This is a genomic window from Streptomyces diversicolor (assembly GCF_057537855.1).
In genome coordinates this window covers 115343-173013 of the sequence record NZ_BAAJXA010000010.1, presented here as the reverse complement: position 1 = coordinate 173013, position 57671 = coordinate 115343, and the positions used below count along the sequence as shown (strand labels likewise).

General features: G+C 73.1%; 44 protein-coding genes and 1 pseudogene (1 of these 45 cut by a window edge). 23 read left to right on the top strand and 22 right to left on the bottom strand.

What is annotated here, in order from left to right; all coding sequences use genetic code 11:
• A protein-coding gene (locus AC27LF_RS14405) for an arginase family protein (protein WP_479659630.1) crosses the window boundary here: on the top strand, positions 1–499 show its 3' portion. 401 nt of this gene lie to the left of the window's left edge; the window shows 499 of its 900 coding nt (coding positions 402–900); its start codon lies beyond the left edge, outside the window; the stop codon is at positions 497–499.
• 40 nt (positions 500–539) lie between these two features.
• Positions 540–2501, top strand: a complete 1962-nt coding sequence (locus tag AC27LF_RS14400; protein WP_479659631.1) for a DUF5107 domain-containing protein — start codon at positions 540–542, stop codon at positions 2499–2501.
• Between the two features lie 274 nt (positions 2502–2775).
• Here AC27LF_RS14400 and AC27LF_RS14395 read toward each other — a convergent pair whose 3' ends face one another.
• Positions 2776–3123: a VOC family protein gene (locus AC27LF_RS14395; protein ID WP_479659632.1), complete on the bottom strand. Its 348-nt coding sequence runs from the start codon at positions 3121–3123 to the stop codon at positions 2776–2778.
• Positions 3124–3366: 243 nt separating this feature from the next.
• Here AC27LF_RS14395 and AC27LF_RS14390 point away from each other — a divergent pair, with 243 nt between their 5' ends.
• Both AC27LF_RS14390 and AC27LF_RS14385 read left to right on the top strand, forming a co-directional pair.
• Positions 3367–4728, top strand: coding sequence for an NAD(P)/FAD-dependent oxidoreductase (locus AC27LF_RS14390; RefSeq protein ID WP_479659633.1), 1362 nt, complete (start codon positions 3367–3369; stop codon positions 4726–4728).
• The gene (locus AC27LF_RS14385; RefSeq protein ID WP_479659634.1) at positions 4725–6572 is read left to right on the top strand and encodes a transketolase; all 1848 of its coding nucleotides are present in this window, start codon (positions 4725–4727) and stop codon (positions 6570–6572) included. Before AC27LF_RS14390 ends, AC27LF_RS14385 begins: the two co-directional genes overlap by 4 nt.
• Positions 6573–6722: 150 nt before the next feature.
• On the opposite strand, the gene AC27LF_RS14380 is transcribed toward AC27LF_RS14385, so the two are convergent.
• The 3 genes from AC27LF_RS14380 to AC27LF_RS14370 all read right to left on the bottom strand — a co-directional run bounded on the left by AC27LF_RS14380 (position 6723) and on the right by AC27LF_RS14370 (position 9385).
• A complete protein-coding gene (locus AC27LF_RS14380; RefSeq protein ID WP_388714519.1) occupies positions 6723–6893 on the bottom strand; it encodes a hydrophobic protein in 171 nt (56 codons plus the stop codon).
• A 42-nt stretch (positions 6894–6935) separates the two neighbouring features.
• Positions 6936–7757 carry a class I SAM-dependent methyltransferase gene (locus tag AC27LF_RS14375; RefSeq protein WP_479659635.1) on the bottom strand — a complete coding sequence of 274 codons (822 nt, stop codon included), beginning with the start codon at positions 7755–7757 and terminating at the stop codon, positions 6936–6938.
• Positions 7758–7858: 101 nt separating this feature from the next.
• Positions 7859–9385: a bifunctional phosphatase PAP2/diacylglycerol kinase family protein gene (locus AC27LF_RS14370; protein ID WP_479659636.1), complete on the bottom strand. Its 1527-nt coding sequence runs from the start codon at positions 9383–9385 to the stop codon at positions 7859–7861.
• 88 nt (positions 9386–9473) lie between these two features.
• On the opposite strand from AC27LF_RS14370, the pseudogene AC27LF_RS14365 reads away from it, so the two are divergent.
• The 3 genes and pseudogenes from AC27LF_RS14365 to AC27LF_RS14355 form a co-directional block, all read left to right on the top strand.
• Positions 9474–10112, top strand: a pseudogene (locus AC27LF_RS14365) (histidine phosphatase family protein); the annotation flags it as partial.
• 243 nt (positions 10113–10355) lie between these two features.
• A complete protein-coding gene (locus tag AC27LF_RS14360) occupies positions 10356–11975 on the top strand; it encodes an ABC-F family ATP-binding cassette domain-containing protein (protein WP_479659637.1) in 1620 nt (539 codons plus the stop codon).
• Positions 11976–12151: 176 nt separating this feature from the next.
• Positions 12152–12409, top strand: a complete 258-nt coding sequence (locus tag AC27LF_RS14355) for a DUF6158 family protein (RefSeq protein ID WP_388714534.1) — start codon at positions 12152–12154, stop codon at positions 12407–12409.
• A 39-nt stretch (positions 12410–12448) separates the two neighbouring features.
• Here the strand turns inward: AC27LF_RS14355 and AC27LF_RS14350 are convergent, their stop codons facing one another.
• Positions 12449–12832 carry a DUF2795 domain-containing protein gene (locus AC27LF_RS14350; RefSeq protein WP_479659638.1) on the bottom strand — a complete coding sequence of 128 codons (384 nt, stop codon included), beginning with the start codon at positions 12830–12832 and terminating at the stop codon, positions 12449–12451.
• A 255-nt stretch (positions 12833–13087) separates the two neighbouring features.
• On the opposite strand from AC27LF_RS14350, the gene AC27LF_RS14345 reads away from it, so the two are divergent.
• The 3 genes from AC27LF_RS14345 (at position 13088) to AC27LF_RS14335 (ending at position 16474) form a co-directional block, all read left to right on the top strand.
• Complete coding sequence (locus tag AC27LF_RS14345; protein WP_479659639.1) at positions 13088–14020, top strand: hypothetical protein; 933 nt, start codon at positions 13088–13090, stop codon at positions 14018–14020.
• A 145-nt stretch (positions 14021–14165) separates the two neighbouring features.
• On the top strand, positions 14166–15413 hold the full coding sequence (locus tag AC27LF_RS14340) for an aminotransferase class I/II-fold pyridoxal phosphate-dependent enzyme (protein WP_479659655.1): 1248 nt from the start codon (positions 14166–14168) through the stop codon (positions 15411–15413).
• Positions 15410–16474 (top strand): MBL fold metallo-hydrolase, encoded by a 1065-nt coding sequence (locus tag AC27LF_RS14335; RefSeq protein WP_479659640.1) that lies wholly within the window; start codon positions 15410–15412, stop codon positions 16472–16474. The genes AC27LF_RS14340 and AC27LF_RS14335 overlap by 4 nt, the downstream gene beginning before the upstream one ends.
• A gap of 539 nt (positions 16475–17013) precedes the next feature.
• Here the strand turns inward: AC27LF_RS14335 and AC27LF_RS14330 are convergent.
• Both AC27LF_RS14330 and AC27LF_RS14325 read right to left on the bottom strand, forming a co-directional pair.
• Positions 17014–17664, bottom strand: coding sequence for a DedA family protein (locus AC27LF_RS14330; protein ID WP_479659641.1), 651 nt, complete (start codon positions 17662–17664; stop codon positions 17014–17016).
• Positions 17661–18434 carry an MBL fold metallo-hydrolase gene (locus AC27LF_RS14325; protein WP_479659642.1) on the bottom strand — a complete coding sequence of 258 codons (774 nt, stop codon included), beginning with the start codon at positions 18432–18434 and terminating at the stop codon, positions 17661–17663. The genes AC27LF_RS14330 and AC27LF_RS14325 overlap by 4 nt, the downstream gene beginning before the upstream one ends.
• Before the next feature lie 84 nt (positions 18435–18518).
• Here AC27LF_RS14325 and AC27LF_RS14320 point away from each other — a divergent pair, with 84 nt between their 5' ends.
• The 4 genes from AC27LF_RS14320 to dnaK all read left to right on the top strand — a co-directional run bounded on the left by AC27LF_RS14320 (position 18519) and on the right by dnaK (position 23870).
• Complete coding sequence (locus AC27LF_RS14320; RefSeq protein ID WP_388714554.1) at positions 18519–18920, top strand: hypothetical protein; 402 nt, start codon at positions 18519–18521, stop codon at positions 18918–18920.
• Positions 18921–19029: 109 nt separating this feature from the next.
• Positions 19030–21111: a phage holin family protein gene (locus AC27LF_RS14315; protein ID WP_479659643.1), complete on the top strand. Its 2082-nt coding sequence runs from the start codon at positions 19030–19032 to the stop codon at positions 21109–21111.
• Between the two features lie 322 nt (positions 21112–21433).
• Positions 21434–21859: an OsmC family protein gene (locus AC27LF_RS14310; RefSeq protein WP_479659644.1), complete on the top strand. Its 426-nt coding sequence runs from the start codon at positions 21434–21436 to the stop codon at positions 21857–21859.
• A 139-nt stretch (positions 21860–21998) separates the two neighbouring features.
• The gene (gene dnaK, locus AC27LF_RS14305; RefSeq protein WP_479659645.1) at positions 21999–23870 is read left to right on the top strand and encodes a molecular chaperone DnaK; all 1872 of its coding nucleotides are present in this window, start codon (positions 21999–22001) and stop codon (positions 23868–23870) included.
• Positions 23871–23966: 96 nt separating this feature from the next.
• Here the strand turns inward: dnaK and AC27LF_RS14300 are convergent, their stop codons facing one another.
• Positions 23967–24827, bottom strand: a complete 861-nt coding sequence (locus tag AC27LF_RS14300; protein WP_479659646.1) for a helix-turn-helix domain-containing protein — start codon at positions 24825–24827, stop codon at positions 23967–23969.
• 96 nt (positions 24828–24923) lie between these two features.
• Positions 24924–25754: a helix-turn-helix domain-containing protein gene (locus AC27LF_RS14295; RefSeq protein ID WP_479659647.1), complete on the bottom strand. Its 831-nt coding sequence runs from the start codon at positions 25752–25754 to the stop codon at positions 24924–24926.
• Positions 25755–25992: 238 nt separating this feature from the next.
• Between AC27LF_RS14295 and AC27LF_RS14290 the strand changes: the two genes are divergently transcribed.
• From AC27LF_RS14290 to AC27LF_RS14280, 3 genes are all read left to right on the top strand, one after another.
• Entirely contained in the window at positions 25993–26298 is a 306-nt protein-coding gene (locus AC27LF_RS14290; protein WP_479659648.1) for a 4a-hydroxytetrahydrobiopterin dehydratase, read from the top strand.
• Between the two features lie 5 nt (positions 26299–26303).
• Positions 26304–27053: a class I SAM-dependent methyltransferase gene (locus AC27LF_RS14285; RefSeq protein ID WP_479659649.1), complete on the top strand. Its 750-nt coding sequence runs from the start codon at positions 26304–26306 to the stop codon at positions 27051–27053.
• Positions 27054–27310: 257 nt separating this feature from the next.
• Positions 27311–29188: a rhamnogalacturonan lyase gene (locus AC27LF_RS14280; protein WP_479664360.1), complete on the top strand. Its 1878-nt coding sequence runs from the start codon at positions 27311–27313 to the stop codon at positions 29186–29188.
• Between the two features lie 44 nt (positions 29189–29232).
• Here the strand turns inward: AC27LF_RS14280 and AC27LF_RS14275 are convergent, their stop codons facing one another.
• Positions 29233–31917, bottom strand: coding sequence for a cellulose binding domain-containing protein (locus AC27LF_RS14275; protein WP_479662164.1), 2685 nt, complete (start codon positions 31915–31917; stop codon positions 29233–29235).
• A gap of 212 nt (positions 31918–32129) precedes the next feature.
• The gene (locus AC27LF_RS14270; protein WP_479662163.1) at positions 32130–35045 is read right to left on the bottom strand and encodes a glycoside hydrolase family 48 protein; all 2916 of its coding nucleotides are present in this window, start codon (positions 35043–35045) and stop codon (positions 32130–32132) included.
• Between the two features lie 256 nt (positions 35046–35301).
• On the opposite strand from AC27LF_RS14270, the gene AC27LF_RS14265 reads away from it, so the two are divergent.
• From AC27LF_RS14265 to AC27LF_RS14255, 3 genes are all read left to right on the top strand, one after another.
• A complete protein-coding gene (locus tag AC27LF_RS14265) occupies positions 35302–36783 on the top strand; it encodes a cellulase family glycosylhydrolase (RefSeq protein WP_479662162.1) in 1482 nt (493 codons plus the stop codon).
• 100 nt (positions 36784–36883) lie between these two features.
• The gene (locus AC27LF_RS14260; RefSeq protein WP_479662161.1) at positions 36884–38614 is read left to right on the top strand and encodes a glycoside hydrolase family 6 protein; all 1731 of its coding nucleotides are present in this window, start codon (positions 36884–36886) and stop codon (positions 38612–38614) included.
• Between the two features lie 165 nt (positions 38615–38779).
• A complete protein-coding gene (locus AC27LF_RS14255; RefSeq protein WP_479662160.1) occupies positions 38780–39685 on the top strand; it encodes a class I SAM-dependent methyltransferase in 906 nt (301 codons plus the stop codon).
• Between the two features lie 235 nt (positions 39686–39920).
• On the opposite strand, the gene AC27LF_RS14250 is transcribed toward AC27LF_RS14255, so the two are convergent.
• On the bottom strand, positions 39921–40610 hold the full coding sequence (locus AC27LF_RS14250; protein ID WP_479662159.1) for a glycoside hydrolase family 75 protein: 690 nt from the start codon (positions 40608–40610) through the stop codon (positions 39921–39923).
• A gap of 224 nt (positions 40611–40834) precedes the next feature.
• Between AC27LF_RS14250 and AC27LF_RS14245 the strand changes: the two genes are divergently transcribed.
• A complete protein-coding gene (locus AC27LF_RS14245; protein ID WP_479662158.1) occupies positions 40835–41446 on the top strand; it encodes a hypothetical protein in 612 nt (203 codons plus the stop codon).
• A 239-nt stretch (positions 41447–41685) separates the two neighbouring features.
• Here AC27LF_RS14245 and AC27LF_RS14240 read toward each other — a convergent pair whose 3' ends face one another.
• The 3 genes from AC27LF_RS14240 to AC27LF_RS14230 all read right to left on the bottom strand — a co-directional run bounded on the left by AC27LF_RS14240 (position 41686) and on the right by AC27LF_RS14230 (position 45861).
• Positions 41686–42522, bottom strand: coding sequence for an aldo/keto reductase (locus AC27LF_RS14240; RefSeq protein WP_479662157.1), 837 nt, complete (start codon positions 42520–42522; stop codon positions 41686–41688).
• 176 nt (positions 42523–42698) lie between these two features.
• Positions 42699–44525 carry an AMP-dependent synthetase/ligase gene (locus AC27LF_RS14235; protein ID WP_479662167.1) on the bottom strand — a complete coding sequence of 609 codons (1827 nt, stop codon included), beginning with the start codon at positions 44523–44525 and terminating at the stop codon, positions 42699–42701.
• Between the two features lie 484 nt (positions 44526–45009).
• Positions 45010–45861 carry a LysR substrate-binding domain-containing protein gene (locus AC27LF_RS14230; protein ID WP_479662156.1) on the bottom strand — a complete coding sequence of 284 codons (852 nt, stop codon included), beginning with the start codon at positions 45859–45861 and terminating at the stop codon, positions 45010–45012.
• A 181-nt stretch (positions 45862–46042) separates the two neighbouring features.
• Here AC27LF_RS14230 and AC27LF_RS14225 point away from each other — a divergent pair, with 181 nt between their 5' ends.
• Complete coding sequence (locus tag AC27LF_RS14225) at positions 46043–47059, top strand: bile acid:sodium symporter family protein (RefSeq protein ID WP_479662166.1); 1017 nt, start codon at positions 46043–46045, stop codon at positions 47057–47059.
• Positions 47060–47074: 15 nt separating this feature from the next.
• Here the strand turns inward: AC27LF_RS14225 and AC27LF_RS14220 are convergent, their stop codons facing one another.
• Positions 47075–49039 (bottom strand): exo-alpha-sialidase, encoded by a 1965-nt coding sequence (locus AC27LF_RS14220; protein ID WP_479662155.1) that lies wholly within the window; start codon positions 49037–49039, stop codon positions 47075–47077.
• A gap of 334 nt (positions 49040–49373) precedes the next feature.
• Positions 49374–50093 carry an SDR family oxidoreductase gene (locus tag AC27LF_RS14215; protein WP_479662154.1) on the bottom strand — a complete coding sequence of 240 codons (720 nt, stop codon included), beginning with the start codon at positions 50091–50093 and terminating at the stop codon, positions 49374–49376.
• Positions 50094–50244: 151 nt separating this feature from the next.
• Here AC27LF_RS14215 and AC27LF_RS14210 point away from each other — a divergent pair, with 151 nt between their 5' ends.
• Complete coding sequence (locus tag AC27LF_RS14210; protein ID WP_479662153.1) at positions 50245–51060, top strand: LysR family transcriptional regulator; 816 nt, start codon at positions 50245–50247, stop codon at positions 51058–51060.
• Positions 51061–51154: 94 nt separating this feature from the next.
• On the opposite strand, the gene fdhD is transcribed toward AC27LF_RS14210, so the two are convergent.
• Genes fdhD through AC27LF_RS14185 form a run of 5 tightly spaced genes read right to left on the bottom strand, consistent with a single transcriptional unit; the run spans position 51155 to position 57671 of the window.
• On the bottom strand, positions 51155–52042 hold the full coding sequence (gene fdhD, locus AC27LF_RS14205) for a formate dehydrogenase accessory sulfurtransferase FdhD (RefSeq protein ID WP_479662215.1): 888 nt from the start codon (positions 52040–52042) through the stop codon (positions 51155–51157).
• Positions 52043–52049: 7 nt separating this feature from the next.
• On the bottom strand, positions 52050–52910 hold the full coding sequence (locus tag AC27LF_RS14200; protein ID WP_479662216.1) for a 2Fe-2S iron-sulfur cluster-binding protein: 861 nt from the start codon (positions 52908–52910) through the stop codon (positions 52050–52052).
• The gene (locus AC27LF_RS14195; protein WP_479662217.1) at positions 52907–54739 is read right to left on the bottom strand and encodes an NADH-ubiquinone oxidoreductase-F iron-sulfur binding region domain-containing protein; all 1833 of its coding nucleotides are present in this window, start codon (positions 54737–54739) and stop codon (positions 52907–52909) included. Before AC27LF_RS14195 ends, AC27LF_RS14200 begins: the two co-directional genes overlap by 4 nt.
• Positions 54740–54783: 44 nt before the next feature.
• Positions 54784–56703, bottom strand: coding sequence for a molybdopterin oxidoreductase family protein (locus AC27LF_RS14190; RefSeq protein WP_479662218.1), 1920 nt, complete (start codon positions 56701–56703; stop codon positions 54784–54786).
• Positions 56700–57671 carry a 2-dehydropantoate 2-reductase gene (locus tag AC27LF_RS14185; protein WP_479662219.1) on the bottom strand — a complete coding sequence of 324 codons (972 nt, stop codon included), beginning with the start codon at positions 57669–57671 and terminating at the stop codon, positions 56700–56702. The genes AC27LF_RS14190 and AC27LF_RS14185 overlap by 4 nt, the downstream gene beginning before the upstream one ends.

Genomic DNA, 57671 nt, shown 5'->3' with positions numbered 1-57671 from the left:
CCGGATCGGCGCGGCCGGCGGCGAGGAGGTGGCCCTGGCCACCGGCCGCGGCCAGCGGGACCTCACGGACCTGGAGGGCCTGCGGCCCTACCTGCGCGACGAGGACGTACGGTTCTTCGGCATCCGCGACGCCTTCACCGAGGACCGCGCCGAACTGACCGCCCTGAAGATCCCCGTGACCACCGTGGGCGACCTGCGCGAGCAGGGCGCCGACACGCTCGCCCGGTCCGCCGCGCAGAGCTTCGAGACACCCCGGCTCGACGGTTTCTGGGTGCACTTGGACGCCGACGTCCTCGACCCCTCGGTGATGCCCGCCGTCGACAGCCCCGACCCCGACGGGCTGCTGCCCGCCGAACTCGTCGCGCTGCTCGGCCCGTTGCTCGCCTCCCCGCGGTGCGTCGGCTTCAACGTCACCATCTACGACCCCGACCTGGACCCGGACGGCACGGCCGGCGCCCTGCTCGCCGACGCCGTGGTCGCCGCCTTTGCGCAATCCTGACCGGCAGTGCCCCTGGTCGGCTCGCCCCGCGCCGGGTTCCATGGTGATCGTGACGACGATCCGACGTGAGGTACTGACGCTGCCCGCCGCGGAGCTGGGCCAGGACAACCCGCTGCCCCCGTTGCGCCCGCTCGACGAGATGCACCGCATCGAGGACCGGGACCGCGACGACATGCCCCGCGACATGGCCCGGCAGATCGGCTACGCACCGCTGCGCAGTCTGCTGCCCGTCCGGGTACGCGACGGCTACGACCGGGTGCGCGTCCCGCGCGCCCTCGACGCGCTCGTGATCGAGAACGACCGGCTGCGCGCCACCGTCCTGCCCGGCCTCGGCGGCCGGGTCGTCTCCCTGGTCCAGCTGTCCACCGGCCGCGAACTCCTCTACCGCAACCCGGTGTTCCAGCCCGCCAACTTCGCCCTGAACGACGCCTGGTACTCCGGCGGCATCGAGTGGAACATCGGCGCGACCGGCCACACGGCCCTGTCCTGCGCGCCCCTGCACGCCGCCCGGGTCGCCGCCCCCGACGGCGGGCGGATGCTGCGGCTGTGGGAGTGGGAGCGGCTGCGCGACGTGCCCTTCCAGGTCGACCTGTGGCTGCCGGACGGCTCCGACTTCCTGTACGTCGGCGTGCGCATCCGCAACCCGCACGAGCGGCCCGTACCCGTGTACTGGTGGTCCAACATCGCCGTGCCCGAGCAGTGCCGGGTCCTCGCCCCCGCCGAGGAAGCCTGGTACTTCGGCTACGAGCGCCGCCTGAGCCGGGTGCCCGTCCCGTCGCACGCGGGCATCGACCGGACGTACCCACCGGCCGGTCCGCACGCCGCGGACTACTTCTACGAGGTCCCGGACGGCCGCCGCCGCTGGATCGCCGCCCTCGACGCCGACGGGCACGGACTGGTGCAGACGTCGACCGACGTACTGCGCGGACGCAAGCTGTTCGTGTGGGGCAGCGGACCGGGCGGGCGCCGCTGGCAGGAGTGGCTGACCGAGCCCGGCACCGGCGGCTACTGCGAGATCCAGGCCGGGCTCGCCCGCACCCAGCTGGAACACGTCCGGCTTGAGGCGGCCGGCGAGGTGTCCTGGCTTGAGGCGTACGGACCGCTCGACGCGGCGCCGCACGGCGCGTGGGCCGCCGTGACGGAGGGCGCCGCGCGACGCCTGGAGGCGGTGCTGCCGCGGGCGGACGTCGATGCCGCGTACGCCGCCTGGAAGCCGTACGCCGACACCGAACCCGGCGAGACGCTGGCCACCGGCTCCGGCTGGGGCGCGCTCGAAGCGCTGCGCGGCGGGTGGAAGCTGCCCGGCACGCCCTTCGCCGAGTCCACCCTCGGCGAGGCCCAGGCACCCTGGCTGGAACTGCTGCGCACCGGCTCCTTGCCCGAGCCGCGCCGACTGCGGCCGCCGCACGAGACCCTGGTGGCCGCGCACTGGCGGGACCTGCTGGAGAACGCGCCCGCCACCGCGCACACCGAGTACCACCTCGGCGTCGCCCAGTGGCACGCCGGCGACCGGGCGCAGGCGGTGCGCAGCTGGGAACGGGCCCTGCCGCAGGCACCCTCCGCGTGGCCGCTGCTGCGCTGTCTCGCCGTCGCCGACCAGGAGCGGGGCCACCACGAGCGGGCCGCCGACCGGTACGCCGGCGCCTTCGACGCCCTGTGCCGCGAGCGGCGCGACGACGGCCCGTCGTGGACCGCCGCCACCGCCGCGCTCGGCCGCGAGGCCCTGGAGGCGCTGCTGGCGGCGCGGCGCGCCGACCAGGCACGGGCGGTGTGGGAGCGGCTGCCCGCGGCGACCCGGCGGCGCGGCCGGTTCCGGCTCCTTGAGGCCGAGTTGCTGCTCGCCGAGGGGCGGCCCGCGCAGGCCCGTGCCGTCTTCGACGAGGGCTTCGAGGTGGCCGACCTGCGGGAGGGCGCACAGACCATCGGCCGGCTGTGGTCCCGCCTCACCGACGAGCCACTGCCCGCCCCCTACGACTTCCGCATGCACCCCACCACCCCCTGACGACGAGCCACGACGCAGGGCCGCACTGGCCGCACCCCCGACCGCACGGAGCGGTTTCCCCCACGGACGACCCCGCCGGATGCTCCACGCCGAGACGACGACCCGGCCGCGGCCACCGGCGCTCGTGCCCTGCGACGAGCAGGACGCCGCGGGGTGCCGCGGGTGTGCCGGGGCCGTTCGGAATAGGGGACGCCGGGGGCGCGAGCGGCGGCCTGCCGTACGCGGCCGGAGGCGTGCCCCTGCCGTCGGGCGCCGCCGGCGGGCCCGTGTGCGGTCAGGAGCGGTGGTCCACGTACTCGAACAGGGAGCCGTCCGGGTGCATCGCGAGGAGGTTGCGGCCCACCGGGGTGGCCACCGGCCCCGCCAGAACCTGCGCGCCGAGGTCCGTCAGCAGCCGATGGGCCTCGTCCACGTCCTTGACCGCGACCGTCGCGGCCACCTTGCGCAGCAGCTCCAGCTCGGCCTCGGGGCCGCTCATCAGCAGGAAGGAGCCGACCGCGGCGACCCGTACGCCACCGCGTTCGGAGCGCACCGCACGGCCGCCCGTCAGCCGTTCGTAGAAGGGGACCGCGGTATCGAGGTTGTCGACGCAGATGCGCAGCGAGGCGCCCAGAATCTCCATACGCCCGAGCCTAGTTGGGCCGCGCGGCCAAGACGCTCGCTTCCCGCGATCACTCACCGTACCCGGCCACGCCCTCCGCACGGGCGCCATCGGACGGCGCACCCCGGCCTTCCGTACCGGCCCCACGCCCCCGCCACCGTGCGCCGGTCGCAGACGCGCGGGTTTGAGTGCGGCGCGCAGGGGGACGCGGAGGGCTCGGATCAGTCGTACCGCCGGAGGCCCACTGTGAGGCGACCCCGCATCGTGATCGTCGGAGCCGGCTTCGCCGGGTACGGTGCGGCCCGTGCCCTGTCCCGGCGCGCCCGCGGGCGCGCCGACGTCACCGTCCTCAACGCGACCGATTACTTCCTGTACCTGCCGCTGCTGCCCCAGGTCTCCGCGGGCATGCTGGAGCCGCGCCGCGTCGCCGTGTCGCTGTCCGGCACCCTGCGCGACGTGCGCCTGGTGCTCGGCGTCGCGGACCGCGTCGACCTCGACGGGCGGGCCGTGCACTACACCGACCCCGAGGGCCGCACGGGCACCCTCGACTACGACCGGCTCGTGCTCGCCGTCGGCAGCGTCAACAAACTGCTGCCGGTGCCCGGCGTGGCCGAGCACGCGCACGGCTTCCGCGGCCTGCCCGAGGCCCTTTACCTGCGCGATCACGTGACCCGGCAGCTGGAGCTCGCCGTCGCCGACGATCCGCGCGCCGCCGCGGAGCGCTGCACCTTCGTCGTGGTCGGTGCCGGTTACACCGGCACCGAGGTGGCCGCGCACATGCAGCGGGCCACCGCGGACCAGACGCGCGGCAGGGCGCTGCCGGACGGGGTGCGGCCCCGCTGGCTGCTGCTGGACATCGCGCCGCGGGTCCTGCCCGAGCTGGACGAACGCCTCTCGCGCACCGCGGACCGGGTGCTGCGGCAGCGGGGCGTCGAGGTCCGCATGGGCACCTCGGTGCAGGAGGCCACCCACGACGGGGTACGGCTCAGCGACGGCGAGTTCGTCGCGACCCGCACGCTGGTGTGGTGCGTCGGCGTCCGGCCCGATCCGCTCGTCGAGGACGTCGGCCGGCCCCTGGAGCGCGGCCGGCTGATCGTCGACCCGTATCTGCGGGTGCCCGGCCACCCCGAGGTCTTCGCGTGCGGGGACGCGGCGGCGGTGCCGGACCTGGAGAGGCCCGGCAACCTCACGCCGATGACGGCCCAGCACGCCTGGCGGCAGGGCGCGGTCGCGGCGGACAACGTGGCCGCCTCGCTCGGCGCCGGACAGCGCCGCCCCTACCGCCATCGCGACCTGGGCTTCGTCGTCGACCTCGGCGGCGCACGGGCCGCCGCCGACCCGCTCGGCATTCCGCTGTCCGGCCTGCTGGCCGGGGCGGTCACCCGCGGCTACCACCTGGCGGCGATGCCCGGCAACCGGGTCCGGGTCGCCGCCGACTGGCTGCTGGACACCGTACTGCCGCCCCAGGCCGTCCAGTTGGGGCTGGTGCGCTCCTGGTCGGTGCCGCTGGACACCGCCTCACCCGAACTGGCCCGCGTACCGGGCGGACCCGGAGCGCACACCGGGAGCCACCCCGCGCCCGGCCCCGTGCGGCGCACCGACACCCCTGCGGAAGGAGACTCATGAAAACCGACGAACTCAACGATCTCGCCCAGCAGTTGCGCGTGGACAGCGTGCGCGCCTCAGCGGCGGCCGAGTCCGGGCACCCCACCTCCTCGATGTCCGCGGCGGAGCTGATGGCGGTGCTGCTCGACCGCCATCTGCACTACGACTTCGAGCGCCCCGACCATCCGGCCAACGACCGCTTCGTCCTCTCCAAGGGCCATGCCTCGCCGCTGCTGTACGCCGCCTACAAGGCGGCCGGCGCCGTGGACGACGCCGAACTGCTGACCTTCCGCGCGCTCGGCAGCAGGCTGGAGGGCCATCCGACGCCGCGGCGGCTGCCCTGGGTGGAGACGGCCACCGGCTCGCTCGGCCAGGGGCTGCCCGTCGGCGTCGGCATCGCGCTGGCCGGCAAGCGGCTGGACCGCACCGGCTACCGGGTCTGGGTGCTGTGCGGGGACAGCGAACTGGCCGAGGGATCCATCTGGGAGGCCGCCGAGCACGCGGCGTACGAACACCTCGACAACCTCACGGCGATCGTGGACGTCAACCGGCTCGGCCAGCGCGGCCCGACCCGGCACGGCCACGACCTCGACGCGTACGCCCGCCGGTTCCACGCCTTCGGCTGGCACACGGTGGAGATCGACGGCCATGACGTCGACGCCGTCGACCGCGCCTACGCCGAGGCCGAGTCCACCAGCGGGCAGCCCACGGTGATCCTCGCCCGCACCCTCAAGGGCAAGGGCGTGGCCGCCGTCCAGGACCGTGAGGGCCTGCACGGCAAGCCGCTGCCCGACGCGGAGGAGGCCATCGCCGAACTGGGCGGCGCACGCGACCTGCGGGTACGGGTGCGGGAGCCGCACGCGGCGCGGACCCTGCGCTCGGCCCCGACGGAGCCCCTTGACCTGCCCCGCTACGAGCCGGGCGGCAAGGTGGCCACCAGGGACGCGTTCGGCAAGGCGCTCGCCGCGCTCGGCACCGCCCGCGGCGACGTCGTCGCCCTGGACGGGGAGGTCGGCGACTCCACCCGTACCGAGTTCTTCGCCAAGGAGCACCCCGACCGGTTCTTCGAGTGCTACATCGCCGAACAGCAGCTGGTCGCCGCGGCGGTGGGCATGGCGGCGCGCGGCTGGGTGCCGTACGCCTCGACGTTCGCCGCCTTCTTCACGCGCGCTTTCGATTTCGTGCGGATGGCGTCGATCAGCGGCTCCGGCATCAACCTGGTCGGCTCGCACGCGGGCGTCGCGATCGGTCAGGACGGGCCCTCCCAGATGGGTCTTGAGGACCTGGCGATGTTCCGGAGCGTGTACGGCTCGACGGTGCTGTACCCGTGCGACGCCAACCAGACCGCGAAGCTCGTCGCCGCCATGGCCGGCCTGGACGGCGTCCGCTATCTGCGCACCTCGCGCGGCGGCGGCCCGGTCCTCTACGGCCCGGACGAGGAGTTCCCGGTCGGCGGCAGCAAGGTGCTGCGCTCCTCCGCCGAGGACCGGCTGACCGTGGTGGCCGCCGGGGTCACCGTGCCCGAGGCCCTGACCGCCGCGGATCTGCTGGCGGGCGAGGGCATCGCGGTCCGGGTCGTCGACCTGTACTCGGTCAAGCCCGTCGACCGGCAGACCCTGCGCCGGACCGCCGAGGAGACCGGCTGTCTGCTCACCGTGGAGGACCACCACGAGGAGGGCGGCATCGGCGACGCCGTGCTCGACGCGTTCGCCGACGGCAGGCCGGTGCCCCGGCTGGTGCGGCTGGCGGTGCGGACGATGCCGGGGTCGGCCGCGCCCGACGAGCAGTTGCACGCCGCGGGCATCGACGCCCAGGCGATCGCGGCGGCCGGCCGGCGGCTCGCGGCGGAGACGGCCGCCAGGTAATGCCCAGCGGGCGGTCGCCGCGAACGGCCCAGCGGGCGGTCGCCGCTGACGGACGGCACGAGCCGGGGGCCGGGGCATGAGCCCCGGCCCCCGGCATTTCCGCGGCATTTCCGCGCGGCGTTCTCGTCGGCGGCATGCGACCACCGGAATTCACCATCGATACCAGCGGCCCCGGCCTCCCGCCGTGGTGGTGCCGCGGACCAGGAAACCCAACAGCCAGACGACCAGCACCGCCAGGGCGATCCACCAGAGCAGTTTCACCGCGAATCCGGCGCCGAAAAGGATCAGGGCCAGGAGCAGGACGAGCAGAATGGGAACCATAATTCGAACCTCCTGCATTCCGGGTTTCCCGAAATCCGCCGTTCAGGCTTCCTTGCGGCAGAGGATTTCCGCGTGCAGCGCCGTGAACCAGCCGTCCTCGCGCTCGCCCCACTCCCGCCACGCCGCGGCCACGGCGCGCAGTTGGGCCTCGGTCGCGTGCCCGCCCCGGACGGCCCGCTCCGCGTACGCCGAGGCGACGGTCCGATCCGCCCACAGCCCGCTCCACCACGCCCGCTCCTGCGGCGTGCTGAACGTCCACGTGGCGGAGGTGGCCGTGATGTCGCGCAGTCCCGCGGCCAGCGCCCACGACTTCAGGCGCCGCCCGGCGTCCGGCTCGCCGCCGTTGGCGCGGGCCACCCGGCGGTACAGGTCCAGCCAGTCGTCCAGGCCCGGCAGCGCGGGATACCAGGTCATCGCCGCGTAGTCCGAGTCGCGGACGGCGATGAACCCGCCGGGCGCGGTGACCCGGTGCATCTCGCGCAGCGCCCGCACCGGGTCACCGACGTGCTGGAGCACCTGGTGGGCGTGGACCACGCAGAACGTGTCGTCCGGATAATCCAGCGCGTGGACGTCGGCCACCGCGAAGTCGACGTTGGCAAGGCCGCGTTCGGCGGCCGTGGCCCGGGCCAGGTCCAGTACCTCAGGCGCCCGGTCGACGCCGGTGACATGCCCGTCGGGGACCAGTGCGGCCAGGTCGGCGGTGATCGTGCCCGGGCCGCAGCCGATGTCCAGGATCTTCATATGGGGCTTGATCGAACCGAGCAGATAGGCCGCGGAGTTGGCCGCGGTCCGCCAGGTGTGCGAACGCAGCACCGACTCGTGGTGCCCATGGGTGTAGACGGCGGTCTCCCGCGGTTTCGGCATGGCTCTGCCCCTTCGCGTCGTCGCTCCGTACCGGCGCACCGGAGCCCGGTCCGCGGTACGCATCACCGTACGCGCACCAACCGAATGATGAGACCCACGTTTCACCATACGGACGACGTGGGCGGGCGGGACGAGCGGCGCCGGCGCGCCGGACGGTAGACGGCCAGCGCCCGCGGCACCTTCTCCACCGTCAGCCCGCCCCGCACCTCGGTCACCTCGCCGTCGTAGGCGAGCAGCGTGCCCGGCATGACCCCGCCCACCCGCAGCCGGCCGGCCTTCACCGCGGTGTGGGCCGAGGAGCGGGTCAGCGGACCGGCGAGGGCGGCGGTGAGCAGCCGCAGGGCGGGCAGCCGGCCACCCGGCACCACACGGACGTCGAGCAGCCCGTCCGCCAGGTCCAGCCGGCGCCCTGACGCCAGCCCCCTGCGGTGGTACAGGCAGTTCCCCGCGAACAACAGCCACAACGGGCGCCTGCGCCCGCCGACCTCGGCCGTCACCGGATGCCGGTCGGCGCGCAGCACCCGCACGGCCGCGAGCAGCCCGGCCGGCCAGCCGCCGATCCGGTGCGACCAGCGGTCCCGCTCCCGCACCAGCTCCGGATAGACGCCGAGGCTCAGCGTGTTGAGGAAGATGCCGGCCCGCTCGCCCGCGGTGAACCGGCCCACGTCCACCCGCACCGCCTCGCCCCGCCGGACCGCCCCGGCGAGGTCCCGCACGTCCTCCACGCCCAGGTCGTAGGCGAAGTGGTTGAGCGTCCCGCCCGGCAGCACCGCCAGCGGCAGACCGTGCCGCAGGGCCGCGGTGGCTGCCGCGTTCACGGTGCCGTCGCCGCCGCACACCCCGAGCACCCGTGCGCGCGCCGCCGCCTTCGCCAACTCCTCCTCGATGTCCGCCGGTTCGCACACCACGAGGTCCGCAAGCGGCAGCGCGTCGCGCAGCGCGCGCACCCGGTCGGCGGTGCCCGCCCCGGCGTTGGCGACCAGCACCAGGCCGTCCCCCTCCGGGAGCGCCGGAACCTCGGCACGCGGCCGGGCGTGCGGGGTGAGCTGGGCCCGGGTCGGCACCAGCCCCCGTACGGCGAACGCGGCCCCGGCGCCGAGCACGGCACCGGCGAGGACGTCGCTCGGGAAGTGGACGCCGGTGTAGACCCGGGAGGCGGCGACCGAGAACGCCAGCGGGGCGACGGCGGCGCCCCAGGCCGGGGACTCCAGGGCGACACCGGCCGCGAAGGCGGCGGCCGACGCCGCGTGGCCGGACGGGAACGACGTGGTGATCGGCTGCCGGTTCAGCCGCCGCACCAGCGGGACCGGGTCCAGAAGCGGACGGGGGCGGCGCACCGAGCGCTTGCCGATCGTGTTGATGACCAGCGAGGCAAGGCCCAGCGAGGCGATGCCGCGGACGGCGGCCCGCCGGGCACGCGGGGTGCGGCTCGCCGCCACGGCAGCCGCCGTCGCGCACCACAGCACCCCGTGGTTCGCGCTCCGGCTCAGCCGCGGCAGTATCCGCTCGGCACCCGGCCAGTGCCACTGGGCGGCGGACTCGAACAGCCGGCGGTCGAGGTCGAGCAACCACGCCCGCACGGCGCTGCTGCCCGGTCCGGCAGCGGTGAGGTCGACATCTGGGCTCATGCGGGTGCGGGTACCCTGAAGCGGTCGTTTTCTGCCCGCCGGCGGGGCGATCGGGGGATCGGCCGAGAGGAAGCGAGAGGAACACCGCATGCGTCTGCTCCTGGTCCGTCACGGCCAGACCCCCTCGAACGTCGGGGGACTGCTCGACACCGCCGTGCCGGGTCCGGGGCTCACCCCGCTCGGGCAGCGACAGGCCGCCGCCCTGCCCGAAGCGCTCGCCGACGAGGACATCGAGGCCGTCTACGCCTCCACCCTGGTGCGCACCCAGCTGACGGCCGCCCCGCTGGCCGCCGCCCGCGGCCTCGACGTCCGGGTCCGCGACGGCATCCGCGAGCTGGCCGCCGGCGACCTGGAGATGCTGCCCGGCGACAGCGACCGGGGCCAGGAGTACATGACCACGGTGTTCGCCTGGGCGGGCGGCGACACGGGGCTGCGCATGCCCGGTGCGGAGACCGGCGCCGAGGCGCTGGCCCGGTTCGACGCGGTGGTCGCGGAGGCCGCCGCCGACGGCGCCGCGACGGTCGTCATGGTCAGCCACGGCGCCGCGATCCGCATGTGGACCGCGGCCCGCGCGCACAACGTGGACGTGCCCTTCGTCGCCGCCCACCCGCTGGAGAACACCGGTGTGGTGGCCCTGGAGGGCTCCCCGGCCGACGGCTGGAAGGCGCTGTCCTGGGAGGGCGCGCTGGTGCTGCCCGCCGGAGCGAGCGGGCCGACCGGCCGGCCGCGACCGGTGCCACCCGGAGCCGCCGAGCCCTCCGGCCCGGCGCCGACCGGGGCCGTGGAGCAGGCTGGGGGCGCCGGGCTGTCTGGGCTGGTGCCGACCGGGGCCGCGGAGCAGGCTGGGGCCGACGAGCAGGATGGGGCCGGCGGGCCGGACGGGGGCGCCGAGTCGGGCGGCCCGGACGACAGGGGCGCCGCCCGATAAGGGTTTGCCGCAGGTCCGGGGCGCCCCGCAGAATTCCTCCCCATGGGACACCTGGAAGCCGCGCACCTCGAATACCACCTCCCCGACGGGAGGACGCTGCTCGGCGACGTGTCCTTCCGGGTCGGCGAGGGCGCCGTCGTCGCCCTGGTCGGCCCCAACGGCGCGGGCAAGACCACCCTGCTCCGGCTGATCTCCGGCGAGCTGAAACCGCACGCGGGCACCGTCACGGTGACCGGCGGCCTCGGCGTGATGCGCCAGTTCGTGGGGTCCGTACGGGACGAGACGACCGTACGCGACCTGCTGGTGTCCGTCGCCCCGCCGCGCATCCGCGAGACGGCGCGCGCCGTCGACGCGGCCGAGCACGCGCTCATGACCGTCGACGACGAGGCCGCCCAGCTCCAGTACGCGCAGGCACTCGCCGACTGGGCCGAGGCGCGTGGCTACGAGGCCGAGACGCTGTGGGACATGTGCACCACGGCCGCCCTCGGTGTGCCCTACGAACGCGCCCAGTGGCGGCAGGTGCGCACCCTCTCCGGAGGCGAGCAGAAACGGCTCGTGCTGGAGGCGCTGCTGCGCGGCACCGACGAGGTGCTGCTGCTCGACGAGCCCGACAACTACCTCGACGTGCCCGGCAAGCGCTGGCTGGAGGAGAGACTGCGGGAGACCCGCAAGACGGTCCTGTTCGTCTCCCACGACCGCGAACTCCTCGCCCGCTCCGCCGAGAAGATCGTCTCCGTCGAACCCGGCCCGGCGGGCGCCGACGCCTGGGTGCACGGCGGCGGCTTCGCCACCTACCACGAGGCACGGCGCGAACGCTTCGCCCGCTTCGAAGAGTTGCGCAGACGCTGGGACGAGAAGCACGCACAGCTGAAGAAACTCGTGCTGAACCTGAGGCAGGCGGCCAGCATCAGCCATGAGTTGGCCTCCCGCTACCAGGCGGCCCAGACCCGGCTGCGCAAGTTCGAGGAGGCCGGGCCGCCGCCCGAGCCGCCGCGCGAGCAGGACATCCGGATGCGGCTGAAGGGCGGCCGTACCGGCGTGCGGGCCGTGACCTGCGCGGGGCTTGAGCTGACCGGCCTGATGCACCCCTTCGACCTGGAGGTCTTCTACGGCGAACGGGTCGCCGTGCTCGGCTCCAACGGTTCCGGCAAGTCGCACTTCCTGCGCCTGCTCGCCGGCGACGAGGTGGCGCACACCGGGGCGTGGAAGCTGGGCGCACGGGTGGTGCCCGGACACTTCGCCCAGACCCACGCGCATCCCGAGCTGGCCGGCCGCACCCTGCTGGACATCCTGTGGAAGGAACACTCCCAGGACCGGGGCGCCGCCATGTCACGGCTGCGCCGCTACGAGCTGACGCACCAGGCCGAGCAGTCCTTCGACCGGCTCTCCGGCGGCCAGCAGGCCCGGTTCCAGATCCTGCTGCTGGAACTGGCCGGTGCCACCGCGCTGCTGCTGGACGAGCCCACCGACAACCTCGACCTGGAGTCGGCCGAGGCGCTCCAGGAGGGCCTGGAGTCCTTCGAGGGCACCGTCCTGGCGGTCACCCACGACCGCTGGTTCGCCCGCTCCTTCGACCGCTACCTGGTGTTCGGCAGCGACGGCCGGGTACGCGAGACACAGGAGCCGGTCTGGGACGAGCGACGGGTGGAGCGGGCACGCTGAGGGCTCCGCCGGTTCGACAGCGTCCCGAAGGGGCGCGGGGAACTGCGCGACCAGCCACGACGGTGTCGCAGACGACCGACGGCATCTCGCTGCGTTTCCAGCGGAGCGTGTAGCGGCCCGGCCGGATGTTCGTACAGTGGATTCAGGAACGTGAGACACGACGAGCGGGGCACACCATGACCGGAGTCGACGCGGACCGTCTGGACGACCAGCAGCTCATGAAGGAACTGGAGACGATCCACCGCACGCGCCACGACACGCTGCTGTACGGATCGAACGACGCGTTGCGCGCCCACAACGAGCGCATGGCGCAACTTGAGGGCGAGTATCTGCGCCGCAACCCGCGCCGGCTCATCGCCGCGGGCCGCACCCGTGAGGGCGCGCGCGAGCGGGGCTGCGGGGGCACGGTGACCCCCGGCACCCCCGCCACCTGAGCGGCGCGGCGCGCACCGCTCGCGGCGGGTGACGACGCGTCAGCGCCGTTCGCCGGTCAGTGCCTCGGCCAGCTCCTGGACGTTGGCGTACCGTGCCGAACGCGGCAGCCGCCGTACCGCCTCGATCAGGTCGTCGGGCGCACGCCCGTGACGCAGGGCGTTCGACAGCTCGCGCGGGCCGGCCGGGAACATGCCGCGCCCGAGGAGCCGGGCCAGTTCCAGCCGCACCGACTCCAGCGACGTCCCGCGGCTCCTTCCCGGCACCACGGGGCCGCGCCAGATCTGCGGGTCGTCCTCGGCGGTGGGCTCCGGGTCGTACCACTCCTCGCTGCGGGTGGGGTGCCCGGACCTGAGCAGGCCCTTCAGCTCGTGCTTCATCTCGTCGTCCCGGTGGACGTTGAGACGGTCGCTGCCTCGCTGCATGTCTCCCTCCAGATCTTTCAAGGGGTGCGCACCGCGTACCCGGCCAGGGGCGGCCGACACACGGTTTCGGGGGCGAACCGGGCGCCGGCCGGCGGGGTCACCCGCCCGGCGGTCCGCGTCCCGCTAATGGGGTCCGGCCGCGCGCGGGGCACCGCCCGGCGGGCTGTGATGGCTGTGGGGGCACGACCGTCGTGCTCCGCCCGCCGGGAGCCGGCCGCCGTGCTCCCGCAGCCGTCGCTTCCAAGGAGCCCGCTCATGCGCCGCACCGCCCGCGTCCTCGCCGTGGCCGCCCTGACCGGCTTCGCCGCGGGCACTCCCTCGGCCGCGTCCGCGGCTCCCGCCGCCCGGGTCGCTCCGGGGCCCGTCGGGCCCGGCGGCACGGTCACCGTGTCGGTGCCGTGCCCCGAGGCCACCGGCGGGACCGCCCCGGACCTCCTCGACAGGCCGGGCACCCGGGACAGCGCGCCCATCACGACGGGATCGCGCACCCTGGCCGGTCCGTACGAGCCGGGGGCGCCCCGCGCGGACTGCCCGGACGGGAGCGGCGCGCGGGAGCGGGTGCCCGGCCTGCCACGGGAGGGCGAGGCCCGCCCCGAGCGGACCGGAGAGGCCACCGGCAGGGACCGGACCGGCACGGACGGGACCGGCAGCGGTGTCACGGGGGGCAACGAGGCCGGCGTCCCCGACGCCGGGATTCCCGACGCCGGGGTCCCGGACGCCGGGGTCCCCGGCACGGACCGGCCCGAGGCGCGCGGCACGGACACGCCCTACACGGACCCGCTGCGTACGGACCCGCCCTACCGGGACACGCCCGGCACGGACGGACACGGCACGGACACACATGGGGGCGACACCCACGCCGCCGACCCTCCCGACGCCGGCGCACACGACGGCACGACTCATGACGGCACGACTCACGACGGCACGACGCACGACGGCACGACCCACGACGGCGGCACGCACGCGTGCGGGGCCGCCGAGCCGTGCGCCGACGGGCGTACCTGCACCGAACCGCGGGGAGGCTCCCCCTGCGAACCGGCCGACGCCCAGCACGGCGTGGACGCGGGGGAAGGGGGTGCCTTCACCGATTCCGTGCCCGCCCTGGTCGCCGGCGCCGTGCTGATCGCGGGCGCGTTCGGCGCCGCCGCGCACCGGCTGTGGCGCCGCCGCACCGACCCGGACGGCTGACGCGCCGCGCGAACCCGCAGACTCGACGCGGACATGACAGGGAAGGCGGGGTAGAAGGAGGCGAGCGGCAGGGCACGCCGGAAAGGAGCACGGACCGGACCGCATGCGGACACCACACGGCACCACGGACTGCGGGGAGGCGGAGATGCGGCGGACGGACCCCGAGGGCCACGGCCCCGTCCGGTACGGGCCGGCCCTGCCGGGCGACGGGCTGACCGTCCTGCCCGCGCTCGCCGACGTGCTCGCCGCCCACGCCCGCCACGCCGGGGCAGAGCCGGTCGGCGGGGCGCCCGCGCTCCTCGACGCGGCCGACGGCTACTGGGCGCGGCGCGGGCTGCCGGCCGGCCGCGACCGCGTCGCCGCCGCGCCCGGGGCGCCGTCCCTGCTGCTCGCGCTGACCGCCGCGCTCGGCGGCGACGTGCTGGTGCCGCGGCCGTGCGCCGCCTGGTGGGCGCCGTACGCGCGCCTGCTGGGCCGGCCCGCGTTCCATGTGGCGACGCCGGCCGAGTGCGGCGGCGTGCCGGACTCGGCCGCCCTGATGGAGACGGTCCGCCGGGTTCGTGCCGAGGGCGGGGAACCCCGGCTGCTCGTGCTCTCCGTCGCCGACGACCCGACCGCCACCGTCGCCCCGCCCGAACTGGTGCATGAGGCGGTCGAGGCGGCACAGGGCGAGGGGCTGCACCTGATCAGCGACGAGACCTGGCGCGACACGCTGCACGGCCCGCACGAGACCGTGCTGCTCAGCCCGGCCGAGATGGTGCCGGACCGGGTCACCGTCGTCACCGACCTGGCGGGCGCCCTGCTGCCGCCGGGCTGGCCCGCCGCCGTCGCCCGCTTCCCGGACGGCCCGGCGGGGCGGGCACTGCACGCGCGCGTGCTCGATGTGCTCACCGCGCTCGGCGCCACCGTCGCCGGCCCGGTCGCGGCCGCCGCGGCGTACGCGCTCGACGAGCCGGAGCCGGTCGCCGTACGCCGCGGCGCCGCCGTACGCCTGCACGCGCGCGTGGCCGCCGCCGCGCACGCCGCCGTGGTCGCGGCGGGCGCCGTGGCCCGCCCGCCGCAGGCCGGCCGTCACCTGTACGTCGACCTCGGGCCGCTGCGCCGCGCGCTGGGCGCGCACGGTGTCGGCGACGCACAGGAACTGGAGGACTTCCTCACCGCCCGGCTCGGCATGCCCGCGCCCGGCGGCCACCGGTTCGGCGACGACCTCCAGGCGCTGCGGGTGCGGCTGTCCACCGGGCCGCTGCTGGACGGCACGGACGAGGAACGCACGGAATGCCTCACCTCACCCGCGCCGTTGGAACTGCCACACGTGCAACGCGCGTTGATCTCCTTGAAGTCGGTCTTCGACGATCTTCGCGACGACGCTCAGCGATGGGAGCCTCCTCGATGACGCAGCAGACGCCGCAATCCGGGTCAGCCCTGACGACCACGACGATCAGGAAGGCCGGCGCCACCGCGCCGGCCGCCTTCGCGCCTCCGTTCCCGCCGCTCGCCGAACCCCGCCCGCTGGGCGAACACCGGATCTGGCCCCGCACCTTCCACGACCGGCTCACCGCGCCCCTGCCCGGACTCAAGGCCCTCGCCCGCTTCGCCCGCGAGGGCTCCGTACGGCCCGCGCCCGACGGCCTGAAGGACATCCCGCGGCTGCCCTACGAACCGGGCCCGCTGCCCCGCGTCGACGCCCGTACGGTCGCCGTCAGCTGGGCGGGGCACGCCAGTTGGGTGGTCCGGATCGGCGGCCTGACCGTCCTCACCGACCCGGTGTGGTCCCGCCGCATCCTCGGTACCCCGGCCCGCATCACCCCGGTCGGCGTCGACTGGCACGCGCTGCCGCGGGTCGACGCCGTGGTGATCAGTCACAACCACTACGACCACCTGGACGCCCCGACGCTGCGTCGACTCCCGCGTACGACCCCCGTGTTCGTGCCCGCGGGGCTCGGCCGCTGGTTCCGGCGCCGCCGGTTCACCACGGTGACCGAGCTGGACTGGTGGGAGGCGGCGGAACTGTCCGGTGTCCGCTTCGACTTCGTGCCCGCCCACCACTGGTCCAAGCGCCGCCTCACCGACACGTGCCGCAGCCTGTGGGGCGGCTGGGTGCTCACCGACCCCGACGGACAGCGGGTCTACTTCGCGGGCGACACCGGCTACGGCCACTGGTTCTCCCGGATCGGCCGCCGCTACCCGGGCATCGACCTCGCCCTGCTCCCCATCGGCGCCTACGACCCGCGCTGGTGGCTCAGCGACGTGCACTGCGACCCGGAGGAGGCGGTGCGCGCGGCCCAGGACCTGGGCGCCCGCCGCATGGCCCCCATGCACTGGGGCACGTTCGTGCTCTCCGCCGAGCCCGTCCTCGAACCGCTCACCCGGGTACGCGCGAAGTGGCGACAGGCGGGCCTGGCCCCCGACGACCTGTGGGACCTCCCGGTAGGCGGCTCCCGGGTACTCACCTGAACCCACGGCCGCGGGACCGCGCGGCGCGGGGCCGGTGCGCGGGGGCGCAGCATGGGGCCGGGCATGGGAATGGGGCGGCGTGGGCCCGGGACGCGGGGCGGGTGCGCGGCGCGTGGAAGGTGCCCGTGGTGCGTCGTCCCGTGTCCGCGGGGGCGCACGGTACGGCGGGGTAAGGGCGCGGCACGACGGAGGGGCGGGGCACGGGGACCGTGCGCGACGCGGCGCGGGGGAGGGACGGGGCGCGGCGTGCCGGGGGGATGGGGCGCGGCACGGCTGAGGGATGGGGCACGGCGCGGCGGGGCGGCGGGGCGGGGGGAGATGTCCGTGATGCGCTGCCCCCGTCCTCGGCGGCACCGTGGCCGGTCGCTCTCCAAGTTCCGGGCGTCACCCGGAGGGGGCAGCCCCGCAGCGGGCCATCTGCCGACGGCCGCGGCGCCCCCTCGTGGTGCTGCCGGACGGCGACGGCCCTCGTCCGGCCTGCCCGAGGTGCTGTCGCGGGGCCGCGGAGTGCGACCACGGCGCCCGGGGTCTCGGGTGGATCAGACGGGGCCGTGGGTGTCCGCCCGGGTGCCGGCCGTTCCGCGTACCCGGCGCCACACGCCCGGGGCCGCGCTGAGCGCCACGGTCAGCGCGACCGCCGCGACCACGCCCTCCCAGGGCTCGCTGAACAGCGAGCCGCCCAGGATGCCGATCAGCTGGTACGTCACCGCCCAGGCGAGACAGGCCGGCGCATTGCCACGGGCGAAGCGGCGCAGCGGCCACCGCGCCATCAGACAGGCCAGCATCACCGGTATGCGGCCCGCCGGCACCAGCCGGGACAGCACGAGCACCGTCACCCCGTGGTCGGCCAGCTTCTCCTGCGCCTGGGCCAGCCGGTCCTCGGGGGCCCGCGCCCGGATCGCCTCCAGCCAGCGCGAACCGTTCTTCGAACCCATCCCGCGCCGCCCCAGCCAGTACAGCGCCACGTCCCCGAGGTACGCGGCCAGCGACGCCGTCGCGAACACCAGCGCCAGCGCGAACGGCGCCGTCTGGTGGAAGGCCACCACGGCCGCCGAACTCACCAGCGCCCCGGTCGGCACCACCGGCACCAGGGCGCCGATCAGCACCAGCAGGAACAGCGTCGGATAGCCGATCGCCTGCTGGGTGGACTCCGGCGGCACGTTCGTCGTCGCGGCGGCAAGCCAGCTCACCTCGCGACCTCCAGCCGTACGCTCTCCCCGTGCCCCAGCTTGTGCACCGCAACCCCGGGCGCGGCCTCGGCCGCGAGGCGCACGAACTCGTCGCCCGGCGCATGGAACTCATGGGGGCGCACGGCGTCCATGCCGATCGGCCAGTACGTCCCGTAGTGCACCGGCACCGCGCTGCGCGGGGCGAGACCGGCCAGCGCCCGCGCGGCCCGCGCGGCGTCCAGATGCCCCTCGCCGAGGTGCGGCCCCCAGCCGCCCACCGGCAGCAGGGCCATGTCCACGGGGCCGACCTCCTCGGCCATCGAGTCGAACAGCCCGGTGTCCCCGGCGAAGTAGGTACGGGCCTCGCCCTCGACGACGTAGCCGAGCGCGGGCGAGCGGTGCGGGCCGACCGGCAGCCGCCGCCCGTCGTGCCGTGCGGACACCGCGCGTACGACGAGGCCGCCGGCCGCGATCTCGTCACCGGGCGCCACCTCGGTGACCCGCAGCCCGCCGAGCCTGCGCAGTCCGGGGACCGCGCGGGGCGCGCCGCGCGGCACGAGCACAAGCGTGCCCGGGGCGAGCCGGGCCAGCGAGGCGAGATGCAGATGGTCGGCGTGCAGATGCGAGACGAGCACCACGTCCGCGCGGTGGGCGCCCGGCGGCGGCAGTGCGCCCCGGCGGCGCCGCAGATGCGCGAGCCGTCGCGCGAAGAGAGGGTCGGTGAGCACACGGGTGTTCGAATCCTCGATCGTGCAGGTGGCGTGACCCCACCAGGTGACCTCCACCGGCACCTTCTTCGCCTCCTTCGTGCGACTCCCCGAAGCCTACGGGCAGGAGTAGGGTCGGCGGGGAAACCCGGAGGTGAGGGGGGCTCCATGGGACCGGTTCGGGTCACGGCGATCGCGAGTCTGACGCCGCTGGAGGAACTGGAGGAGGATCCCTTCCTCGTGGACTCCCGCGGCCAGCACGCGATGTGCGCGCGCTGGGCCGCCGAGCACGGGTACGTCGTCGCCAGGGAACTGCTGGTACGCGGGCTCAGACCGGACCACGAGGTGCTGTGGGACGGGGTGCGGCCCGGTGTGGACGTGTTCGTGGCGCCGAGCCGCCGGGTCCTGGAGAGCGCCCTGTCCTCGGTCGAGCAGTTCACCGCGGAGTGCGCGCGGCGCGGGGTGCGCGTGGAGACCGTGGGCCGGGCCGAACCGCGCTACGACGCGCAGATGAAGGCTCGGGTGCACCGCCGGCTGTCCATGCCCACCGCCGGGTACGACGGGGGGTGACCGCCGCGTCACGCCGGACCCGGCCGCACACCGCACACACCTGCCGTATGACAAGGTGGGGCGGAAAGGCCCGCGCCGGCGACGGGCCGGGACGTGAGGTGTACGGGGAGTGCGTGGCGGGCAGTGGCGGCGGATAGCCAGTCAGGTCGGGCGGAGCGTCACGGTGTGGGCGGTCTCCACGCTCACCATGCTGGTGCTCGCCGGGATCCTGCCCGACTTCCAGCTCCAGTCGGCCGACGGCGACAGCGCCACCCGCATCGCCATCACCGCCGCGCTCGGCGCGGGCGCCTTCGGCGTGCTGTCCGCGGTCGTCTGGCCCGTCCTCGTCCGGCTGCTGCTGCTCGTGCCCGCGCTCGTGCTCGGGCTGCTCGTCTTCTTCCTCAACGGTTCGCTGCTCCTGGTCGCGCTGCGCATCAACCCCACCGGCCGGGGCGCGGTGGCCCCCGAGACCGCCGTCATCGTGGCCGCCGTGATGTCCGCCGTCGCCTCCGCCACCGGAGCCGCGCTGGCCGTCCGGGACGACGACGCCTACCGGCGCCGCCTCTACCGGCTCGCCGACCGCCGCCGCCGCTCCCGACCGCCGTGCGCGGCGAGTCCCGGCACCGTCTTCGTGCAACTCGACGGCGTCGGCCACGACGTGCTCACCGAGGCCGTGGGCAGCGGGCTGATGCCGACCGTCGGCCGCTGGCTCGGCGCGGGCGACGGCCGGGTCCCCACCCACCGGCTCACCCCCTGGCACACCGACTGGTCGAGCCAGACCGGCGCCAGCCAGCTCGGCATCCTGCACGGCAGCACCTTCGACGTGCCCGCCTTCCGCTGGTACGAGAAGGACCAGCGTGAGGTGGTGGTCTGCAACCGGCCGACCAGCGCCGCCGAACTCCAGCGCCGCGCCGTCGAACGCACCGGCGACCGCGGACTGCTCGGCGCGGACGGCGCGAGCCGCGGCAACCTGTTCAGCGGCGGCGCCGACGAACAGGCCCTGGTGCTGTCCATCGCGGCCCGCCGCCGCGGCCGGGAGAACCGCTCCCGGGCCGGCTACTTCGCCTACTTCTCCGACCCCGCCAACGCCGTGCGCACCGCGCTGTCCTTCTGCGCGGAGGTCGGCCGTGAGATCGGCCAGTCCACCCGGGCCCGGATCCGCAAGCAGCGGCCACGCGTGGGGCGCGGCGGGCTCTACCCGTTCGTGCGCGCCTTCGCGACCGTGGTCGAGCGGGACGTCGTGGTCGCCGCGGTGGTGGGCGACATGCTCGTCGGCCGCACCGCCGTCTACGCCGACCTGGTCGCCTACGACGAGGTGGCCCACCACTCCGGGCCGCACAACCAGGACGCGGCGAAGGTGCTGCACCGCCTGGACCGCTCGCTCGCGCTGATCGAGAAGGTCGCCGAGCACGCGCCGCGCCCCTACCGGATCGTCGTCCTGTCCGACCACGGTCAGAGCCCCGGCGAGACCTTCCGCGCCCGCTACGGCCTCACCCTCGGCGATCTGGTCCGGGCCGGGAGCGGGCTGCCCGTCTCGCGCCGCGCGGAACGAACCCACAGCGGCGCGGAGGCGCGCGCGGCCGTGCGCGCGGCCCTGCGCCGCCCGGTCGAGGAGGGCGGCGAGCGGCACCGGCCCGCGCGGCGCCGCTGCGAACCGATCGTGCTCGCCTCCGGCAACCTCGGCCTTGTCTCCTTCCCGGACGTGCCGCACCGCATGACCAAGGAGGAGATCGACGCCCGCCACCCCGCCCTGCTCGGCACGCTCGCCAACCACCCGGGCATCGGCTTCCTGCTGGTGCGCAGCGCGGAGCACGGCGGGGTGGTCCTCGGCGCGTACGGTGCGCAGATCCCGCTCGACCGGCTCGACGAGGAGCCGGGACCGCTCGCCCGGTTCGGGCCCGGCGCCGCGGACGCCGTGCGCCGCACCCACTCCTTTCCGCACACCGCCGACATCATGGTCAACTCCGCGTACGATCCGGCCGACGGTGAAGTCCTCGCCTTCGAGGAGCAGATCGGCTCGCACGGCGGGCTCGGCGGCGCCCAGGCCCTTCCGTTCCTGCTGTCGCCCCTCGCGCTGTCCGCACCGGCCGACGACGGCCGCCCCCTGATCGGCGCGGAACGCCTCCACCAGGTACTGCGCCGCTGGCTGCACGAGTCCGGCGGCCCCCAGATCCCCCTGCCCACGGCGGAGTCCGACCGAAAGGCCGCCTGACCCCACGCTCCACCGGAACACCGGCCCCGCCCGCCCTCACGCCGGACCCACCCGCCGGGCGCGCTGCGCAAGCCCCTCGCCCACGACCGGCGCGGGGCGCGCGCCCTCCCAGCGGCGACCATCACCGACCGGGCTCGGCGGCTTCGCGTGCCCCGCGAGCCGGACGGCCCCGACCGCGGACGTCGGCCGGTGTTCATCTCGGGTGGCAGGGTCTTCGAGGTACGTCGGGCGTGAATGTGATCGGATGGGGTTCGGAACTCTCCCCCGGCACGGGCCGGGAAGGGGGCGCCCCTCACCAGGACCACACGCGAAAGGAACAACCGTGGCTACCACGCGCACCGCACACACCGTCTGGGAAGGCAACCTGCTTGAGGGCAACGGCGTCGTCACCTTCGACTCCTCCGGCATCGGCGAGCAGCCGGTGTCGTGGCCGTCGCGGGCCGAGCAGGCGAACGGCAGGACCAGCCCGGAGGAGCTGATCGCCGCCGCCCACTCCAGCTGCTTCTCCATGGCGCTGTCGCACGGCCTGGCCGGCGCCGGCACCCCGCCCACCAAGCTCGTCACCTCGGCCGACGTGACCTTCCAGCCGGGCGAGGGCATCACCGGCATCCACCTGACCGTCGAGGGCACGGTCCCCGGCCTCGACGACGACGCCTTCGTCGCCGCCGCCGAGGACGCCAAGAAGAACTGCCCCGTCAGCCAGGCGCTGACCGGCACGACCATCACGCTGTCGGCGAAGCTCGCCTGAGCCCCGGCGTGCCACGGTGCCGCGTCCCCACCCGGGGGCGCGGCACCGCCCGTTTCCGGGGTACCCGGCATTGACAACAGCCCACTCAAGTTTTGTGCTGGATTCGGGGCACGCCCGGGTGGAGTGGAAGGGGACGGAGATGGCACGCGCGGTCGGAATCGATCTCGGTACGACGAACTCGGTGGTGGCCGTCCTGGAAGGCGGTGAGCCCACCGTCGTGGCCAACGCCGAGGGGGCGAGGACCACACCGTCGGTCGTGGCGTTCGCCAAGAACGGCGAGGTGCTGGTCGGCGAGGTCGCCAAGCGGCAGGCCGTGACGAACGTGGAACGCACCGCGCGCTCCGTGAAGCGGCACATGGGCGACGGGGGCTGGCGCTTCCCGGACAGCGGCTCCGTCGACGGCACCCGCTACCGGGCCCAGGAACTGTCGGCGCGGGTGCTGCAGAAGCTGAAGCGGGACGCCGAGTCCTATCTCGGCGAGGACGTCACGGACGCGGTGATCACCGTGCCCGCGTACTTCGACGACGCACAGCGGCAGGCGACCAAGGAGGCCGGGGAGATCGCCGGCCTGAAGGTGCTGCGGATCATCAACGAGCCGACGGCCGCCGCCCTCGCCTACGGCCTCGACCGCGGCGAGGAGCAGACGGTCCTCGTGTTCGACCTCGGCGGCGGCACCTTCGACGTGTCCCTCCTGGAGATCGGCGACGGCGTCATCGAGGTGAAGGCCACCAACGGGGACACCCACCTCGGCGGCGACGACTGGGACCAGCGGATCGTCGAGTACCTGGTCAAGAAGTTCAAGGCGCAGAACGGCATCGATCTCGCGGCCGACAAGATGGCGCTGCAACGGCTGCGCGAGGGCGCCGAGAAGGCCAAGATCGAGCTGTCGTCCTCGTCGGAGACCAGCATCAATCTGCCGTACATCACGGCGTCCGCCGCGGGCCCGCTGCATCTGGAGGAGAAGCTGACCCGCGCCCAGTTCCAGGAACTCACCGCCGATCTGCTCGACCGCTGCAAGACCCCCTTCCACCAGGCGGTCAAGGACGCCGGGGTGAAGCTCTCCGCCATCCAGCACGTCATCCTGGTCGGCGGCTCCACCCGGATGCCCGCCGTCACGGACCTGGTCAGGGAACTCACCGGCAAGGACCCGCACAAGGGCGTCAACCCCGACGAGGTGGTGGCGGTCGGAGCCGCCCTCCAGGCCGGGGTGATCCGCGGCGACGTCAAGGACGTGCTGCTGCTGGACGTGACCCCGCTGTCGCTCGGCATCGAGACCAAGGGCGGCATCATGACGAAGCTCATCGAACGCAACACGACCATCCCGACGCGCCGTTCGGAGATCTTCACCACGGCCGCCGACAACCAGCCCTCGGTGGGCATCCAGGTCTACCAGGGCGAGCGGGAGATCGCCGCGTACAACAAGAAGCTGGGCGTCTTCGACCTGACCGGGCTGCCGCCGGCGCCGCGCGGAGTGCCGCAGATCGAGGTGGCCTTCGACATCGACGCCAACGGCATCATGCATGTGTCGGCGAAGGACCTGGCCACCGGGCGCGAGCAGAAGATGACCGTGACCGGCGGCTCCGCCCTCCCCAAGGACGACATCGACCGCATGATGCGGGAGGCCGAGCAGTACGCGGAGGAGGACCGCAGGCGCCGCGAGGCCGCCGAGACCCGCAACCAGGCGGAACAACTCGTCTACCAGACGGAGAAGTTCATCCGGGACAACGGGGACCGGGTGCCCGCCGACACCAAGGCGGAGGTGGAGACGGCGACGGCGGAGCTGAAGGCCCTGCTGGAACAGGACGCCGACACGGCCGCGTTGCGTGCCGCGGTGGACAAACTGGCCTCGGTCAGCCAGCGGATGGGCCAGGCGATGTACGCGCAGGCCGGGCAGCAGACCCACACGGAGGGCACGCAGGGCACGGGACGCGCCGGCCCGGCGGACGAGGAGGACGTGGTCGACGCGGAGATCGTCGACGACGAACGCGACGCCAAGGGCGGCGCGGCGTAGCGCTCCGCTGGGTGCGCCGCGATACGCCGTCGGTCGTCTGCGGGGATCGTCGTGGCTGGTCGCGCAGTTCCCCGCGCCCCTTCGGGGCAGACCGGGTCACAGGTTCTCGCGGTACTCCCGCAGGACCTTCTCGGTGCGCTGGGCGGACGCGGCGTGCGCCGTCATGTGGTCGAGGACTTCCAGATGCAGGGAGACCTCCTTGCGGGAGTCCAGGTAGAGGGCCCCGGTCAGATACTCGGTGAACACCATGTCGGGCAGCTCGGGCTCGGCGAACCGGAACAGGGTGAAGGGCGCGTACGTCCCCGGATGCGGGCCTGACGCGAACTCGGCGAGCTGGAGCGTGACCCGGTCCCGGGCGCAGTACTCCAGCAGCTTGTCCAGTTGCTCGCGCATCACCTCGGCGGGCCCCACCGGCCGCAGCAGCGCCGTCTCGTCCATGATCACCCACAGATGGGGAGGGCCGTCCCGCTCCAGCAGCCGCTGCCGGGCCATCCGCAGGGACACATGGCGCTCGATGGTGTCCGGCCCGGTCTCGCCGACCGTCCCGGCCTCCATCACGGCGCGCGCGTACCCCTCGGTCTGCAACAGGCCGGGCACGAAGTGCGGTTCGTAGGAGCGGATGATGCGGGCCGCGCCCTCCAGGCTGACGTACATGCTGAACCAGTCCGGCAGCACGTCGTGGAACCGCTGCCACCAGCCCGGCCGGTTGGCCTCCTCGGCCAGCCGGACGAACGCGGCGGCCTCCTGCTCGGGCACGCCGTACGTGGTGAGGAGCACCTGCACATAGGGGATCTTCAGGGCGACCTCGGCCGTCTCCATCCGCCGCACGGTCGCCGGCGCCACCCGCAGCACCCGGGCGGCCTGGTCCCGGCCGAGACCGGCCGCCTCCCGCAGTTCCTGGAGCCGCTTGCCGAGCACCACCTGGCCCACGGTGGGCGCGGGCCGCCGCTCGCTCACCCCACGTCCTCCCCTGTGCGCCGATATGTGCGAGCAGTGTGCCACGCGACGCCGCCGCGCACACCGGTCCGCCGTGACGGAAGTGTCACACTCTGGTCAACCCGCCCGGGACAGCAGGTACTCGGCGGTCTCCGGATCGGCGGGCAGAAACGTCTCCACGGCCAGTTCGGCGACGGTCACGTCCATCGGTGTGTTGAACGTGGCGATCGAGGACACGAAGGACAGCACCCGGCCCTCGTGCTCGATCCGCATCGGCAGCGCGAAGTAGGCGACGGGCCCGGCCGTCTCCTCCTCGGCGGCCCGCGCCGGGACCGGGTAGGCCGCGACCTCCTCGTACAACTCGCGCAGCGCGTCCGAGCGGTGCAGGGCGATCTGCCGCTCCATCTGCGCGAGCAGATGCCCCCGCCACTCGCGCAGATTGCGGATCCGGGGCGCCAGGCCCTGCGGGTGCAGGGTCAGCCGCATCGCGTTCGGCGCCGGCGTCAGCAGGGACTCCGGGACGCCCGCCAGCAGCATCGCGACGCCCTGGTTGGCGGCGAGCACGGTGTAGGTGGCGTCGACCACCAGCGCGGGATACGGCTCGTGGCCGCCGATCAGCCGCTGCATGCCCTCGCGCAGCGCGTCGAGCGCCGGGTCGGTCAGCGGGGTCTTCGGATAGCGCGGCGCGTAACCGGCCGCCAGCAGCAGCGCGTTGCGTTCGCGCACGGGCACGTCCAGGTGCTCGGCCAGCCGCAGCACCATCTCCTCGCTCGGCCGGGACCGGCCCGTCTCGACGAAGCTGAGGTGCCGCGCGGAGGAGCCGGCGCGCAGGGCCAGCTCCAGCTGACTGAGCCGGCGCCGCTCCCGCCAGGCACGCAACAGGGGCCCGACGCCTCCCCGGTCGACGGAAACGACGGATGCTGCGGTACCGGAGACGTTGACGGCCATGAACACGACCGTAACCGAGCGGACCGCAGGAGTGTGCGGCAGGCGTGCGGCGGTGTGCGGGTGTGTGCGGACGGCGCAGGGGCGAGTGGGTGGTCGAGCGGCCGGGAGGTGTGCGTGTGCGGTGCGGCGGCTGGTGCGTGTGCGGGTGTGTGCCGGCGGTGGCGCTCGTGTGAAGTGCGGTGGCGTGGGAGGCTGAACGGGGGGCCGTAACGGGGGGCGTCATGAAGGGAGCCGGGACATGGCCGTCGAAGCGCTGTCGCAGCAGGAGATCGAGGACCGGCTGGCCGACCTGCCGGGCTGGTCGCTGGAGGGGGACCGCATCACCCGCTCCTACCGGCTCGGCTCGCATGTCGCCGCCGCCGCGATGGTCGTGCACATCGCCCAGATCCAGGAGGAGCTGGACCACCACTCCGATCTGACCCTCGGCTACCACTCGGTGTCGCTGAGCGTGCACACACACAGCGCGGGCGGCGCCGTCACCGCGAAGGACTTCGCACTCGCCCGCCGAGTGGAGGACATCGCCCCCGCTCACGGGGCACACTGAACCACGTGCTCGACTACGAGAAGGAGGCCGCCCGCTACGACGCGTCGCGCGGCGGCGAGCCAAGGGCGCGGGCGGCGGCCGACACGGTGCTCGGCATGGTGCCGGCGGACGCGGGCCGGCTGCTCGACGTGGGCTGCGGCACCGGGACGGTCACCCGGCGGCTGGCGGCGGCCCGGCCGGAACTGCGGGTCATCGGCGCCGACCTGGCCCACGGCATGGCCCGGCTGGCCGCGGCCCGGCTGCCCGGCCGGATCGTGCTGGCCGACGCGCGCCGGCTGCCGTTCCCCGACGGCGCCTTCGACGCGGTCACCAGCATCTGGCTGCTGCATCTGATGCCGGACGACGCCGGCGCGCGCCGTGTCGTCGCCGAGTGCGCCCGGGTGCTGCGGCCCGGCGGGGTCTATGTCACCACCGTCGACAAGGCCGCCGCGCATGACGTCGGCAGCGACATAGACGCCGTGCTCGCCGCGCGCCCGCGCCGCCCGGCCCGGGACGCCGCCGAGACGGTGGCCGCGCATGCCGCCGCACACGGCCTGCGGCCCGCGGGACAGGCCGCCTTCCCCGGCCTCGGCCAGGGCCGCAGCCCCCGCGGCACCATCGCCGACCTGCGACGCGGCTGGTTCACCCTGCTTCGGCCCGGCGACCCGCGCACCGAACGGTTCGCCGCCGGCCTCGCCCGTCTGCCGGACCAGGACCGCCCCCGCCCCGACCCTCGCTTCACGGTCCGCGCCTTCGTCAGGCAACGGACAGGGTGAGCAGGGGCGCCACCCCCGTGCGTGGCGGTGCGGGGCACGGAGCGGATTCCGGCCAGGGCGCCCCTCGCGTCCGTCGGCCGTGCACATCGCGAACCGCCGTGCCCCGACGCGGACTTCCAGGTCGGTGGGCCGGTGCGGGCGGGGCGAGGTGCCGTGCCGGTGGCGGCCGGTTGGCCGAGAGGCGCGGCAACGTGCCCGCGGGCAGCGGCGACTGAGGGAGGAATCCATCCGTCCGCCCGTTCCGGGAGGTACGCCACGTGAACCACCCGCACCCGTACCGCAGACGCCGTGCCGCCGCCCTCGCCGCCGTGACCGCCACGACGGCACTGCTCGGCGCCGGGCTCACCGCCCTGTCCGCCGGCACCGCGGCGGCGGCCACCGCCCGCCAGGTCGAGGCCCTGGACCGCGGCGTCGTCAGCGTCCACACCGACAGCGGCAACCTGGTCAGCTGGCGCTGGCTGGGCACCGACCCCGACAACGTCTCCTTCAACGTCTACCGCGCCGGTACGAAGGTCAACTCCACGCCGGTCACCGGCGCGACCGACTACTTCCACGCCGGTGCCCCCGCCCAGGCCGACTACACGGTCCGCGCGATCGTGGGCGGCGTGGAGCAGGCGGACTCCGTGCACGCGATCCAGTTCCGCGCCGGCTACAAGGACGTCCCCATCAGTCCGCCGGCGGGCGGCACCACCCCCGACGGGGTCGCCTACACCTACGAGGCCAACGACGCCTCCGTCGGCGACCTCGACGGCGACGGCGCCCTCGACCTCGTCCTCAAGTGGCAGCCGACGAACGCCAAGGACAACTCCCAGTCCGGCTACACCGGCAACACGATCGTCGACGGGATCAAGCTGGACGGCACCCGGCTGTGGCGCGTCGACCTGGGCCGCAACATCCGCTCCGGCGCGCACTACACACAGTTCCAGGTGTACGACTACGACGGCGACGGCAGGGCCGAGGTCGCCATGAAGACCGCCGACGGCAGCACCGACGGGACCGGCGCGGTCATCGGCAGCGCCGCGGCCGACCACCGCAACTCCAGCGGCTATGTGCTGTCCGGCCCCGAGTACCTGACCATGTTCAACGGGCAGACCGGCCGGGCGATGCAGTCCGTCGACTACGTTCCGGCGCGCGGCACGGTCTCCTCGTGGGGCGACTCCTACGGCAACCGCGTCGACCGCTTCCTGGCCGGGACCGCGTACCTGGACGGCTCACGGCCCTCGCTGATCATGGCGCGCGGCTACTACACCCGGACCGTGATCGCCGCCTGGGACTGGCGGGGCGGCTCCTTCACCCGCCGCTGGACCTTCGACACCAACTCCTCCACCAACACCGGCCGGGGCTACGACGGACAGGGCAACCACCAGCTGTCCGTCGCGGACGTCGACGGCGACGGCAGGGACGAGATCGTGTACGGCGCGATGGCCGTCGACGACAACGGCAACGCGCTGTGGACGACGAAGAACGGCCACGGCGACGCCATGCACGTCGGCGACCTGGACCCGTCCCGGGCGGGCCTTGAGGAGTTCAAGGTGGACGAGGACGGCTCGAAGCCCGCGTCGTGGATGGCGGACGCGCGCACCGGCCAGATCCTCTGGTCCACCCCGCCGGGCGGGGACAACGGCCGGGGTGTCGCCGGGGACATCTGGGCGGGCAGCGCGGGCGCCGAGTCCTGGTCGGCGGCGGACAGCGGCATCCGCAACCCCAAGGGCACCGTGGTGGCGAGCCGCAAGCCGTCCAGCACCAACTTCCTGTCCTGGTGGGACGGCGACACGGTGCGGGAACTCCTCGACGGCACCCACATCGACAAGTACGGCACTTCGGCCGACACCCGCCTGCTGACCGGCTCCGCGGTCCACTCCAACAACGGCACCAAGGCGACCCCGGCGCTGTCCGGGGACATCCTCGGCGACTGGCGCGAGGAGGTGATCTGGCCGACCGCTGACAACACGGCGCTGCGGATCTACTCCACGCCGTACGAGACGAGCACCAAAATCACCACGCTGCTGCACGACACCCAGTACCGCACGGCGCTGGCCTCACAGAACACGGCCTATAACCAACCGCCGCACCCCAGCTTCTTCATCGGCGACAACATGCCGACGGCCCCGCGGCCCACGGTGTACACGCCGTAGCGCGAAAGCGAGGGCGCGTGCCGGGTGGCACGCGCCCTCCACGGTCAGGGGGTTGTGCAGGTCTGGTCGGCCAGGCGGAACGACGTCGGGCTTGTGTTGGCGGCCGACCAGGTTCCGGTGAAGCCGAAGCCCACCGAGGAGCCCGGGGCCACCGTGCCGTTCCAGGCCACGTTCTTCGCCGTGACCGTCGCAACGGACTGGCTGTACTCGGCGTTCCAGAGCTGGGAGACGCTCTGGCCGTCCGGGAAGGACCAGTTCAGCGACCAGCCGGACCAGGTGCTCGTGCCGGTGTTGGTGAGCCGCACGTCCGCCTGGAAGCCGCCCGACCACTGGTTGGTGATCCGGTAGCTGACGGCGCACGCGCCGGTCGGCGTGGGGTCGGTGCCGCCACCGCCGCCACCGCCTCCGCCGTCACCGCCACCGCCTCCGCCACTCGGGTCCGAGGTGTCGCCGTAGACCACACCCCGGCCGTTCGTCGCCACGTACACCCGCCCGTACACCCGCGGGTCGCCGGTGATCGCGGCGCCGGTCCAGCCCCACTGGTGGGCGTCGTCGTTGATCCGGGTCCAGCTCGCGCCCTTGTCCGTGGACCGGAAGATGCCACGGACCCCGCCGATCTTCGCGCTGGTGTACAGCGTCTGGTACGAGGCGCCCGTGGCCGCCTTGCCGAAGCCGATGGTGTCGGCCTGCTCGACGCCCGCCAGCTTGGTGAAGCTCGTCCCGCCGTCCGTCGAGTGCCACAGCCCGTACGCGCCGTCGCTCGCCCCGCCCGCAAGCCATAGGTCGCCCCTGGTGCCGGGCAGTGCCTTGAACCGCACGCTGTCGCCGCTCGGCAGCCCGCTCGCGGCGGACCCGGTGAAGCTCGCGCCGCCGTCCGAACTGACGTAGAACCGGCCCGACTTGAACCCGTAGAAGGTCTTCGGGTCGACCCGGTCCACCTCGACGATCGCGCCGGCCGGGATGCCGTTCGACGCCGACCAGGACGAGCCGAACCCGGTCGTGTACCGCACTCCGGTGCCCTCCGGGCTCCACACGAACCGGCCGCCGTCGGCCGCCGCCGCGACGGTGCCGCCGCCGCTGACCCCCGAAGGGTCACTGCCCGCGAACCAGTTGGCGCCGTTGTCCGTGGAGAACGCGATGTGCGGGCCCGAGTCCAGATTGCCGACGCGCACCACCGTGTTCGGGTTGGTCTCGGCGAAGTCCAGGCTGGTGGTCGTGGTGAAGGTGGGCGAGGTGTACATCATCGACGGGACCGTCGTCAGGTCCGTGTGCCGGAACCCGCCGATGTCCCCGAGGGCGCTGAACAGCCGTGCCCCGCCGGAGGGCGGGGCGGCCAGGTCGTTGACCGCCGTCTCCTCAAGGCCCCGCACCATCGGTTTCACCGTGAACCGGCCGCCGCCGTCCCAGTCGGTCAGGTTCTCCGTGCCGTAGATCGTGGCACCCGTGCCGTACATCATCCGCGCCGAGTCGAACGGGTCGATCTCCAGCGACTCCGTCATCCAGCCCAGTTTCGGGGTCTGTTCGGGCGGTGACGGGTTCGCGCCGAAGGTCAGCCACGGCGACGACGACACGTCCATGGTGTAGCGGTTCGAGCGGTTCGGGTACGACGTGTAGTCCCAGGCCCTGGTCCAGCTGCCACCGCTGTCCGTGGAGCGGAAGATCTGGGTGTCCGGCCACCAGGAGCTGTACGCGGTGGCCATGACGGTGCCCGGATGCTGCCGGTCGACGCTCAGCCCGCTGAAGCCGTAGTAGGTGTCGGCCTCGGCGACCGGGCTGATGTCCGTCCAGGTGCCGGTCGCGGTCGCGTACCGCCACAGCCGGCCCTTGCCGCCGTCGTACGGGCCGCCCTTGTCGCTGTACGCGAGGTAGAGGTAGCCGTTCTGCGCGTCCAGGACGCCCTTGTGCGCGAGGTGACCGGTCGGCTGGCCCGGCAGCCGCGACCAGGTCGCGCCCGCGTCCGTCGACCGGTACACCGCGTTGTCCTGGTCCGCGACCCCCACATAGATCGTCTTCGTGGCGGTGGAGGCGGTGCCGGTGGACTCGTCGAAGGTGACCCAGACGATGCCCTGGTTGTCGCTCGCGTAGCCGGTGGTGTCGCCCGGGTCCTGCCGGTAGGTGCCGGGGTTGGGGAAGTTCGTCACCTGCGACCAGGTCACCCCGGCGTCGGTCGACCGCCACAGGCCCTTGCCGCTGGGCGCGCCCAGGTACAGGACGCTGTTGCGGTGCGGGTCGACCGCCAGCCGCTCGCCCATGCCCCGGCCGGGCATGTTGCCGCCCAGCTTGAACGGCAGATCGGTCTTCTGCCAGGTGGCGCCCCGGTCGGCGGAGCGGAGCACGGCCCCGTTGCCCGGGTCCCAGCTGTTGGTGTACGTGCCCACGGCCGCGTACACCCGGTCCGGGTCCACGGCGTCCGAGGCCAGGCTGACCACGCCGGTGTGTCCCCAGTCGGCCCAGCCGACCGAGTCCAGCAGCGGCGTCCAGGTCTTCGTGGACTGCTGCCAGCGGTAGGCGCCGCCGATGTCGGTACGGGCGTAGACCAGATTCTTCTCGGAGCGGTTGAAGACGATGCCCGGGACAAAGCCGCCCCCGTCGATGCGGGCGTTGTGCCAGGTGTAGGTGTCGGCGGCGAGCGCCGCCCGCGGGGCGGGCGCGGCCAGTGCGGGCTCGGTGCCCGCGAGCAGGCCGGCGGCGAGCGCCAGCACGGCCGTCAGGATGCGGGTTCTGCGCACGGTGGGGGTCCTCTCCGGGGCGGCCTTGTCCGGGACCGCCCCCTTCGGGACGGAAGGCAGGGACGCGACGGCCGGGCGGCCCTCGGTGCGGGCGAGGGACCGCCCGGCCCGGTGACCCCGTCGCCGTATGACGGGGTCGCGCACGCGGGGCTTCGAGCGCCCGCGGGAGGCACGGCTGGGCACCGGCCTGCCCGCGAAGCGCTCGGCGGGGACTATTCGAGGAGCTCCGCGTACGAGCCCATGGCCAGGGCGATGTCCGCCTGGGCCCAGAAGCGGTGGTACGTGAAGACGGGCGCGGCGCCGCCCGCCAGATAGCTCTCGATCTTCGACCAGGCCGGGTCGTCCTGGTAGAAGGACCGCAGCGACGTGAACGTGGCGGACGAGTTGATCGCGTCGCCGTTGGGCATCTTCCCGCTCCAGCCGCTCGGCACGTACACGCCGTCGTCGAAGCGGTTGTAGTCGGCGCGGGTCTCCGGCACGGCGATGCCCAGGCTGTCCTGGTGGTGCTCCCACATGCCGTCGAGCAGCGCCTTCGCCGTCGACTTCGCCGTCGCGTCACCGGACTTGGCGGCGTAGTACGTCAGGGTCTTGGCGTACGCGGCGGCCACGCCGACGTCGTCGGTGTAGTCGGCGACGGTGACGTGCAGGGAGCTGTTGGAACCCGGCGCCGACGGGTTCCAGGTGTCGGGCTGGCCGGTCCACTGGAGGGTGGAGGGGATCCGGTAGGTGCCGTCGGGGTTGATCGTGGTCTGGGACAGCGCCCACGTGACCCACTTGTCGAGGACCGTCTTCGCCGCGGCGCTGCCGGTCTGCTGGTAGTACTCGGCGACCCGCTCCATCGACCAGGCCTGGAAGCCGAACCACTGGTTGGAGGGCGGGTCGTGGTAGACGGGCTGCCAGTCGTAGTACATGCCGTAGAAGGTCGACGTGCCGGCCGGCGGGGTGGCGTAGCGGCCCTGCCAGCTGTTGGTGGCGCCGCCCGCGATGGCGCCCTCGGACGACTGGAGCCAGCGGTAGAACTCCAGCTGCCGGTCCAGGGACTTCGCCCAGTCCGCCGCGCCCGTCGCCGACTTGGGCTTCAGATCGGCGTACGAGCTGAGCGCGTACGCGGCGAGCGGGTTCTGGTAGCCGCCGTGCACATGGCTGGAACCGATGCGCCAGGCCCAGCCGGCGCTGGTGTCGCTCGCGCCGCCCCAGGCGTAGTACCAGGACAGCAGGTAGTCCGAGGCGTCCTTGCCGGTGCCCGCCGGGCAGCTGGAGGGACCGACACAGTTGCCGATCTTCTTGAAGTACTTGTCGTACATCGCATAGCGCAGATAGTCGCCCATCTTGGCGGCCTTGCCGACGGTGGCCGACACGGCGGAGCCCTTGCCCTGCGCCTTCGCCCACACGTCCGCCCAGTAGGCGGCCTGCACCGCGCGGGCGTCGGCGTCCGGGGCGTTGGTGTACTTCCACTGCCTGGCGTAGGACGAGTCGCCGGTGAACAGGTCCAGATACCCGTTCGTGCCGCCGTACTTGAAGGCGTCGCAGGTCGGCTGCGGGACGGTCTCCCAGACCGACTCCTGCGGTCCGCGCTGGAAGGTGTTGATGTACGACGGTCCGGTGGCCGTGGGGCCGGCCTCGCACTTGCCGGGCTCGTTGCCGTAGCCGTAGACGTTGTCGACGTCCTGGATCCAGTGCATGCCGTAGACGTCGTCCGTGCCGTACGCGCTCTTCAGCTCGCCCGCGATCGGGTCGGAGCCCACCGGGATCGAGGTGTCCAGCCGGGCCGGGTACTCGTTCGGGGTGTCCAGCTCGGGCGCGTAGGTCGCCGGTTTCGAGGCGTTGTAGAAGGAGTTGGTCGGCTGGTCGGCGTGGGTCGGGATCATGTACTTCTCCATCAGATCCCAGGCGCCGTTGAACTTGGACCAGTCACCGGTGACCTTGCCGTACATGGCCTGGAGCCACAGCAGATAGCTGTATGCCTCGGAGGTGGTCTCGTGGCCCTGGTCGGGGGCCTCGACGATCAGCGTCTCGACCGAGTGGTAGGGAATGCCCTCGGGGGAGAAGTAGCCGTTCGCCGGGTTGGCGATCTTCCCGTAGAGGTCCAGGAAGCGGGCGTCGTACGTCTTGGCCGCGGCCAGCTCCGTCACGGTGACCGTCGCCTTGGCGTGGCCGGTCGCCGAGGCGGTGAACGTCGCGGTGCCGGTGCCCGAGGAGTCGGCCGTGATCGTCACCCGCTGCGCGGTGTTCCAGCCGGCCGGGGTGAAGGTCAGCGAGGACCCGCCGGTGACGCTGAGACCCGTGTTGCCCTGCGTGCGGGCCACGCTCACCGTCACATCGGCGCTCGGCCGGGTGGACAGCTTGACGTCGAACGTGCCCGACTTCCCCTGCTGGATGCCGAGTTGGGTCGGGGAGGCGACCACGGCCGGTCCGGAGGCGACGGTGATGCCGACCGGCGTGGACTCGGCGGCGGCGCCCAGACTGTCGTACGCCTTCGCCAGCAAGGAATGACTGCCCACGGTCAAGCCAGAGGCGGAGAGCGAGTACGGCGCGCTGGTGTCGGTGCCGAGCAGCGTGGTGTCGTCGTAGAACTCGACCTTGCTGATCGTCGCGCCGTCGGCCGCCGCCGCGGTCGCCGCGAGCGGCACCGCGTCGCCCTGGGAGTAGACCGCGCCCGCGCTCGGACTGGTCAGCACGGCGACCGGCGGCTGGTGGGCGCCGGCACAGGTGGTGCCGTTGATCGCGAAGGAGGCCGGGGCCGTGTTGGCGCCGCTGTAGGTGAACTGCGCGCCCGTGGTCACCGCGGCCCCCGCGGCGATCGTCCCGTTGTACGAGGCGTTCTGCACGGTGATCGTCTGGCCGGACTGGGACCAGGTGCCGTTCCAGCCGTTCGTGAGCTTCTGGTTGCCCGCGTAGGCGTACGTCAGCGTCCAGCCGTTGATGGCGTCCGTGCCGCGGTTGGTCAGGGCGAGGTCGGCGGTGAAGCCGGAGCCCCAGTCGTTCGCCTTGTAGTCGACGCTGCACTGGAGGGCCGCCGCCTGTGCGGGGGCCGTGCCGGTGGCGAGCATCGACAGGGGCAGGGCGAGCGCCGCCACCACGGCGGTCCATAACCGCCGTGCGGCTCTTCGTCTGCGTCCGGGATGCATGGTGCTGGTTCCTCCTTGTGCGGCTCGGAGAAGTCAAGGCTTGAACCAGTGGGAGCGCTCCCATAGTGGGGAAGGGGCCGGGGGCGGTCAAGATGCTTGAAGAGTCGAAAAGATTCGATGAACGCCGCCGCGGAAAAGTCAAGTGACTCCTCTGTTCTTTGCCGTCACTTGGCGCTACCTTCCTTCGCACCAGTGGGAGCGATTCCATTCAGTCGACGCGTCCGTCACGACGCGCCCGATCTGCAAGGAGTCGCTCATGCGACACCCCCCGCGTTCAGTACTTTTAGCCGTCACCGGTGCGGTCACCCTGCTCGCGACCGCACTGGTGCCGGTGGTCTCGGCGTCCGGGGCCACCCCCGCCTGCACGGTGGAGTACTCCGTCACCGGCCAGTGGGACAACGGCTTCCAGGGCGCCGTGACCATCACCAACAACCAGGCCGCGCTCAGTGGTTGGAGCCTCGGCTTCGACTTCGCGGGCGGCCAGCGGATCACCCAGGGCTGGAACGCCAAGTGGTCCCAGTCCGGCACCACGGTGACCGCGGTCAACGAGAGCTGGAACGGGTCGCTCGGCACCGGCGCGAGCGTCAGCGCCGGCTTCCTCGCCACGAGGTCGGGCGGCAACGCCGTACCGACGACGTTCAAGCTCAACGGGACCGTCTGCAACGTCGACTCCGGTCCTACCGATCCACCGACCGACCCGCCGACCGATCCGCCCGGTGACGGCACGGCACCCGCACTGCGCGTGTCCGGGAACAAGCTCGTGGACGCCGAAGGCACCGCGCACCGCATGCTCGGCGTGAACCGCTCCGGCGGCGAGTTCATGTGCGTGCAGGGCTATGGCATCTGGGACGGCCCCGTGGACGACGCGGCGATCAAGGCGATCGCCGACTGGAGGGCCAACGCGGTCCGTATCCCGCTCAACGAGGAGTGCTGGCTGGGACTTTCCAACATCAAGCCCGAGTACGCGGGCGACAACTACATCGCCGCGGTCAAGGACCTGGTGGCCCGCGTCGAGGCGCACGGCATGACACCGATCCTCGAACTGCACTGGAGCTACGGCCAGTACACCGGCAACTCGGCCGGCTGCTCCGACGTGCACGCCACCTGCCAGAAACCGATGCCCGACATGCAGTACACCCCGGCGTTCTGGGCCTCGGTGGCCGGCACCTTCAAGGACGATCCGGCGGCCGTGTTCGACCTGTTCAACGAGCCGTACCCGGACCGCGCCACCCCCACCCTCACCCAGGCATGGCAGTGCTGGCGGGACGGCGGCGACTGCCCCGGCATCGGCTACGAGGTGGCCGGCATGCAGGACCTGGTCGACGCCGTGCGCGGCACGGGCGCGAAGAACGTCATCATGGCGGGCGGACTCGCGTACTCCAACGACCTCGGCCAGTGGCTGACCTACCGGCCCACCGATCCGACCGGCAATCTCGTCGCCGCGTACCACGTGTACAACTTCAACACCTGCGCGAGCGAGAGCTGCTGGAACTCCACGCTGGCCCCGGTGGCGGCGCACGTGCCGCTGGTGGCCGGGGAGATCGGCGAGAACACCTGCTCCCACGGGTTCACCGACCAGGTCATGAAGTGGTTCGACGACCGGAACCTGTCCTATCTGGGCTGGACCTGGAACACCTGGGACTGCTCATCCGGCCCGTCGCTGATCTCCTCCTTCGACGGTACGCCCACGGCGTACGGCATCGGGCTGCGCGATCACCTGCGCGCCGTCAACCCGTGACCCCCAGGAGAACACGCGAAAGCACCGCGAGAACACCGCGGAAGGCACCGAGGACACCACCGAGGACACCACCGAGAGAAGGAAGAAGGAACCCGCACTCATGAGTCGTACCAGAACAGCGATGCTCGCCGCCCTGGCGCTGGTCGCCGGCGCCTCCGGGACGGCGTTCGCGTCCGCGCCGGCCGCGGACGCCGGCATCTCCGCCGTCCCCTGCACCGTCGACTACAAGGTGCAGAACCAGTGGGACAGCGGCTTCACCACCGCCGTCACCGTCACCAACAACGGTGCGGCCAAGTCCAGTTGGTCGGTGAAGTGGTCCTACGCCGGCAACCAGACCGTCACCAGCGGCTGGAACGCGAAGTTCAGCCAGAGCGGCAAGACCGTCACCGCGGCCAACGAGAGCTACAACGGCACGCTCGGCACCGGCGGTTCGATCAGCTTCGGCTTCAACGCCTCCTACAGCGGCAGCAACGCCCTCCCGACCACGTTCACCCTCGACGGCGTCACCTGCAACGTCGACGACGGCAACGGCGGCGGTGACGACGGCGGTGGTGGAGACGACGGCGGCGGCACCGGCTCACGCGTCGACAACCCGTACGCCGGTGCCAAGGTGTACGTGAACCCCGAGTGGTCCGCGAAGGCCGCGGCCGAGCCGGGCGGCAGCCGCGTCTCCAACCAGCCCACCGGCGTCTGGCTCGACCGGATCGCCGCCATCAACGGCGTGAACGGCGGCATGGGCCTGCGCGACCACCTGGACGCGGCCCTCGCCCAGAAGGGCAGCGGCGAAGAGGTCGTCCAACTCGTCGTCTACGACCTGCCCGGACGGGACTGCGCCGCCCTGGCCTCCAACGGCGAACTCGGCCCGACCGAGATCGACAAGTACAAGACCCAGTTCATCGACCCGATCGCGGCGATCCTGGCCGACCCGAAGTACGCCTCGCTGCGGATCGTCACCACCATCGAGATCGACTCGCTGCCCAACCTCGTCACCAACACCGGCAGCCGCGCCACCGCGACCCCGCAGTGCGACACGATGCTCGCCAACGGCAACTACGTGAAGGGCGTCGGCTACGCCCTCGCCAAGCTGGGCGCCATCCCGAACGTCTACAACTACCTCGACGCCGGCCACCACGGCTGGATCGGCTGGGACGACAACTTCGCCCCGTCCGCCACCCTGTTCAAGCAGGCGGCGACCAGCGAGGGCGCCACGGTCGACGACGTCGCCGGGTTCATCACCAACACGGCGAACTACAGCGCCCTGAAGGAGAACAACTTCACCATCAACGACACGGTGAACGGCACCTCCGTGCGCCAGTCCAAGTGGGTCGACTGGAACCGCTACGTCGACGAGCTGTCCTTCGCGCAGGCCTTCCGCAACCAGCTGGTCTCGGTGGGCTTCAAGTCGAACATCGGCATGCTCATCGACACCTCACGCAACGGCTGGGGCGGCACCGCACGGCCGACCGGACCCGGCGCGCAGACCAGCGTCGACACCTACGTCGACGGCGGCCGCTACGACCGCCGCATCCACGTCGGCAACTGGTGCAACCAGTCCGGGGCCGGCCTCGGCGAGCGGCCGCAGGCCAGCCCGGCGAGCGGGATCGACGCCTATGTGTGGATGAAGCCCCCGGGGGAGTCCGACGGCTCCAGCAGCGCCATCCCGAACGACGAGGGCAAGGGCTTCGACCGCATGTGCGACCCGACGTACACGGGCAACGCCCGCAACGGCAACAGCATGTCGGGTGCCCTGCCCAACGCGCCGCTGTCCGGGCACTGGTTCTCCGCCCAGTTCCGGCAGCTGATGCAGAACGCCTACCCGCCGCTGTCGTGATGTGCTGACGGCCCGTCGGGCCGGTTCCCCCAGGGGGCCGGCCCGACGGCATGCGCACCCGCCCGCGCGGCGCCGTCCCGGCCTTTTGCCGCACCGGCAACAGGACTGGCGCCCGCACGGTGCGTCGGCGCACGCTGGCCGCATCCGGACGAGAGGCTGAGCAGCATGGCGCACCGACAGCACGACCACCACGGCCATGAGCACCCCCACGGGCACGGGCAGCGGGCGACCGACACCGACTGGGCCCAGCTGGCATCGATGCTGGAGACCCAGGCCGAGCTGTCCGCGCCGGTGTACGGGCGGATCATGGCCTGGCTCGCCCAGGAGGCGCCACGGCCCGGAATGATCGTCGACGCCGGCAGCGGCCCCGGCGTGGTGTCATGCCTGTTCGCCGAGGCGTTCCCGGAGGCCCGGGTGCTCGCGGTGGACGGATCGGAGCCGCTTTTGGAACGGGCCCGCGCCCGCGCCGCCCGACAGGGCCTCGCCGACCGCCTCGACACCCTCGCCGGAGAACTGCCCGGCGTGCTCGGTGAACTGCCCTACCCGGCCGATCTGCTGTGGGCCGGCCGCAGCCTGCACCACCTCGCCGACCAGCGTGCCGCGCTCGCCGCCTTCGCCGCCCGGCTGGCACCGGGCGGCACGCTGGCCCTGCTGGAGGGCGGCCTGCCCAGCCGCTTCCTGCCCCGGGACATCGGCATCGGACGGCCCGGGCTGCAGGCCAGGCTCGACGCGGTGCAGGAGGAGTGGTTCACCCGGATGCGGGCCGAACTGCCGGGCAGCGTCGCCGAGACCGAGGACTGGCCGGCCCTGCTGGCGTCCGCGGGCCTGCGGCACACCGGCACCCGCAGCTTCCTGCTCGACCTGCCCGCGCCGGTCTCCGACCAGGCACGCGCGCACGTTGCCGGGAGCCTCGGCCGGCTGCGTGACGTCGTCGCCGACAGCCTCGACGCGGATGACCGCGGCACGCTTGACCGGCTCCTCGATCCTTCCGACCCCGCGAGCGTGCACCGGCGTGCGGATGTGTTCGTGCTGTCCGCCCAGACCGTGTACACGGCCGTCCGCCCGGCCTAGGCGTTCTGCCGGGGCCGCGGTGTGATGTGCACACGCCGTCGCGGTCCGGGGCGCGGCGTGCGACGTACCGCCCGTCCGCGCTGACGTCGACCGCGCCCGCGTCCTTTGCCGACGGCGCGCTGTCACGACGGGGCTCGCGCCCCGAAGGGGCGCGGGGAACTGCGCGACCAGCCCCGACGCTGCCCGTGCCGGGACCGCGCTCCCGATCGGCGCGTCCACCGTGCCGGCCGCGGGCTCAGTTGTTCTGGAGGAACTGGTTGGCCAGCCGGTCCCCGAGGGCGACCGCTGCGCCGTGGTCCTCGATGGGGGAGACCTGCGAGTTCTGGAACAGGATGTAGGTCACACCGGAGTCGGCGCCGCCGGTCTCGGGGTCGGGGTCGATGCCCAGCGCCTTGGCGGTGGCGTACGAGGCCTCGCCGATGATCCCGGTGGGGCCGGTGTCGCCGACGACCGCGTACTCGACCTTGCCGGCGTAGACGACGGCGACCACGCCGCCGCCCCTGATGCCGGCGTTCGCGTAGTTCCAGATGCCGCTGGGGCTGGGCACCACGACGTAGGGCAGCGTGTCCGCCTTCAGCGGCCTGCCGTCGGACTGGTGGAAGGCCGTGTCGTCCTGGTACCAGGGGTCGGTGCTCTCATTGCAGTTGGCGGTGCGCTGGCCGTCGCAGTCGATGTCCATGTCGGCCTTCCAGAACACCGCGCCGTTCTTGCCGCACACGGGGATGGTGGCCGAGGTCTCCTCGTCGGTCCGGTACCTGCCGTTGGAGATCTGCTGACAGGACGTCACCTTGGCGAGCAGGGCGGCCGCGCTGACGGTGCCCTCCTGGGCCGAGGTGGGGGCGGCCGATGCGCTCGCGGGGAGCACGCCGGCCGCGAGCAGGGCGGCTGCGGAGGCCGCGGTGAGGGTCAGTGGTCGCATGCGCACTGTGGGGGACCCTTCTCTGTTAGGAAAGTTTCCTTACCAGTGCGCTCCAAGGTGGCCTTCTTTACGTGCTCTCGTCAAGTCCCTGGCGCGACCGTGTGTCGTCCGTGCCGTTTGCGGCGGTCGGTGCCGCGGTCAAGACTGGGTCAAGCGGATATGTCCGGATCCTTGGGGGGTGGATTCTCGGGGCCCGCGCCGTTACCCGGCTTCCGCGGAGGTGAGGCGGCATGTTCGTCCGCACGGTGTACGCGACCGGAGACCCCACGAAGACCGACGCGGCCCTCCGCGCCCTCAACACGGCCGGGCGGGAACTGCTCGCGGACCGCCCCGGCTACCGCGGCGCGGGCGTCTTCGTGGACCGGGAACTCGGCAAGCTGCTCTCGGCCAGCTGGTGGGCCACCGCGGCCGACCGGCACAACAGCGACGAGGTGATGCGCGTGAAGCGGGCCGCGCTCCTGGAGCCGTTCGCCGGCACCGTGACGGTCGACAACTACGAGGTGGCGGCCCTCCATGTGCTCCAGCACCCCCGGGTGGGCGGCGGACTGCGCGTCACCAGGCTGGAGTTCGACCCCGCCGATGCCGACCTGCTCACCGACGTCTTCCGGGCGTCGCTGCTGCCGCGGCTCGAAGCGGCACGCGGCGTCGCCGGCGCGTCCCTGTCCGTGGACCGGGAGCGCGGACGCGGCATGGTCGGCACAGTCTTCGTCGACCGTGCCGCACTGGCCGCGTCCCGGTCGGGCCATGCGGTCGCCCGGCACGAGGGCGTGGCCAAGGCGCATGCGCGCGTGACCGCGCTGGAGGAGTTCGAGGTCGTACACGCGGACGTACGGCCCGACTGACACCCCCGCGGCACGCGCCACCCTTCGGCCCGCGCACGCCCCCGCGACACGCGGGACACTTCGGCACGGGGACGCCCCCGCGACACGCACGCACACTTCGGCACGCGCGCAGCCTGCGCACGCGGTCGCCCCCGGGGCACGCGCGCACCCTTCGGTATGCGGGCACCCCTCGGCACGCGTACGCCCCGCGGTGCGGGAATCGCGCCGCGGGGCGTGCGGAACGCCCGGTCCGGGCTGGCTCAGCGAGGGTCGTACGTCGCCGGGTCCGGGCCCAGCCTGCTGTCCTCGTTGAGCGCGCCGATCGCGGCCAGGTCCTCGGTGTCCAGGCTGAAGTCGAAGACCTCGATGTTCTCCTTGATCCGGGACGGCGTCACGGACTTCGGGATCGCGATGTTGCCCAGCTGGACGTGCCAGCGCAGCACCACCTGGGCCGGAGTGCGATTGTGCTTCTGCGCGACGGCCACGATCGCCGGCACCCCCAGCAGGCCCTTGCCCTGGCCGAGCGGCGACCACGCCTCGGTGGCGATGCCCTGCTCGGCGTGGTACTCGCGGGCCGCGCGCTGCTGCAGATGCGGGTGGAGTTCGATCTGGTTGACCGCGGGGATGACCGACGTCTCGGCGATCAGCCGCTCCAGGTGCTCGGGCAGGAAGTTGGACACGCCGATGGCGCGGACGCGGCCGTCGGCGTACAGCTTCTCGAACGCCTTGTAGGAGTCGGTGGACGTGCCGCGGGACGGCAGCGGCCAGTGGATCAGATACAGGTCGAGGTAGTCCAGGCCCAGCTTCTCCAGTGAGGCGTCGAAAGCGCGCAGTGTCGCGTCGTACCCCTGGTCGCCGTTCCAGAGCTTGGTGGTGACGAAGATGTCCTCGCGGGGCAGCCCGGAGGCGGCGACCGCCCTGCCGGTGCCCTCTTCGTTGCCGTAGATCGCCGCTGTGTCGATGCTGCGGTACCCGGCCTCCAGCGCCGTGGCGACGGCCCGCTCGGCCTCGTCGTCCGGCACCTGCCACACGCCGAAGCCCAGCTGGGGCATCTCGACGCCGTTGTTGAGGATGATCGGGGGGACCTTGCTGCTCACGAGCTCTTGATCCTTCGGTTGCGGACAGGTGGTACCACCATCGTCAACGATCACGGCCCGTCGTGCATTCCTGACCATGAAATACGCCGGAACTGACCGGAGAGCCCACTGCGGTGGCGAAGAACGACCGGCCCTGCACAGGTGTCGACCGCGGTCCGGCGTCGCCCGGGGCGCGGTCACGCGTGGTACAGGGCCTCCACCTCGCTCGCGTACGCGTTCTCGATCGCCTTGCGCTTCAGCTTCAACGACGGCGTCAGCAGGCCGTGTTCCTCGGTGAACGGCTGGGCCAGGATGCGGAACGTGCGGATCGACTCCGCCTGCGACACCAGGGTGTTGGCGGCCACCACCGCGCGCCGCACCTCGGTCTCCAGATCCGGGTCGCGGACCAGCTGGGCCGACGTCATCCGCGGCTTGTTGCGCATGGTCAGCCAGTGCTCGATCGCCTCGTGGTCCAGGGTGACCAGCGCGGCGACGTACGGGCGGTCGTTGCCGACCACGATGCACTGGTTGACCAGCGGATGGTCACGGACGCGCTCCTCCAGCACCCCGGGGGACACGCTCTTGCCGCCGGAGGTCACCAGGATCTCCTTCTTGCGGCCGGTGATGGTCAGATAGCCGTCCTCGTCCAGGGAACCCAGGTCGCCGGTGGCCAGCCAGCCGTCGTGCAGCGTCTCGTCGGTGGCCTTCTGGTTGTTGAGGTAGCCCTGGAACACGTTGGCGCCGTGCAGCCAGATCTCCCCGTCGTCCGCGATGTGCACCGTCACACCCGGGATGGCCTGGCCGACCGTGCCGTAGCGGGTGCGTTCGGGCGGGTTGGCGGTGGCGGCTGCCGTCGACTCCGTGAGGCCGTAGCCCTCGTAGATCTGCACGCCCGCGCCCGCGAAGAACAGCCCGAGCCTGCGGTCCATGGCCGAACCGCCGGACATCGCGTTGCGGATCCGGCCGCCCATGGCCGCCCGGACCTTGGAGTAGACGACCTTGTCGAAGAACTGGTGCTGCATGCGCAGCCCCGCCGAGGGGCCGGGCCCGATGCCCCAGGCCCTCGCCTCCATCGCGTCCGCGTACCGCACCGCGACATCGACGGCCTTCTCGAACGGCCCGGCCTTGCCCTCCTTCTCCGCCTTGCGCCGGGCCGAGTTGAACACCTTCTCGAAGATGTACGGCACCGCGAGGATGAACGTCGGCCGGAACGCCTGCAGATCGGGCAGCAGCGCGGCGGCGTTGAGCTGCGGCTGGTGCCCGAAGCGCACCCCGCCGCGGATCGCGGCGACCTCCACCATCCGTCCGAAGACATGCGCGAGCGGCAGGAACAGCAGGGTCGCCGCCTCGTCGCCCTTGCGGGAGTGGAACACCGGTTCCCAGCGCTCGATGACCGTGTCCGCCTCGAACATGAAGTTGCCGTGCGTGATCAGACAGCCCTTGGGGCGGCCCGTCGTCCCCGAGGTGTAGATGATCGTGGCGACCGAGTCCGGGGTGACGGCTCGGCGGTGCCGGTGCACCATCTCGTCGTCGAGATGCGCGCCGGCGTCGTACAGCTCCGGCACGGCGCCCGAGTCCAGCTGCCACAGCTGGCGCAGTTGCGGCAGCCGGCCGATGACGGTGGCGATCGTCATGGCGTGGTCCTCGTGCTCGACGACCGCCGCGGACACCTCGGCGTCGTACAGCATCCAGAAGCACTGCTCGGCCGAGGAGGTGGGGTAGACCGGCACCACCTGCGCGCCGATGGTCCACAGCGCGTAGTCGAAGAGGGTCCACTCGTAGCGGGTACGGGACATGATGGCGACCCGGTCGCCGAAGCGGACGCCGCGTGCGAGCAGGCCCTTGGCGAGGGCCAGGACCTCGTCGCGGAACTCGGCGGAGGTCACGTCCCGCCACCGGCCCAGCTCGTCCTTGCGGCCGAGGGCGACATGGAGCGGGTCCCGGACGGCATGCTCGAAGACGACGTCGGCCAGACCGCCCACCGGTGGTGCCGACGCCGACGGAGGGTTGGTGAACTCGCGCAAACCCCGCTCCCGCTCCTCGGTGGCGCTCCGCACAGCGCCGTGAAAGCTACCCCACCCGTCGAGGGGGCGGGAGGGGGTGCAAAACCGGCCAATCACCGCGTACGTCCCCGGCGGCCGCCCGGAAATACCGCTCACACGGGGAACGACCGGACAGAACAACCTACGGTTCAGTAGGTCCCGCCCCCCAACCTCCACCAAATCTGTACACCCCACCCACTGCCCACCCCGAGACCCGCAGACGGGCGTCACCGATGGCGCCCCGCCAGGGGGCGCGGGGCTGTATCTATGTGCGGCTCCGCCGTGCGGGCGCGACCAGCCTCAACGTCGCCGCGGTCGCCCATGGCGCGGCGGTGACGGGTCGAGAATGCGACCCGTCACAACGTTGCCGCGGTCGCCCATGGCGCGGCGGTGCCGAGGCGAGACCGCGGCGGCGGCCAGCCACGATGGCGCCGCAGATGAACTACCGCCTGTATTGGCGGCGCCCCTAGCGGAGCGCACCCGTGAGGATGGCCGCGGCCAGCGCCCGCGCAGCATTCCGGGCCGGCGACGGATGGCGACCGTGGACGAGGACGAAGTCGACCGCGCCCAGCTCCGGCAGCCCCGCCCGGTCCGGCACCCGGAACAGCCCTGGCGGCACCAGCCCGCGTGAGTGCGCCATCACACCGAGCCCGGCCCGGGCCGCCGCGATGAGGCCGTTGAGGCTGCCGCTGGTGCACACGATGCGCCACGCGCGTCCCTGCCGCTCCAGTGCCTCAAGGGCCAGCGCCCGGGTGATACCGGGCGGCGGGAACACGATGAGCGGCACCGGCCGTTCCGGGTCCAGGCGGAGCCGTTCCGCGCCGATCCACACCAGGTCGTCGTGCCAGACCAGTTCGCCGCGCGGGTCCTCGGGCCGCCGCTTGGCCAGCACCAGGTCCAGCTTCCCCGCGGCCAGCTGTTCGTGCAGCGTGCCGGAGAGTTCGACGGTCAGCTCCAGGTCCACCTCGGGATGGTCGTACCGGAAGCCCTCCAGGATCTGCGGCAGCCGGGTCAGCACGAAGTCCTCCGAGGCGCCGAAGCGCAGCCGCCCCCGCACCCGCGTGCCGGTGAAGAACGCCGTCGCCTGCTCGTGCACCTCCAGGATCCGGCGCGCGAACCCGAGCATGGCCTCGCCGTCCTCGGTCAGCTCCACGGAGTGGGTGTCGCGGGTGAACAGCTGGCGCCCCGCGGCGTCCTCCAGCCGCCGCACATGCTGACTGACGGTGGACTGGCGCAGCCCCAGCCGCCGGGCGGCCTGCGTGAAGCTGAGCGTCTGGGCCACGGCGAGGAACGTCCGCAGCTGGGAGGGGTCGTACACACCCCCAGGCTATCGCGGAACATGATGACAGTGAGAACGGTATGCCGGATTCCCGATCACCGGCCGGAGGAGGACGATGGAGAGGGGCCCCACGGGCCCGGCAGCACCCGTACACACCGCACGACGAGCCCTGACGCACAGCAAGTGGAGCACCGTGAAACGCCTGCACTGGCCGAGCTGGATGCCGATCGACCCGTACATCCTGCTGCTGCTCGGGACGGTGGGCCTCGCCGCGCTGCTGCCCGCCCGGGACACGGCCGCCGATGTGGCGTCCGGCGGCGCGACGGCCGCGATCGCCTTCCTCTTCTTCCTCTACGGCGCCCGCCTTTCCACCCGTGAGGCACTTGACGGGCTGCGCCACTGGCGGCTCCATGTCACCGTACTGGCCTGCACTTTCGTGCTGTTCCCTGTGCTCGGCCTGGCCGCCCGCGCGCTGGTGCCGGTCCTGCTGACCCACCCCCTCTACCAGGGCCTGCTGTTCCTCACCCTGGTGCCGTCGACGATCCAGTCGTCCATCGCGTTCACCTCGATCGCCCGCGGCAACGTGCCCGCCGCGATCTGCGCGGGCTCCTTCTCCTCGCTGGTCGGCATCGTGCTGACCCCGCTGCTGGCGGCGGCGCTGCTCGGCAACAGCGGTGGCGGTTTCTCCGCCGACTCGCTGATCAAGATCGTGCTCCAGCTGCTGGTGCCGTTCCTCGCCGGACAGCTGCTGCGCCGGTGGGTGGGCGGCTTCATCGCCCGGCACAAGAGGGTGCTCGCACTGGTCGACCGCGGCTCGATCCTGCTCGTCGTCTACACCGCGTTCAGCGAGGGCATGGTCCAGGGGATCTGGCACCAGGTCAGTCCGGCCCGGCTGGCCGGCCTGCTCGCCGTCGAGGCCGCCCTGCTCGCCGTGATGCTCGCCCTGACCTGGTACGGCGCCAAGGCGCTGCGCTTCACCCGTGAGGACCGGATCGCGATCCAGTTCGCCGGCTCGAAGAAGTCCCTGGCCTCCGGGCTGCCCATGGCGAGCGTCCTGTTCGGCGCGCACGCCTCCCTTGCGGTACTGCCCCTGATGCTCTTCCACCAGATGCAGCTGATGGTCTGCGCGGTCATCGCCAAGCGCCGGGCGCGCGACCCCGAGGAGACGGCCACGGCCACCGCCGCACCGGCCGTGACGGCGCCGGCCGCGGCCGGCACGGGTACGCGTCCGCGCTGACGCCCGCCGCCCGGTTCAGGGGCGCCCGTGAGGGCCGGTCACCCGGTCAAGGGGCAGCCACAGCACGGTGTCCCGCAGGGAGCGCGGCGCCCCCGGTCCGGACAGCTCCGCGTCGGTCAGGGCCCGGTCCCAGACACGCACGTCGTCGATCGCTCCGGTGAAGAACGCCCGGCTGTCCATGCGCTGGCCGATGTGCACGCCGAACGGCGCATCGCGGCTGACCGAGCCCGGCACGTCGGCGACGGACGACGTCTCGCCGTCCAGGACGAGGGTCAGTCGCCCGCCGCCCCGGCGCAGCGCCAGATGGTGCCAGCGGCCGTCGTTGCGGGCGCCGGGCGCGGTGACCGCCGCCGAGCGGACCGCGGTCGCACCCTGCCGCGCGGTGATCAGACCGCGCACCCGGTCACTGTCGGGTTCGGCGCGCAGCCACACCTGCGGCCGGCTGGTGCCGGTGCCGCCCATCCACAGCAGCGGCTGCTCGCCGGCGGTGGCCGTGGTGCGGAACCACAGCGACACGGTGAAGTCCCGGGTGCCGAGCGGCAGCCGGTCGTCGTAGGGCAGGCGCACGGCGTCGTCGGCGCCGTCGAACTCCAGGGCGCCGCCCGATACGCCGGCCGTCGTGCCGGCGCCGCCCAGCACCGCCGCGCTCGGGGCGCGCGGGGCCAGGTCGGGGGTGGTGGGATCGGGGCCGCGGCGCGGGCGCAGCCAGCCCTCGGTGAAGCGGGCGAAGCGGATCTCGTCGCGGGCGTCGACCGTCCCGCCCTCGTACAGCAGGCCCACCGTGTCGTCGGCGATGCGGGCCATGTCGGAGTAGCCGGACCAGTCCGTGGTGACGACCGTGCCGCGGTCCACGCTGTCCCAGGTGCGGCCGCCGTCGTAGGACGAGCGGATCATCATGGTGCGGCGCCGGTCGGGGTCGCCGGGGCAGGCCAGCAGGAGCCGGCCGCCGAGCCGCAGCGTCGAGCACTGCACCTGCGGCGCGTACAGGTCCGGCAGGGCCCGGAAGGGGGCGGTGAAGCTGCCGCCGCCGTCGCGGCTGACCGTCTGGGTGCGGTGGCCGAGGTCGGTGCCGTCCTGTTCGCGAGCGCTGACCAGGAGGGAGCCGTCGGCGCGCTCGGCGAGCGTCAGCTCGGACGGCTTCTGCCGGAAGGTGCCGTCGGCGGCCACCGGGCGGCTGTCCGTGGCGCCGGTCCGCCAGTGGGCGCCGCCGTCGTCGCTGACGATCAGCGCCGCGTGGTCGGCGGTGACCCGGCTGCCGTTCCAGGTCTCGGCGTTGACGCCGAAGACGAGCCGGCCGGCGTGCCGGCCGCGGTCGAGCTGGAGGCCGTGCACGGGACCGGTGGCGTACCAGGAGTTCCAGTCGGGCGGCCGGATCTGCGGGCTCAGATCGCGCGGTGCCGACCAGGTCAGGCCGTCGTCGTCGCTGTACTGCAGGTGCGGGGTGCGGTCGCAGGGCACGGAGCAGCTCGCGGCGTCCGTGCGGCCCGTGTTGTACGTCTCGGCCAGCAGGATGCGGCCCGTCGCGCGGTCCACGAGGGGCGCCGGGTTGCCGTGGGTATCGCCCCCGCCCTCGGTGACCACCTGGAGCGGGCCCCAGGTGCGGCCGCCGTCGGTGGAGCGCTTCAGTACGAGGTCGATGTCGGCGGCGTCACCGCAGTTGAGGACCCGGCCCTCGGCGAACGCGAGGAGCGTGCCGGCGGTCGTCCGCACGATCGCCGGGATGCGGAAGCAGGCATAGCCCGGGTCCTGGGCGGCCGTGAAGAGGGCCAGTTGGGAGAGGCCGGGGGAGTGGGGGGCCGCCTTGGCGTACGTCGGCTGGGTGTGCGTCGGTCGGGTGTGCGTCGGCTGGGCGTGCGCGGGGTGGGGCAGCAGGAGCAGCACGGCCGCGGTGAGGGCGGCGGCCTGGGCGGGTCTCGTGCGTGGCCCCCGGCTCAGCAGGAGCCGGGGGCCACGGAGGACTGCGCCGGTTCTGCGCGGCATGTGCGGCCTGCCCTTCACGCGTCGGACATACGGGCATCGGGTTATTCGGACATCCGGACATCCGACGTCCAATGTCCGTATCTCAGACGTTAGTTGGGGCTTGCGGCGGCTCACAAGCACGGTGTCGCCCATTCGGGGGGCGGGGTTGACGTGGGGGTGGCCGTGCCGTGGTTGTCTGCGGCGGAGTTGTGGCTGGTTGCGCAGTTCCCCGCGCCCCTTTGGGGGGTGGTGTCGCGTCGTGGTTGTCTGCGGGGGTGTTGTGGCTGGTCGCGCAGTTCCCCGCGCCCCTGGGGGGCTGGCCGCGGCGTTCCCCGCGCCGCTTTGGGGCCGGGGGTCAGACCAGGAGGGCGCCGCCGTCGACGGTTACCACCGAGCCGGTGCTGTAGCCGCCGCGCATCAGGTACAGGTATGCCTCGGCCACGTCCTGTGGGGTGCCCACCCGGCCCACGGGCAGCGTGGCGGCGCTCGACTCGAACAGCCCGGCGCGGTCCTCCTCGGACATCTCCCGCCACAGGTCGGTGCGCACCACGCCCGGGGAGACCGCGTTCACCCGCAGCGGGGCCAGCTCCAGGGCCAGCGCCCGGGTCAGCGACTCCATCGCGCCGCACAGGCTCGCAGCGACACTGGTGCCCGGCAGCGGCCGGCGGCCCGCCGTCCCGGTGGTCAGCACCACGGAACCGCCCTCGCGGATCACGGGCGCCGCGTACTTGACGGCCGCGTACACGCCCCACAGCCGGGTGTCGAGGAACCGCCTGGCCTGGGCCAGGTCCGACTCCGCGACGCCCACCATGAGCAGGGACTCCCCGGCCGTGAAGACCAGATGGTCGAAGGCGCCGATCCGCTCGAAGAAGGCGCGCACCGCCGTCTCGTCCGTCGCGTCGAGCGGCTGTCCCTCGGCGCCGGCCGGCAGCCGCCGCAGCGCGGCGTCCACGCTCTCCTGCCGCCGGGAGGCGACCACCACGGCGGCCCCGTCCCGCGCCGCGATCTCGGCGACCGCGAAGCCGATGCCCGACGTGCCCCCGACGACCACGACCCGCTGTCCTCGCAGACTCATACCCCTGTCCCTTTCCGCCGTTCTTCCGTTCGCCTACGTGCCGGTCCGACGGGCTCCAGCCTCCGCCCGCGGGCCCCTCGCCGTCCAAGACCTCTTCCGCGCGTGGCGATACTCTGAGGGCATCGCCACCGCGACGGCGGAAGGGACGGCCATGGACCTCGACCTGCGGAAGGTCCGCTACTTCACGGCGGTCGCCGAACAACTGCACTTCGGGCGGGCGGCCGAGCGCCTGCACATCACCCAGCCCGTGCTGAGCCGCCAGATCCGGGCCCTGGAGAAGGACCTGGACGCCACCCTCTTCGAGCGGGACAGCCACGAAGTGACCCTCACCCCGGCGGGCCGCCAACTCCTCGACGACGCCCGGCAGTTGCTGGCCGCAGCGGGCGCCACCCGGCGCCGGGTGCGGCGGGCGGCGCGCGGACCGCGGCGGCTGGTCGTGGGCTTCCGGGCGGGCGTGGTGGTCACTCCCGTGCTGCGCGCCTTCGGCGCCGCCCACCCCGATGTGGCGGCGCACGCCCGCCGCGTCGAATGGGACGACCAGGAACGGCTGCTCCTGGACGGCACGGTCGACCTGGCCTATGTGCGCCGGCCCATCCACGAGCGGGGTCTCACCCTGCTGCCGCTGTTCACCGAGGACCGGGTGGCGATGCTGCCCGCGCGGCACCGGCTCGCCGGCAAGCGTGACCTCGCCCTCGCCGACCTGGCGGGGGAGCGGTGGCTGCGCTACGCCGACCCGCTCCCCGACGACGTGCCGATCCGCACCGTCGAGGAGAAGTTCGAGTGCGTGGCGGCGGGCACCGGCATCACCCTGGTGCCGGCGTCGGTCGCCGAGCACTACTCCCGGCCCGACATCGTGTATGTGCCCGTGCGCGACGCCGAGCCGGACCAGGTGTTCCTCGCCTGGGCGGCGAGCCAGCGCTCACCGCTGATCGCCGAGTTCGCCCGGACGGCGCGCGAGCGCGGCTGAGGCGAACGGGCGGCGGGGCACGGCGGGGCCCCTGCGGCGCAGGGGGCGCTCCCCGCCGGTCGGGGCCCCGCCGCCGTGTCGCGGGGAGACGGCGTCAGCCCTGGGCGGTCGCGGCCCGCAGGGCGACGCGGTCCTGCCCCGCGTACACGTTCATGGAGCTGCCCCGCAGGAAGCCCACCAGGGTCAGTCCCGTCTCGACGGCCAGGTCCACCGCCAGCGACGACGGCGCCGAGACCGCGGCCAGCACCGGGATGCCCGCCATCACGGCCTTCTGGGCCAGCTCGAAGGAGGCGCGGCCGGAGACCAGCAGGAGCGAACGGGACAGCGGCAGGGAACCGCTCTGCAGCGCGCGGCCGACCAGTTTGTCGACCGCGTTGTGCCGGCCCACGTCCTCCCGTACGTCCAGCAGCTCCCCGTCCTCGGCGAACAGGGCCGCCGCGTGCAGCCCCCCGGTCCGGTCGAACACCCGCTGGGCGGCGCGCAGCCGGTCGGGGAGGCTCGCCAGCAGTTCGGGGTCCACCCGGACCGGGGGAGTGTCGGCTATCGGCCAGCGGGCCGTCGTACGCACCGCGTCCAGGCTGGCCTTGCCGCACAGCCCGCACGACGAGGTGGTGTACACATTCCGTTCCAGCGTGATGTCGGGCAGTACGACGCCCGGCGCGGTCTTCACGTCCACCACGTTGTAGGTGTTCGCGCCTCCCCCAAGTCCTCGACTGCGCTCGGACAGGGAGGTGCCCCCATCCGTCGCGCCCGCGCAGTACACGATGTTCTGCAGGTCCGCGGCGTCGGCCAGGACGCCCTCGCTGACCAGGAACCCGGCGGCCAGCGCGAAGTCGTCGCCGGGCGTGCGCATGGTGATGGCGAGGGACTTGCCGTTGAGTCTGATCTCCAGCGGCTCCTCGGCGACGAGCGTGTCCGGCCGGCTCGTGACCGCCCCGTCGCGGATCCGGATCACCTTGCGTCGTTCCGTGACTCGTCCCATGTCCCGATCAGCCCCGGTTCTGTACGTGCTGGTAGCCGAAACGGCCCTTGATACAGAGGTTGCCATGAGTCACCGGGTTGTCGTGCGGTGAGGTGACCTTCACGATCTCATTGTCCTGCACGTGCAGGGTCAGATTGCAGCCTACTCCGCAGTAGGCGCACACCGTCGTCGTCTCGGTCTGCGCCGACTCGTCCCAGGTGCCCGCCGCGCGCATGTCGAACTCCGACTTGAAGGACAGCGCCCCCGTCGGACACACCTCGATGCAGTTTCCGCAGTACACACAGGCCGATTCGGTGAGCGGGGCGTCGTGCTCGACCGCGATCCGGGCGTCGAAGCCGCGCCCGGCGACCGAGATCGCGAAGGTGTTCTGCCACTGGTCGCCGCACGCGTCCACGCACTTGTAGCACAGGATGCACTTGTCGTAGTCGCGCACATACAGCTCGTTGTCGATCTTCGGTTCCTCGTTCAGGCGGGCCGCGTCCGGGCCGAAGCGGTCCGGTTCCGCCTCGTACTCCTTGATCCACTCCGCGGCCCGCGCCGTGGTGGACAGATCGACCGAGGACGCGAGCAGTTCCAGGACGATCTTGCGGCTGTGCCGGGCGCGCTCGGTGTCCGTGTGCACCACCATGCCCGGCTCGGCCCTGCGCGAGCAGGCCGGCACCAGGGTGCGCGAGCCCTCGACCTCGACCACGCACACCCGGCAGGCGTTCTTGGGCCGCAGTGTGTCGCCCTGGCACAGGGTCGGGATGTCCTTCCCGGCGGCCCGGCAGGCGTCCAGGACGGTCGAGCCCTCCGGCACCCGCACCGGCGCGCCGTCGACGGTGAACTCCAGCAGCCGGCGGGGGATCCCCAGCGGTGTGACGGTCATTCGTACGCCCCCAGACGGTCGATGGCGGATTCCACGGCGTTCCACGCGGTCTGTCCCAGACCGCAGATCGAGGCGTCCCGCATCGCGCGGCCCACCTCGCGCAGCAGGGCGATGTCACCGGCGGCGTCGGCGCCCGTGCGCGCCACGATCCGGTGCAGTGCCTCCTCCTGCCGGACGGTCCCGACCCGGCAGGGCACACACTGCCCGCAGGACTCGTCGCGGAAGAACTCGGCGATGCGCAGCAGCAGGCGGGGCAGCGGCACCGTGTCGTCGAAGGCCAGCACGACCCCGGAGCCGAGGGTGGTGCCCGCCTGACGTGTGCCCTCGAAGGTGAGCGGGATGCCGAGTTCGTCGGGCCGTACGAAGCCGCCCGCCGCCCCGCCGAGCAGCACCGCGCGCAGCCCGTCACGCACCCCCGCGAGCGCCAGCAGCTCGCCGAGCGTCGCCCCGAACGGCAGCTCGTACACGCCGGGCCGCGCCACGCTTCCCGACACACAGAACAGCTTCGGGCCGGTGGACGTGCCCGTGCCGATCGCCGCGTACGCCGGGGCGCCCATGGTCAGGATCGGCAGGACGTTGACCAGGGTCTCCACGTTGTTCTCGACGGTCGGCCTGCCGAACAGGCCCTTCTCCACCGGGAACGGCGGCTTGGAGCGCGGCTCGCCGCGAAAGCCCTCGATCGAGTTGAACAGGGCCGTCTCCTCGCCGCAGATGTACGCGCCCGCGCCGCGGCGGATCTCGATGTCGAAGGCGAAGCCCTGGCCGAGGACGTCGTCGCCGAGGAAGCCGCGCGCACGGGCCTGGGCGACGGCGTGCTCCAGCCGGGCGAGCGCGCGCGGGTACTCGCCGCGCAGATACAGGAAGCCGCGGGACGCGCCGATCGCGTACGCGGCGATCGTCATCGCCTCGATCAGCGCGTACGGATCGCCCTCCATGAGCACCCGGTCCTTGAAGGTGCCCGGCTCGGACTCGTCCGCGTTGCACACCAGGTAGTGCGGCCGGTCGGGCTGGGACGCCGTGGCCTGCCACTTGCGGCCCGTCGGGAAGGCGGCGCCGCCGCGCCCGACCAGACCGGAGTCGGCGACCTCGCGGATCACCCCGGCGGGCCCGAGCGCGAAGGCCCGGCGCAGCGCGGCGTAGCCGCCGTGGGCGCGGTAGTCGTCGAGGGACGCCGGGTCGACCACGCCGACGCGGCGCAGCAGCACCAGCGCCGGGTCGCCCGCCTGCGGGACCGCGAGCGCGGCGGGCGGCTCCTTCGGCGCCGAGTCGGGGGCGGTCGCGGCGAGGACGGCCGCCGGCACGTTCGTGGGCGCCGACACCGCCGTACGCACCGGGTCACCGGCGCGGATCGTCAGGGCGGCCGGTGCCCGCTCGCACAGCCCGAGGCACGGGGAGCGCTCGACGCTCACCCCGCTGCCCGGTCCGAGTCCGGAGGCGATCCGCGCGCACATCTCCTCGGCGCCGGCGGCGGTGCAGGCCAGGTCGGTGCAGACGTGGAGCACGGTCGCCGGGCGGGGCCGCACGGAGAACAGGGCGTAGAAGGTGGCGACGCCGTATGCCTCGGCCGGCGGGACCGTCAGCCGCCGGCACAGGTAGTCGAGGGCGCCGTCGCTGATCCAGCCGATCCGGTCGTTGATCGCGTGCAGCCCCGGCAACAGCAGGTCACGGCGTTCACGGGCCTCGCGCCCGCCGCGCGCCCACCTCAGGTCCTCGGTCCTCGTCTCGTCCCGGTCCGCGCCCTCCCAGGAGGACTCAGGGGGGCCGAGCAGGGCGTCGACGGCCGCCCGTTCCTCGTCCGTCGGCTTGCCGTCGCCGAAGTGCAGATCCACCAGGTCACCTCACTTGGACATGTCGCGTGGGTCGAGCGGTGCGGTCAGCCGACGGTCGTGGTGAGCGGCAGCTTCTCGACGCGGATCGCCGACGCCTTGAACTCCGCCGTCCCCGCGATCGGGCAATTGGCCTCGATCGTCAGCTGGTTGGTGTCCACCTCGTCGGGGAAGTGCATAGTCATGAACGCGAGCCCGGGGCGCAGGGCGGTGTCGATCCACACGGGTGCCACGACCGAGCCGCGCCGCGAGGTCACCCGGACCTCCTCACCGGCCATGACCCCGTAGCGCTCGGCGTCCTCCGGGCACAGCTCGACGTACTCGCCACGACGCAGCGGTGAGGCGAAACCACCGCTCTGCACACCCGTGTTGTACGAGTCGAGCCGCCGTCCGGTGGTGAGCCGGATCGGGTACTCCTCGTCGGTCAGATCGACCGGCGGATCGTGCCGTACGAGCCCGAAGGGCGCGAGCCGTCCCCGCTTCACCGGGTCCGACTCCCACAACCGGCCGTGGAGATAAGGCGGTTCGAGCCGGTCGGTGCTCCGGCACGGCCACTGGATGCCCTGGTGTTCGGTCAGCCGCTCGTACGTCATCCCGTAGTGGTCCGGCGAGAGGGACCTCAGCTCGTTCCAGACGGCCTCGGCGTCGGCGTACTTCCAGTGGTGGCCGAGCCGCCCGGCCAGCTCGCAGAGGATGTCGATGTCCTCGCGCGCCTCACCGGGCGGGGTGACGGCCCGGCGCACCCGCTGCACCCGCCGCTCGCTGTTGGTGGTCGTGCCGTCGGTCTCCGCCCAGCCGGCCGTCGCGGGCAGCACCACGTCCGCCAGTTCGGCCGTCCGCGTCAGGAAGATGTCCTGCACGACCAGGAAGTCCAGCTCCTTCATCCGCCGTACGGCCTGCTCGCTGTCCGCCTCCGACTGGGCCGGGTTCTCGCCGATGCAGTAGACGGCCCGCAGCGTGCCCTCCTCCATCGCCTCGAACATCTCCGTCAGATTGAGCCCGTAGTGCGGCTGGATGACGGTGTCCCACGCCGACTCGAACTTCAGCCGGACACCGGGGTCGAGGAGGTCCTGGAACCCCGGCAGCCGGTTGGGGATGGCGCCCATGTCGCCGCCGCCCTGCACGTTGTTCTGGCCGCGCAGCGGCTGCAGGCCCGCACCCCAGCGGCCGACCTGGCCGGTGAGCAGGGACAGGTTGATCAGCGCGCGGACGTTGTCGGTGCCGTTGTGGTGCTCGGTGATGCCGAGGGTCCAGCACAGCTGGGCGCGCTCGGCGCGGGCGTAGGCGTGCGCCACCTCCCGTATCGCGCGGGCCGGTACGCCGGTCACCTTCTCCGCGAGCGACAGCGTCCAGGGCTCCACGAGCGCCCGGTACTCGTCGAAGCCGGAGGTCGCCCGCGCGATGAACGTCTCGTTGACGAGCCCCGCGTGGATGATCTCGCGGCCGATCGCGTGCGCCATCGGGATGTCCGTGCCGACGTTGAGGCCGAGCCAGCTCTCCGCCCACTCGGCGGTGGAGGTGCGGCGCGGGTCGACCGCGTACATCCGGGCGCCGTTCCTGATGCCCTTCAGCACGTGCTGGAAGAAGATCGGGTGCGCGAAACGGGCGTTGGAGCCCCACATCACGATGACGTCGGTGTGCTCGATCTCCTCGTACGAGGACGTCCCGCCGCCCGAGCCGAACGCGGCCGACAGGCCGGCCACGCTCGGGGCGTGACAGGTGCGGTTGCACGAGTCGACGTTGTTGGTGCCCATCACCACGCGGGCGAACTTCTGTGCCACGTAGTTCATTTCGTTGGTCGCCCGGGCGCAGGAGAACATGCCGAAGGCGCCCTGGTTGCGTCGCAGCCCGTCGGCGGTGCGCTCCAGCGCCTCCTCCCAGCTCGCCCGCCGGAAGGGCTCGTCGCGCCGGTCGCGGACCAGCGGGTGGGTGAGCCGGGTGTAGGTCTTCGGTTGCCGTTTCCTCATGCAGCGCTCCTCAGCGCGAGCAGGTCCGAGATGGCGTGCACGGTGCGCAGGGTGGGCACCTGGACGCCGGTGATTCCGGCCAGTTCGACGACGGCGGCGAGCAGGACGTCGAGTTCCAGCGGCTTGCCGCGCTCCAGGTCCTGGAGTGTGGAGGTGCGGTGGTCGCCGACCCGTTCCGCGCCCGCGAGCCGCCGCTCGATGGAGACCCCGACCTCGCAGCCGAGGGATTCGGCGACCAGGAGGGTCTCGCGCATCATGATCTCGATGACCCGGCGGGTGCCGCCGTGCAGGCACATCTGCCGCATCGTGGCCCGGGCCAGGGCGCTGATCGGGTTGAACGAGATGTTGCCGAGCAGCTTGAGCCAGATGTCGTTGCGCAGTTCAGGCTCGACGGGGCACTTCAGGCCGCCGGCCCGCATGGCCTCGCTGAAGCCCGTACAGCGCGCCGAGACGCTGCGGTCGGGTTCGCCGACCGAGAACCGGGTGCCTTCCAAGTGCCGTACCACGCCCGGGGCTTGGAGTTCCGTGGCGGCGTACACGACGCAGCCGACGGCCCGTTCGGGCGCGAGCACCGCACTGACCGCGCCGCCGGGGTCCACGCTCTCGACGCGGTGGCCGTCGTGCGGGCCGCCGTGGCGGTGGAAGTACCACCAGGGGATGCCGTTCTGGGCCGCCACCACGGCCGTCCGCTCGTGCAGCAGCGGTTCGATCAGCGGCCCGCACGCCGCGTACGCGTTGGCCTTCAGGCCCAGGAAGACATAGTCGACGGGGCCGACCTCGGCCGGGTCGTCGGTGGCGTGGGCGTGCGCGGTGAAGTCGCCGCGCGGGCTGAGCACCCGTACTCCGTGCCGCCTCATGGCCGCCAGATGCGGTCCACGGGCGATGAGATGCACATCGGCGCCGGCGCGGTGGAGCGCGGCACCGACGTAGGCGCCGATCGCACCGGCGCCGAGAACTGCGACTTTCAC

Bases quoted from the DNA above. Each gene is read 5' to 3' on its own strand.
- AC27LF_RS14400 (WP_479659631.1), top strand. From the start codon at position 540: ATGGTGATCGTGACGACGATCCGACGTGAGGTACTGACGCTGCCCGCC.
- AC27LF_RS14395 (WP_479659632.1), bottom strand. From the start codon at position 3,123: ATGGAGATTCTGGGCGCCTCGCTGCGCATCTGCGTCGACAACCTCGAT.
- AC27LF_RS14385 (WP_479659634.1), top strand. From the start codon at position 4,725: ATGAAAACCGACGAACTCAACGATCTCGCCCAGCAGTTGCGCGTGGAC.
- AC27LF_RS14380 (WP_388714519.1), bottom strand. From the start codon at position 6,893: ATGGTTCCCATTCTGCTCGTCCTGCTCCTGGCCCTGATCCTTTTCGGC.
- AC27LF_RS14375 (WP_479659635.1), bottom strand. From the start codon at position 7,757: ATGCCGAAACCGCGGGAGACCGCCGTCTACACCCATGGGCACCACGAG.
- AC27LF_RS14370 (WP_479659636.1), bottom strand. From the start codon at position 9,385: ATGAGCCCAGATGTCGACCTCACCGCTGCCGGACCGGGCAGCAGCGCC.
- AC27LF_RS14360 (WP_479659637.1), top strand. From the start codon at position 10,356: ATGGGACACCTGGAAGCCGCGCACCTCGAATACCACCTCCCCGACGGG.
- AC27LF_RS14355 (WP_388714534.1), top strand. From the start codon at position 12,152: ATGACCGGAGTCGACGCGGACCGTCTGGACGACCAGCAGCTCATGAAG.
- AC27LF_RS14350 (WP_479659638.1), bottom strand. From the start codon at position 12,832: ATGCAGCGAGGCAGCGACCGTCTCAACGTCCACCGGGACGACGAGATG.
- AC27LF_RS14345 (WP_479659639.1), top strand. From the start codon at position 13,088: ATGCGCCGCACCGCCCGCGTCCTCGCCGTGGCCGCCCTGACCGGCTTC.
- AC27LF_RS14340 (WP_479659655.1), top strand. From the start codon at position 14,166: ATGCGGCGGACGGACCCCGAGGGCCACGGCCCCGTCCGGTACGGGCCG.
- AC27LF_RS14335 (WP_479659640.1), top strand. From the start codon at position 15,410: ATGACGCAGCAGACGCCGCAATCCGGGTCAGCCCTGACGACCACGACG.
- AC27LF_RS14320 (WP_388714554.1), top strand. From the start codon at position 18,519: ATGGGACCGGTTCGGGTCACGGCGATCGCGAGTCTGACGCCGCTGGAG.
- dnaK (WP_479659645.1), top strand. From the start codon at position 21,999: ATGGCACGCGCGGTCGGAATCGATCTCGGTACGACGAACTCGGTGGTG.
- AC27LF_RS14295 (WP_479659647.1), bottom strand. From the start codon at position 25,754: ATGGCCGTCAACGTCTCCGGTACCGCAGCATCCGTCGTTTCCGTCGAC.
- AC27LF_RS14290 (WP_479659648.1), top strand. From the start codon at position 25,993: ATGGCCGTCGAAGCGCTGTCGCAGCAGGAGATCGAGGACCGGCTGGCC.
- AC27LF_RS14270 (WP_479662163.1), bottom strand. From the start codon at position 35,045: ATGCATCCCGGACGCAGACGAAGAGCCGCACGGCGGTTATGGACCGCC.
- AC27LF_RS14265 (WP_479662162.1), top strand. From the start codon at position 35,302: ATGCGACACCCCCCGCGTTCAGTACTTTTAGCCGTCACCGGTGCGGTC.
- AC27LF_RS14260 (WP_479662161.1), top strand. From the start codon at position 36,884: ATGAGTCGTACCAGAACAGCGATGCTCGCCGCCCTGGCGCTGGTCGCC.
- AC27LF_RS14255 (WP_479662160.1), top strand. From the start codon at position 38,780: ATGGCGCACCGACAGCACGACCACCACGGCCATGAGCACCCCCACGGG.
- AC27LF_RS14245 (WP_479662158.1), top strand. From the start codon at position 40,835: ATGTTCGTCCGCACGGTGTACGCGACCGGAGACCCCACGAAGACCGAC.
- AC27LF_RS14225 (WP_479662166.1), top strand. From the start codon at position 46,043: ATGCCGATCGACCCGTACATCCTGCTGCTGCTCGGGACGGTGGGCCTC.
- AC27LF_RS14220 (WP_479662155.1), bottom strand. From the start codon at position 49,039: ATGCCGCGCAGAACCGGCGCAGTCCTCCGTGGCCCCCGGCTCCTGCTG.
- AC27LF_RS14215 (WP_479662154.1), bottom strand. From the start codon at position 50,093: ATGAGTCTGCGAGGACAGCGGGTCGTGGTCGTCGGGGGCACGTCGGGC.
- AC27LF_RS14210 (WP_479662153.1), top strand. From the start codon at position 50,245: ATGGACCTCGACCTGCGGAAGGTCCGCTACTTCACGGCGGTCGCCGAA.
- fdhD (WP_479662215.1), bottom strand. From the start codon at position 52,042: ATGGGACGAGTCACGGAACGACGCAAGGTGATCCGGATCCGCGACGGG.
- AC27LF_RS14200 (WP_479662216.1), bottom strand. From the start codon at position 52,910: ATGACCGTCACACCGCTGGGGATCCCCCGCCGGCTGCTGGAGTTCACC.
- AC27LF_RS14190 (WP_479662218.1), bottom strand. From the start codon at position 56,703: ATGAGGAAACGGCAACCGAAGACCTACACCCGGCTCACCCACCCGCTG.